We start from the raw sequence: 57,671 nt of genomic DNA, 5'->3' as shown, positions 1-57,671 counted from the left end.
CACGCACTTCCATCGTGGGGTCCATCATCTCGACCGTGCAGGCAGTGTGCTGGGCACCGGGCACCATCACGCGCTCTTCACCCGTCACCAGATTGCAGGGGATACCGGCATTCATCAAGCGGTCGCGCACTTCCATGGCCAGCAGTCGCAACGGCGCCAAATACACGCCGGACCGGGCTTCCATCAGGGCTTCCAAGGCCTCGTGCGTCTTGCCCGAGTTGGTCGGCCCCAAACGGAACACAAGATGACGCCGTATGCCACGGGCCAGGCTGAACATTTCCGGGAAATCGCCCAGGCGCATCAAATCCTGGGCACGTTGCTGCTCCACGCTTTCCAGAATGCGACGCACCGGGCCATTGAGCAGACGTTTCTCAAAATCTCCAGCTTCAATTTCCTTTTGCTCGATGCCCTCTTCCAGAGCCATGCGCAAGGCTTTGGCCAGCTCCAGGAAGGACGAGCCATCAATCAAGGGGCGCTGCGTTTGCAAAAATGCCTCCAGCGAATCTTCCAAGCGCTGGGACAGACGGTTTTGAGCCGCCGTATTGAACAAGACCGTGACACGGGCGGGTAATCTGTCCAGCTCCGAGCCGGTACGTGGCAAAGGCACGGCAGCCTGCATACGCACATTGGCACGCCAGTGCTGGCGCTCCCCCGCCACTGACACATTCACGGCCAGCCACAAATCCTTGTGCCACCACAGGCGCTGCGGATCTTCCGGATCAATGTCGTAATCGCATGCCTCTTGCGTCTTGATCTGATTCAGCACTTGTTGCTGACGCCATTGCGTGCGAGCACGGTCAGCTGCGCGCTGATACTGCACACGTTCACGATTGCTCAAGGTGCTGGCGTGCTGCTCGCGCCATTGCTCAATCTGGTTCTGGTCAATGGCCACCAGCAAATCCGGATGATGGGCAATACGATCACGCCCGCCAGCGGCTGCGCCACGCACTTCCAGCTTGGTGCTGGGCAAGCGGCGATCAGCCAGCCACAGCTCGTATTCCTGACGGGTAATACCCAGCAAGGCCATGGTTTCTTCCGAACCGATGCACTCCTGCTCCCAGGCCCAACGCTGCTGGCGTTGCTCGCGCTGACGTTCCTGACGTTGTGCTTGGGCCTGCAACAGAAACTCCTGCTGCTCGGCATCCAGCTTGAACTCTTGAGTCAAGACAGCGGCACTGGCATTGCGGCCATACACGGTCATGAACCAGTGGGCAGGTTCACCGGCTTGCAGGCCCTCAAAGGCCTCCAGGGTGATGCGCTGCGGCTCGCAACCCTGCTCTTTCAGCCAGGCGGTCAACCGCGCCTGGGCTTGATCGAACTTGCGCTGCTTGTCGTTTTGTTCTTTTTGACGGGCTTGCTCACGTTCTTTCTGAGCCTGCTCCCAGCGCTGGGCACGTTGATCGCGATCGCGCTGTTCGGCCTGCAACTGCCACAAATAGGTTTGCGCCAAAGGCAAGGACTGCCAGGCCTGTACCAAAGCCTGCAAGCGCGGACCGCGTTCGGCATCGGGCCAGTTCTCGCTTAAAAGTAAAGACTGGGAAGCAATCGCTCCGGCCAATTGGCCGCGCTGTTCAAGCAGTTGCTCGCGCAAGGCTTCATACACATCCGCCTCCAGCTTGTCTGCACTCATTTGATAGAGCAGACGCAGGGTACGAATCACGACCTCAGGCACCCCTTGGGACTGCAGGCGCTGGTCCGCATCCTTCAAGCCCAGTTCAGCAGCAATGATCTGATTGAAAAAAGCGGCATCCTGCGGCAAGCGCCAGGCTTTCAGCCACAGGCGTCGTATGCCTGCCCGGTCCTGATAACGCGCTTTTTTGGCGACCTGACGAGCCACACCCTCCAGACGCGGATAATCCAGCCATTGGGGATGGAGCAGCAAACCCGCTTGAGTGGGGACGGGGGAATCGGAAACAGACGAAGCGCGACGCGCAGCCATAGGGCGGGGACCTGAAAATACGGGAAGAGGAGAACGAGAAGGGCAGAAAAGCCGGTTCAAGCCAGCATGAGCAGCATTATACGGGTCTGCTCCGGTACGGTCAGAGGATACATGCCATCACCGTGCTGAACGTCTTGGTGGACAAAAAGAAACCGGGCCATCCCAGCACACGATCAAGAAGGAAGCGAGTCAACGCAGGCAGAACAAGTAAACCAAAGCCGAATCGGATGGCTCAGAGCCAAGCACATACGCGGTCAGCCTCGACGCAACCGCAGCGGCGTGTCCAACCAAGTCGGGATAAAAGGTCGCCCAAGGCGTCAGAGACGGCCCCATCGCCTAGAGCGGTAGCAAAACAGCGACACATCTAAACAAAGCCAGCGATACCACTAATCAGCCAACCATTCCAGACAGCCTTGCGGCAAGGCGACCAAACCGGACTGACTGTGATTGCAGCCCGGCACGATGCGAAAACGCGGTTCACCACCTTGTTGTTGCGCCAAAGCCTGCGCCAGTTCGCGGGTGCCATCGACCATGCGGCGCGCTTGCAAACGCAAGCGACGCAGCTCGCGCTTGTCCTCGGGCATGGCTTTCTCTGCCGGGCCCAGGCTTTGCTCGAACTCGCCAACGGAGAACTGCACAGGCATCGTCAAAGCGGCTTTGGGCAAGGGTTGAGCAAGCAGTCGAGCCAGATAGCCCTCCCCCCACCAGACCGAGGGGCTGGACACCACCAGCGCATCGAACAATTCCGGCTGCTGATACAGCAGTTGCAAAGCAAACAGGCCTCCCAGAGAATGACCGCCAAGCAAACGCCGTTGCACATTCAAGGGCGCTTGTGCGTAGGCCCAAGGCAAGAACACGTCTTGCATCATGGCCAGAAAATCCGGCGCGTGGCCCGCTTCTCCATTTAGCGCGGGCGTGAAGTCCTGGTCGCGCCAGACCTGCCCGCCATAACCGATCCCCAACACCGCACAGGCTTGTGGAGCCTGCTTTTCACAGGTGGCCAGCACCGCATCAAATTGCGGTAGATCAAGCACACACAGCAATGGCCAGCCATCCGCAGGCGCTGGCGTGTCCGGCCAGGCCAAAGTCAGACGATACTGTCGGCCCAATGGGGAAAGAAAATCCAGGTGTTCAAGCTGCATAAATGAATCGCGGTCAGCACGTTAAAGGCTTCGGTCTACAAGCACAAACAGCCGGCCCGAAGCGGGCTGCTTTTAGTGTTAACAGACCCTAGCCAATGAACTATACTTTCTTTCTATGTAAACGGTTATCATTCAGACTCTTAATGTCCACATCCGCTGTTCCGGCCCCTGCCCTGGCCGACTATCAACATATCCTCAGACGTCGCTGGCTCCTGGTAGGTGCGCTGGTCCTTGTGATTTTGGCCTCGATTGTGGCCGACTTCATGTTGGGGCCGTCGGGCCTTAGCTTGGGTGAGCTAAGCCACGCTCTGTTCTATCCGGAACAGTCCGACCCAACCACCCGCGTCATCGTCTGGGAAATCCGCCTGCCTTACGCCCTGATGGCCATGGCCATTGGTTTAGCGCTGGGGCTGTCCGGCGCGGAAATGCAGACCATCCTGAATAACCCGCTGGCCAGCCCCTTTACCTTGGGGATTTCCTCGGCGGCGGCCTTTGGCGCGTCCTTGGCCATTGTGCTGGACTTGTCGATTCCTGGCATTCCGCAAGCCTGGACCATTGCTGCCAACGCCTTTATTTTTGCCTTGCTGTCCGCCTTTTTGCTCGATGCGGTGGCCCGCTGGGGCGCCATGAGCACCGCCAACCTGGTGCTGTTTGGCATTGCACTGGTGTTCTCCTTTAACGCGTTGGTCTCGCTGGTGCAGTTTGTGGCCAGCGCCGAGGCCCTGCAGGGGCTGGTGTTCTGGACCATGGGTAGCCTGTCACGCTCGTCCTGGGGCAAGGTCGGTATCATGCTGGCGGTGTTTGCGCTGATCCTGCCGCTGTCCCTGCGTGATACCTGGAAGCTGACCGCTTTGCGTCTGGGTGAAGACCGCGCCACCAGCTTTGGTATCAACGTCTCGCGCCTGCGTCTGGTGTCCCTGCTGCGCATCAGCTTGCTGGCCGCGCTGGCCGTTTCCTTTGTGGGCACCATCGGCTTTGTGGGCCTGATTGCCCCGCATATTGCCCGCCGTCTATTTGGTGAAGATCACCGTTTCTACCTGCCCGGCAGTGCGCTGGTCGGGGGGGTGATTCTGTCGCTGGCCTCGATTGCCTCAAAAAACATTGTGCCGGGCATCATCATCCCGGTCGGCATTGTCACCTCGCTGGTGGGTGTGCCCTTCTTCCTGGGCGTTGTGCTGCGCCGCCAAATAAAGTGAACCATGCTTGAAGTCCACGATCTGAGCCTGTCTTACGGCAAACGCGAAATCCTGTCCAAGCTGACCATCGAGCCTTTGCAGCCCGGTCAGTTGGTGGCTTTGCTGGGCCCCAACGGCAGCGGCAAATCCACTCTGCTCAAGTCCCTGGCAGGGTTGCTCAAGCCCACCACCGGCAAGATCTTGCTGGACGGTCAGGAACTGAGCGGCATCAGCTTCGAGCAGCGTGCCCAAAAAGTGGTGTACCTGCCCCAGTCCCTACCGGCATCGGTTCACCTGCGGGTATTTGAATCCGTGCTGGTGGCGGCCAATGCCTCAGCCCCCGGCGGGCATGCCCGTGATGTGGACCATGAGCACATCATGCATATCCTGCAGCGTCTGGGCATTGCACACCTGTCCATGCACTATCTGGACCAGCTCTCAGGCGGCCAGAAGCAACTGGTGGGCCTGGCACAAGCCTTGATTCGCAAGCCGACTTTGCTGCTGCTCGATGAACCCTTGTCCGCCCTGGACCTGAACTATCAATTCCACGTCATGGATTTGCTGGCCCAGGAGACCCACGACAATAATCTGATCACCCTGATCGTGCTGCATGACCTGAACGTGGCCCTGCGCCATAGCGACTATGCGCTGATGATTGAAGGCGGTGGGCTGCTGGCGCAAGGGGAACCGTCCAACGTCATTACCCCCACCTCGCTGGCCCAGGCCTATGGCGTACGTGCCCGCGTGGAGAGCTGCTCACAAGGCACCTTGCAAATCATCATCGACGGGCTGCAAGAGCCTGTGCTGTGACCTTCGGAGAACCCATGAACATCCTGCGCCACCTACTGTTGTCGCTGACCTTGCTCTTGCCTTTGGGTGTGCAAGCCCAGCCCATCGAAGTTACCGATGCCATGGGTCGTACCGTTACCCTGCCCGGCCCGGCCAAACGTATTGTGCTGACCCAGGCGCGCCATTTTCCGGTATTGGCTTTGGTCCACCCCGAACCCGCCACACTGATTGCCGGTTGGTCGGACGAATTCAAGACCTCCTTCTCCAACGAATACAACACCTACCTGAAACGCTACCCACAACTGGCCAATATTCCTATTGTGGGCCGCCATACCGCTGATACCTTCTCGGTCGAGCAAGCCTTGGCTCTGCGCCCCGATCTGGTGGTACTGACCGCCGCCTTTGCGGGCCTGACACCCGGCCAGGACACACGCGACTCGGCGCTGATCCAGCGCCTTACTGCCGCCAAAGTGCCCGTCATCGTCATTGACTTCTTTGTCAATCCACTGGAGAACACCGTACCCAGCCTGCGCGCATTGGGCTACGCCGTGGGTGAAAAAGAGCGCACCGACGAGTTCATCCAGTTTTACGAAGAACACATGCAAGACGTAGCCCAGCGACTGGCCGATCTGCCCAAGGAAGATCACCCGCCCGTTTTTGTCCATGCCCATGCTGGCAGCACGGACTGCTGCAACTCGCCCGGCGCAGGCACCTTCAACGACATGATCACCTATGCAGGCGGCCACAATATTGGCGCCGATGTCCTGAAAAGCGCCACTGGCAAGCTGAACTTTGAATACATCCATTCCCGTGCCCCGGTGGTCTATGTGGCCACCGGCACAGGCGCAGGCAAGCGCACGACCTCCGGTGGCCTGACCATTGGCACGGGCGTCAGCAAAGAGCAGGCTCGTAAAAGCCTGCAAGCCATTATTGACGGCAACCGTCTGCAGGCCTTGCCTGCCGTACGCAGCGGCAATAGCCACGGTATCTGGCACGCCTTTAACGATTCGCCTTTGCACATGATCTTTATCGAAGCACTGGCAAGCTGGATTCACCCGGATCGTTTTGAAGGTGTCTCGGCCCTGAAAACACTAGAGGAAGTGAATCAGCGTTTCCTGACCGTGCCGATGGAAGGCACCTACATGATTGATCTGAAGCCCGCCTCCTAAGCCTTCATGTCGCGCCTGATTCCACTAGAGCTGCCGCCTGCAGGCGGCCATCCCCATCACGTCTTGCTGCGCCTGCCGGACGGCAAGCCCGAACAAGGCCCTCTGCCTTTGCTGTGCCTGCTCGATGGTCAGTGGACCTTGCCCTTGCTGGAAGAAAGCGGTCACCCCGCCCTGGAACGCTGCGCCATTTTGTCGCTGGGCTATCAAGGCGAACGCGATCAGATCACCCGCTATCGCGCTCTGGATTACACCCCACCCGGCCCGGATGGCGGCTTATGGGAAGACCCGCGTGTTCCTCAGTGGCAAGCCGGTGGCGCCCCAGCCATGATCGAACAAGTACGCATGGTGCTGGCATTGGCCCAAAGGGTAGAACCCGCACTAACCCGTTCGCGTATCAGCCTGTACGGTCATTCCTACGCCGGCTTATTCGTGCTGTATGCCCTTAGCCAGCACAGCCTACCCATTCATCATTACCTGTGCGCCAGCCCTTCTTTGTGGTGGCACGATCCCCTGATCTGGACCTTGCTGGAGCAATTGGGCAAGCCGGTGCAGGTAGATATTCTGGCCGGTGCCTCAGAGGCCTGGTATCCGCTGAGCGCTCAGGCAGCAGGGCCGGACGGACGCAAAAATGGCGTGCCTACCCTGCCCACCATGCAAAAACTGCAAGCGCACCTGCAAGCCCAAGGCATGCAAGCCAAGTTGCATGTTCTGCCCGGAGCCGGTCACGGCCATGTGCTGGCACAAGCCACCCTGCGTGCGCTGGAACTGGCCTGCGGCGCGGCTTAGCCGATTTTTTCTTGCGGGCACTGGGTGCCTTTTCACTTCGTATCCAAGTTTTCCCGCCCTAGGGTAACTCCCCCCATTCGTCCTCTTGTTTTAGGCCTCAACTTCTTTTAGTCTGTATTTATATGCAAGTGCATAGAAATCAAAAAAAGAGATTGGAGACGAATATGAAGGTAGCGGTATTAGGTGGCGGGCACGGTTGTTATGCAGCAGCGGCAGACTTGAGCGAGCAGGGCCACGAAGTACGTTTGTGGCGCCGTGATACGGCTCAGCTGCAGCCCTTGCTGGACCGCCCAGTCATGACACTGAAAGACGAAGCAGGTGAGCGCGACATCCCCATTGCCAAGGTCTGCGCGGATATTGGCGAGGCCATCGCCGGTGCCGATCTGGTACTGATTCCTTCGCCCGCCATTGCACAAACCGATATTGCCCGCGTCATGGCCCCTCACCTAACAGACGGCCAGGTCGTGTTCCTGCCACCGGGCACCTTTGGCTCCTTCATCATGAGCGAGATCGTGCGCGGCACCGGCAACAAGGCCGATGTCAGTTGGGCCGAAACCGGCACCCTGCCCTGGCTGGCCCGCAAGCATGGCGATACCGTCATCAACATCACCACCCGCGCCACCCGCCTGCCTACCGGCGTGTACCCGGCGCGCAATACCGATCACGCCCTGGAGGTGATTGGCAAAGTGTTCCCCAGCGTGGAGCGCTGCGAAGACGCCCTGTCTGGCGCCTTGATGAATGCCGGCCCCATCATCCACCCCCCGCTGATCATGATGAACGCAGGCCCGCTGGAGCATTTCCCGGCCTGGGATATTCATAACGAAGGCACTCAGCCCTCGGTACGTGCCGTGACCACACAGTTGGACAATGAGCGCATGCGCATTCGTGAAGCGCTGGGCTACGGTGCCCCGCACTTCCCCCTGTCCGACCACTACGAAAACGACCAGTGGATGTATGGCGACCGTTCCTCGCACTCCAAGCTGGTAAAAAGCGGCGACTGGCGCGAGAAGATCGACCTGCACGAGCACCGCTACATGCGTGAAGACACCATGCTGGGTCTGGCCTTCTTCGCTTCCGTAGCCGACTGGGCCGGTGTGGACGCCCCCGTCACCAAGGGCTTGCTGGCGATTGCCGGTGCCATCGTGGGTGAAGATCTGCGCCAGGGCCAACGCACACTGGCCAGCCTGGGTCTGGACACGATGAGCCGCGAGCAATTGCAAGAGATGCTGCACGCCGGGAGAGCCTGATGAGCACGCCCGCCCCGATCAAACGTATCGTTGCGGTGGGCGCAGGTCGCATGGGGCGGGGCATTGCCCTGGCCTATGCGCTGCGCGGCCAAGCCGTGACCTTACTGGATTTCAAACCCCGGCAGCCTGCCGATAGCGCCCGTCTGGAAGCCGAGATTCGCCAGGAATTACGCGCCACACTGGAGCAATTGGCCGACCTGGGCATGTTCGCTGCCGAGCAGATCGACGGCTATCTGGCCTGCATCGGCGTCGCACCCTTGAGCGAAGCCGCGCAAGTGCTGGGCCAAGCCGATCTGATTTACGAAGGCGTGCCCGAAACCCTAGCAGCCAAGACCGACGCTCTGGGTCGTATCGGTGAACTGGCCCAGCCCGATGCGCTGATCGCCTCCACCACCTCCACCATGCTGGCCTCGGATCTGGCCCCCATGTTGAGCCATCCCGAGCGTTTCCTGAACGCGCACTGGCTCAACCCGGCCTTCCTGATTCCGCTGGTTGAAATCAGCGCCCACCCTGGCACCAGCGAGCAGACCTTGAACCGTCTGCAAAGCAATCTGGAGTCCATCGGCAAAGTGCCCGTAGTCTGTGGCTGCCACCCCGGTTTCATCGTCCCGCGTCTGCAAACCCTGATCATGAACGAGGCCGCTCGCATGGTGGAAGAAGGCGTGGCCAGCGCGGCGGATATTGATAAAGCCACCCGCTACGGCCTGGGCTTTCGCTTTGCCAGCATCGGCGTGCTGGAGTTCATCGACTACGGCGGCAACGACATTCTGTATCACGCCGGACAGTACTTGTCGCAGAACCTGGACCCGGAACGCTACGCCGTACCCGACATCATCACCCGCTATATGGAAAGTGGGCGCAACGGTCTGCGTAGCGGACAGGGCTTTCACGAATACCCAGTGGACCAGCAACAGGCATACCGCCGAGATGTGCTGGCCCGCGTACTGGGAATGCTGGATCACATCGGCCTGGCCCCTGCCCGCGCCGAACACCTTGCCAAGGAGACACAGGAATGAAAAAAGACACCCACGCTGCGCCTTCGGCTTGCTGCCCTCCAAGAGGGCGCCTTTCATCTTGGAGCGGCCCGGCGATGAAAAAAACCGCTGCATTGTTGTTTGCCCTGATGAGTTGTCACGGTCTGAGCCAGGCTCAGGAAGTCCCCACCCTGCGGGTAGGCTGGACCATTCCGGGCGAGGAAGCCAAGTATCTGATGGCCAAGCGCCCCGAGCTGTTCCCGCAATTGGGCAAGAAATATCAAATCCAGTGGACCCAGTTCCAGGGCACCTCGCCCATGGTGCAAGCCATGCGGGCCGGTGTATTGGAGTGCTCCACCATGGCCCCCATGTCGCTGGCCAATGGCGCGATTGAAAGCGGTCTGCAGGCCTATATCGTGGCCCAGCACGTGCACTCGGATGATGATCACTTCTCCGTCTATTGGGCCGTGAAAGAAGACAGCCCGATCAAGACGGCGGCTGATCTGAAAGGCAAGGTCATCGGCACCAACGCCTACGGTGCCGGGGTGTACTTCGACATGCTGCTGTGGCTGCGTCAAAACGGCATTGACCCGGACAAGGATGTGAAAATCGTTGAAACCGGTTTTCCGCCTGCGGCTGACGCCGTTCGCAGTGGCCGCATTGATGCCGGCCCCATGGCCCAACCCTTTGCCCTGCTGAATGAAAAGAAAGGCGGCTTGCGCAAGCTGTTTTCCCTGTCCGAAGTGGCCAGCCCGTCGGTACAAATTTTCGAGGCCTGCAGCAAATCCTATAGCGATGCCAACCCCGAAGTGGTACGCGCCTACGTACAGGATTTGAAAACTGCCATGAGCATGCTCAGCAAGGACCCAGCATTGGCCGTGGAAGTCACCGCCCAAATCACCCGCGCCCCCAAAGACTTGCTGGCTCAATACCTGTTCACCGACAAGGACTTTGCACGTGTGCCCGACATGCAGCCCGATCTGGAGTCCATTCAAGGCACCTATGACCGCTACCACAAGGCCGGTTTCCTGAAAGAAGCCTTGAACGTGCAGGATTTTTACCGGGCTGATTTACGCGAGGCCCAACCATGATTGAACTGGATGGTGTCGGTAAAACCTTTAACACCCGGCAGGGCCACAGCCATACGGCCCTGCAAGACATCGCCCTGAGCATTCCGGCAGGGCGCTTTGTGTCTATTCTAGGACCCAGCGGTTGCGGCAAAAGCACCCTGCTCTATATGTTAGGGGGCTTTGAGTCCTGCTCCAGCGGCCAGATCCGCGTCAAGGGCAAGCCCATTACCGGCCCAGGTCCAGACCGGGGCCCGGTGTTTCAGGAATATGCTCTGTTTCCCTGGAAAACCGTGTTGGGAAACGTGGCCTACGGCATGCGCGAACAAGGCATGCCTAAAGCCCAGGCCGAACAACGCGCCAGCGAATGGTTGGACAAGGTCAAGCTGGGGCCTTACGCCGCCTTCTATCCTCGTGAACTGTCCGGCGGCATGCGTCAGCGCGCGGCCATTGCCCGCACCCTGGCCTATGAGCCGGACATTCTGCTGATGGACGAACCCTTCGGGGCGCTGGATGCCCATACGCGCGTCACCCTGCAAACGGAACTGCTCAGCTTGTGGGAGCAGTTGCGCAATACCGTGGTCTTTGTGACACACGGCGTGGACGAAGCGGTCTTTCTGTCCGATACCGTGATTGTCATGACTGGCTCGCCTGGCCGCATCAAGGAAGTGGTGGAGATTGACTTGCCCCGCCCCCGCATCCGTAGCGAGCTGTTGCGCAATCCGGTCTATCAGGAAACCATTATTCGTCTGGAGCAATCCTTGATGGCGGAGGCCCACCCATGACGCCACAGCACTGGTATGAACATCGCTGGGCCTCTTTGGTCATGGCGGCCATTCTGGTGCTGCTGGCCTGGGCAGGACTGGCCCGTTGGGTAGAGCTGGACTCCTTCCCCAGCCCCTGGGCGGCTCTGGGTGAACTACCCGCCCTGATCAGCGACCCGATGGCCTGGTCGGCCATCCTGCAGTCAGTAGGCCGCATGTTTACAGGCTATGCCCTGGCGCTGGTCGTGGCCGTACCGCTGGGTTTGGCCATGGGCCGCAGCCGCCTGGTCTATACCGCCTTCTATCCCTTGGTGGCCCTGGCCTACCCCATGCCCAAAGCGGCCTTGATGCCAATCTTGATGCTGTGGTTCGGTCTGGGGGATTTCTCCAAAATTCTGGTCATTGCGCTGGGCGTGTCCCTGCCTTTGCTCTATCACAGCTATCACGGTGCAACCCGTATTGAGCCCAAGCTGATCTGGGTGGCCCAGTCCATGGGTATGGGTCCACTGGCCCGTCTGGGCAAGATCGTACTGCCCGCCTCTTTGCCGGAAGTCATGATTGGCTGCCGCGTCGGCGTGGTCATGGCTCTGATCGTGATGGTCTCCTCCGAGATGATTGCGCGTCAGGAAGGCATCGGCAATCTGCTGTTCACTTCTATGGATATGGCGCAGTACTCCACGGTGTATGCGGTCATCATGCTGCTGGCGGTCCTGGGCATTGCCTTTGACGCCTTGTTTGAGTTCGTGCGCAAGCGCTGCACGCACTGGCATGACTCCACCCAGGGCCTGATGGACAAAGGATGACGCGATGACCACTAAAACCTTAGCCTCATCGGGGCAAGCAATGCGTTCTACCGAAACCCGCCCGGCCAGGCGCCGGGATCTGTCCGGTCTGTCTTTGTGCATCAGCCCGGCCATCTTGCTGATTATCTGGGAGCTGTGTACCCGCTCGGGCTGGGTCAGCCCGCAGTTGTTGCCTGCCCCTTCTGCCATTTTGATGCGGGTATTGGAGCTGGCCGGTCAGGCTGACTTCTGGCAGAACCTGGGCATCACCGTCTACCGTCTGATCAGCGGTTTGCTGATTGCCTGTGTGGCCGGGGTCGCCCTGGCCCTGATTGCCCAACTGACACGCTGGAGCTCGTTTCTGCTGGATGCACTGATCCGTTTGCTGGCCCCTATCCCCAAGATCGCCCTTTACCCGGCACTGATCCTGATCATGGGGTTTGAAAGCGCATCGAAAATTGCTCTGGTGGTTTCAGACGCCATTTTCCCTGTGCTGATGGCCAGTTGGGTGGCGGCGCAAACGGTGGACCGCAAGCTGATCTGGTCGGCACGTGCCGCAGGCACCTCCCGCAGTGCCTGCCTATGGAAAATCATTTTGCCCGCCATCAGCCCGACGGTGCTGGCCGGTGTGCGGGTGGCCGGCGTGATTGCCTGCGTAGTGGTCTTTCTGGCCGAGATGATTGCCTCCACCGACGGTCTGGGCCATATGCTGACCGCCGCTGCACGCAGCTACCGCACGCTTGATATGTTTGTACCCCTGGTCTGGATCTGTGTGCTGGGCTTCGCACTGAACCTGACCATTGCCGCTTTGCAACGCAAAGTGGATCATGCAAACTAAGTTCCACTCACCGTAAAAACCACCACTTGCCCGGTCTGCTTACAGCGATGACCGGGCTTTGGCAGGCTATCTCAATCATCTGGAACGAGTAGCCTGCTTTTTTTCTGCATCAAGGAAGCCGCTTCACTATGGCCAGCCCCCCTCTGACCGACGCCTATACCGGGCACGATACCTTTATTCCCTATCTGCTCAATCGCAGTACCTCGGCCTTAAATGCTGACTTTCAAACCTTGCTGCGCAGCCATGAACTGACCCTGCTGCATTGGCGCGTGCTGGCTTTTCTGAACGAAACCGATGGACTGGGCGTCAGCACCCTGGCGCAATATACCGATGTGGACCAAACCACCTTGTCACGCGCCCTGGTGGTGATGGAAAACGCGGGCCACCTGTCCCGCCAGCCCGATCCGCTGGACCAGCGTCGTGTGTTGATCCATCTGCATGAGCAAGGTCGGCAGCACTTTTTGCGCGTCCTGCCCGCCGCACTGGATATTCATCACCGCGCCATTCAGGGCTTTTCGGCTGAGGAACTGGCCCAGCTACGGCAGTTTTTGAACCGCATTCGCGCCAATATCAACGGGGATGGCCGCTAAGCACCCCGCCCCTGCGCCTTTCCTGCAAAGCGTCCACGTGGCCGCTTTGACCTGCCTCCCCCCCTGAATCTGCCCCCAATCGAGGCCTGCTGCCCTTGAAGGCCCACGCTTGAAATGGACATTCAAGGGCGATGAGCCTTTATTTACATCAGGAAAGACCATAAAATGATAATGATTAACATTTAGTAGTGCAGCCTCCTGCCTGAAATGTCTACCCAGGCGAACTTGGCTCTCTTACGGAAACAAGCTCTCGTGACTCTCTCCCCTACCCGTGCTGCACGTCGTCAGCTTTTGCTGGCCGCTGCGGCCAGCCCTTTGCTATTTGGCGTACCCCGCCTGCTTCGTGCCCAAGACGGTCCCCTGAAAATTGCCTTGCTGACATCCTTGTCCGGCCCCTTCGCCTCCTTGGGCGAGAGCATGCGCGCCGGTCTGGAGTTGATGCTGCAACAGTGCAATAACGAGATGGGCGGACGCAAGGTGCAGTTGCTGGTCGAGGACGACCACGGCAAACCGGACGAAGCCATCCGTAAAGTGCGCAAGCTGATCGAGCGCGACAAAATCGATGTGTTGGGCGGCGTTATCAGCGCCAATATCGCGCTGGCCATTCGTGACATCGTCCACGATGCGCAACTGCCTACCTTTATTTCCAATGCCGCTGCCAATGGCCTGGCCCGTGAAGCCGCCAGCCCCTACGTGTTCCGCCCCACCAAAACGAGCTGGATGCTGGGTCATACCGGCGCCTTGTGGACCTTCGAGCACGTCGAAAAATCCGGCGGTATCACGCTGGGTTCGGACTACACCGCAGGCCGTGAATACATTGAGGACTTCGCCAACACCTATCAGGAACAAGGCGGCACACTGGGCGAGCGCATCTGGACTCCCTTGGGTACCCCCGACTTCGCGCCTATCCTGATGAATCTGGCCGCCAGCAACCCCAAGTTTGTCTACACATTCCTGGCTGGTGCCGACGCCGTTCGTTTCCACCAGCAAATGCAGGATTACCAACTGCACGGCAAGATCCAGATCGTGGGCCCCGGTGCCCTGTTCGACCAGGAAGATGTGATCACTGCGGTGGGCGAGGCCGCATTGGGTGGCGTCAGTACCTTCCACCAGTCCCCCGGCGCTCCGGCTGCCCAGGACTTTGTGGCCGCCTACCAAGCCAGCCGTGGCCGTTTGCCCGGCGAGGCCAGCACCTCCGGTTACGTGACCGGCCAGGTCATCAAGGCCGGTCTGGATGCGGTTAAGGGCGATCTGTCCAACAAGGCCGCCTTCAAGCAAGCCCTGCTGGACAAGCCTATCGACACCGCCTTTGGCCCCATGGCGTTTGACCCACGCAATAACCAGTCCATTCTGGATATTTACGTCAACCGGGTGGAAAAAGACGCGCAAGGTCGCCCCTTTAACACCGTGGTTCATACTTACCAGCGTATCCAGGACCCCGGCCCGCGTTCTTGAGCCACACCTTGTCTTACTACCTGCTTCAAATCCTCAATGCCCTGTCCTTCTCGGCCCTGCTGATGTTGGCGGGGCTGGGGCTGTCTTTAGTGCTCAGCCTGATGAACTTCATCAACCTGACACACGGCTCTTTTTTCCTGCTGGGCGGCTACATCAGTGTCCAATGGCTGGCATCTGGCGCGCCCTGGTGGCTGGCCTTTCCCGCCGCGTTTGTACTGTGTGGACTGATGGGCTTGTTACTGGACCGCTTTCCCTTTCGCCAGTTCTATCAACGCACTCACCTGATGCAGGTGCTGCTGACCTACGGCCTGTCCGTGATTCTGGCCGATTTGATGCGCTGGGGTTTCAGCGCCGACACGCTCTCGCCCATGCTGCCGCAAGTGCTGCGTGGCGGGGTGTGGATCATGGGCCTGCCTTTCCCCACCTATCGCCTGTTCCTGATCGTTACCGGCCTGACACTGGCTTTGTTGTTCTGGTTCCTACTGGATCGCACCCTGTGGGGTGCGGCCATTCGCGCTTGCGTACAAGACGCCCAGATTGTCGAGACCCTGGGCCTGAATTCGCGTCGCCTGTTTGCCATCGGCATGGCGCTGGCCGCCGGTCTGGCCGGTTTGGGTGGCGCCTTGGGCGCAGGCATGTTGTCGGTCTACCCCGGTCTGGATGAAGAAATCCTCTTGCTGGCCTTGCTGGTGGTGGTCATTGGTGGCTTGAACTCAGTGCGCGGGACCTTGCTGTGCGCGCTGATTCTGGGTTTCGTCACCACTTTTGCCCGCGTCTGGGTCCCTGCTTTTGCCAATGCCGCTACCCTGGCCGTCATGCTGGGCCTTCTGCTTTGCTGGCCCAATGGCCTGAGCAAATCCGCTACGCGTCAGGTTTAAATGAACAAGCTCAACACCTGCCTGCTACGCACTGGACTTTGGCCCGCTTTGGCCTGCCTGGTCTTGCTCAGCAGCTATTTCTGGGGCGACGCCTTCTTATGGCGCTTTGGCACCGAAGCCCTGCTGATCGGTTGCGCCGTCCTTAGCATCAACCTCTTGATTGGTTACGGTGGTCTGGTCTCTCTGGGCCACGGTGCCGTCTTTGGCTTTGCCGCGTACGCCACTGCCGTCAGCAGTCAATACTGGGGCGCATCCTTGCCCTTGATGCTGCTGGTCGGCATTGCGGCAGGCACCCTGCTGTCCATGTTGATGGCGCTGATCAGCTTGCGCAGTTCCGAGCTGTTTTTCATGGTGGCCACGCTGGTTGCCGGTCAGTTGATCTGGGAAGTGGCATTTCGCTGGCGTGACGTCACCGGTGGTGCAGACGGCCTGCGCGGTTTCCCGCGTCTAAGCCTGGGCGAGTTACCCCTGAGCGCCCCCTACACCCTGATGATTCTGGCCCTGGTACTGGCGGTGATCTGCTGGTTGTTGCTGCGCTCCTTCAGCCGCGCCCCGATCGGGTTGGCCTTGACCGGCCTGCGCGACCAGCCCTTGCGCATGGCCGCCCTGGGTTATCAAGCATGGCGCATTCGCCTTTACACCTTCATGATTGCAGGTGCGGTAGCGGGTGCGGCTGGCGGCCTGTATCCCTTTGCAAACCAGTACGTCAGCCCACAACAAGTGCATTGGAGTTTCTCGGCCACGCTCATCATCATGGGTGTGATCGGTGGCATACGCACCTGGCGCGGCGCATTCATCGGCGCTACGTTTTATCTGTTTGCCCAGACCTACCTCAGCTCCTACACAGATCGTTGGCAGTTGCTGGTGGGGTTGATCTTTGTGCTGACGGTTCTGTTCATGCCCAACGGTCTGGCTGAGCGGCGCAAGAGGTCCTCATGAGCGTGTTACTAAGCACTCGCGAACTGGCCTTGCATGTGGGTGGCCTGGATATCCTGACAGATGTCAGCCTGGAGCTGCGTGCGGGCGAAACCCTGGGGCTGATTGGCCCCAATGGTGCAGGCAAAACCACGCTGTTCAATATCATCAGCGGTTTGACCACGCCATCCAGCGGCCAGGTTTTTCTGGAAGGCAAGGACCTGCGCAGTCTGGGGCCTATTGAGCGCGCCAGGCAAGGTCTGGTACGCAGCTTTCAGACCAGCCGCATTTTTCCCGAACTGAGCCTGCTGCAAAACCTGGCCTTGGCCGTGCGCATCAAAAAAGGCTGCGGCTATCACTGGTGGGGCCGCCAATCTGCCCGCAGCGCCAGTCAACAGGCGGCCGAAGCATTGCTGGAGCACAGCGCCCTGGCCGGTCGCGGGCATTTGCTGGCACGCTCCCTGTCCTATGGCGAGCAACGCATTCTGGATTTGCTGATTGCCCTGGCGCAGCAACCCCGCGTACTCTTGCTGGACGAGCCAACGGCTGGCCTGTCCGAATCCGAATCCCGTGAAGTCATGGCGCTGGTCCATGCCATGCGCGGCCAATGCGCCGTGCTGCTGATCAGCCACGACATCGATATTGTTTTCCAGGAATGTGACCGGATCGCCGTGCTGTCATCCGGCACCTTGCTGACCTGCGATACCCCGGACGCCGTGCGTCAGCACGCCGGGGCGCGCCAGGCCTATCTGGGTGAACTGGCTTTGGAGACCGCATGAGCACAGCGCTGAACATCTCGGGCCTGCATGCACGCTACGATCGGGCCGACATTTTGCAAGAAATTTCGCTGAATATTCCCGTCGGACAAAGCGTGGCCCTGCTGGGCCGCAACGGTGCCGGAAAAACCAGTCTGCTGCACTGCCTGTTCAATATGGGCCCGCAATGGAGTGGGCAAATCCATGTGCATGGTCAAAACATTACGGGTTGGCCTACCCACAAAATCGCCCTGCTAGGCATGGCGCTGGTGCCACAAGGCCGGGGCCGTTTTCCGACATTGACGGTACAGGAAAGCCTGCGTCTGGCCGGGCTGGCCCGCCGTCCACGCTCGGATGATCGCTGGACGCTGAACAGCATTTATGAATCCATGCCGCGTCTGTACGAGCGCCGCCAGTCCTCCTGCTCCGCCTTGAGTGGTGGCGAACGGCAATTACTGGCACTGGCCCGCGCCCTGCTGACACAGTCCTCCATTATTGTTCTGGACGAACCCAGCGAAGGCCTGGCCCCCATGACGATTCAGGACACCTTGCTGCCGCAGTTGCAAGCACTGAACGAACAAGGCATTACCGTGCTGATTGCCGAACAGAATTTAAGCCTGGCTCTGCAATTGGCGGATCGAGCCTTGTTGCTGGGCAATGGTCAGTTGGTTTACGACGGCCCTGCCGAACAGTTGCGCCAGGACGCCGCCCTTTTGCAACGCCATTTGGGGCTTTGACATGCTGGCTGTGTACAGCTTGTCGCTTCCCCTGCCTGCAGGTATGGAATCCTGGTTACGAAGCCAGATCCCGGACAGCACCCTGGCCGTGATTGCCCGCCGCAAGCGTCAGTCAGATCAGCACTTAAGCCTGCTGGCCCACGGTGCCCTGCGCCATTTTCTGGCGCCTTTGCTGGGGTGTACGCCACGCGCCGTCCCTATTACTACGCTGGAACATGGCAAGCCGGTGCTGGATCTGGACGATACCGATCTGCACTTTAGCCTGTCGCACAGCGGCGAGCGCGTGCTGATTGGCATGGCCGACCGAATCATCGGCGTGGACATAGAAGCCATGCGCCTGCCCGTCAAACCAGGGTTGGTCGATCATTGCAGTGTGCCGTCCGAACGCAGTTGGTTAAAATGTGATCTGGATTTTTATGCGCTGTGGTGTGGAAAGGAAGCAGCCCTGAAACAGGCGGGCACCGGTTTTCATATTCAGCCTCAAGAGTTATCCTTGAACGGCCATCCGGATTACGGATGCACCGTACAATCCCCCCATCCCATCTTGCAAGATTTGGTGGTGCACAGTCACCGGCCAGTAGAAAACTATGCCGCTGCGATCTGCCTGAACACCCCTTTTGCTCCGTGGACGGTCAGCTTGCTGGACAGTGTTGAACTGCCTGACACCAAGCTGACTTAGCACGAGTAAATCTGACAAGCCTACTTATTTATGTAATAGTTCTCATTACCATGATGAAATCTATTCCTGTTGAACAAATTTGGCCTGACGCCTTTGCCCAGCGCTATCGCGATGCCGGACACTGGCAAGGGGAAACGTTTGGGGCCTTGTTGCGCACGCGCGCACAAAACCACCCGGAACGTGAAGCCGTTGTTGGCGGCACCCAACGCTGGACCTATGGCGCGCTGGATCAGTACGCCAGCCAAATCGCATCGGGCCTGCTGCAAGCCGGTCTGCGCAAGGGTGATCGGGTTCTGGTACACCTGCCCAACATCCCTGAATTTGTCAGCGTGATCTTTGGCCTGTTCCGTGCTGGTCTCCTGCCCGTGTATGCCCTGCCAGCGCACCGCATTACCGAAGTCGAGCATTTTGCCAATACCGCCCAGGCACGCGCCTATATCGGTGTCGATACGCATGCCGGTTTTGACTATCTGCCTTTGGTGCGCGAGCTGCGTGAACGCTGCCCGCATGTCGAGCAGGTCTACATCGTGGGCGATGCGCAGGAATACACCTCGCTTGCCCAGTTGCAAAGCAGTGCGGCCAATGTGGACGTGCCCGTATCAGCAGCCCAGCCTTCTGACGTGGCTTTCCTACAAATTTCAGGTGGCAGCACCGGCTTGTCCAAGCTGATTCCCCGCACGCACGACGACTACATCTACACCTTGCGTGAAAGCGCCAAGATTGCCGGTCTGAACGAAAACAGCGTGTTCCTGGGCGCCTTGCCCATTGCACACAACTTCCCCATGAGCTCACCCGGTTTTCTGGGTGCGCTGTACGCCGGTGCCAAAGTGGTGCTCAGTCCCGCCCCCAGCCCGGACGTTTGCTTTGAGCTGATCGAACGCGAAGGCGTGACCGACACCAGCCTAGTCCCCCCACTGCTGATGCTGTGGATGGATGCGGCCACCAAGACCCATGCCAATCTGAAGTCGCTGCAAGTGATTCAGGTAGGCGGTGCCAAGCTGAACGCCGAAGCCGCCAAGCGCGTGCGCCCCACGCTGGGCGTGACCTTGCAGCAGGTGTTTGGCATGGCCGAAGGTCTGGTGAACTACACCCGCCTGGACGACCCCGAGGACATCATCATCAACACGCAGGGCCGCCCTATCAGCCCGGACGATGAAATCCTGATCGTAGACGACAACGGTGACCCGGTCGCCCCTGGCGAAACCGGCTACCTGCTGACACGTGGCCCCTACACGATCCGCGCCTATCACAACAACCCGTCGGCCAATACCCGCTCCTTTACCGAGGACGGTTTTTACCGCACAGGCGACGTGGTACGCATGACGCCCGAAGGCTATTTGATGGTTCAGGGCCGTGCCACTGACCACATCAACCGCGCTGGCGAGAAAATCTCCGCCGAGGAAATTGAAGATCATCTGCTGGCCCACCCGCAGGTCTTTGACGCTGCCGTGGTGTCGGTGCCCGACGAGTTCCTGGGCGAGCGCAGTTGCGCCTTCATCATTCCCAAGGATGACAAGCCACGCGCGATTGAACTGAAGAAATGGATACGCAGCCGTGGTCTGGCCGACTTCAAAGTACCGGACCAAATCGTGTTTGTAGACCGTTTCATGGAAACGGCGGCCTTGAAGATCAGCCGCAAAGAACTGCGCGCCCAGTTGCGCGAGCAATTAGAAAACACAACGCAAGAATCATCATGAGTACTCCCCTTACCCTGGAACGCATGCGGCAAGACATTGCCGCCATGTTGCACGAAGACCCGCAGGACATCCTGGACGACGACAATCTGATCGATCTGGGCCTGGATTCCATGCGCGTCATGACCCTGGCCACCCGCTGGCGCGAGGCCGGCGCTCCTATCGAGTTTTCCGAAATGGCCTCGGTTGTCACCCTGGGCCAATGGTGGTCGCTGATCGAGCGTGCCCAACAAAACGGCCGCTGATTTTCTTACTGCAACACGCTTATGTTTAGCTCCCCTTCCGAACTGCCATTGCGCCCCCTGACCGAAGCACAAGAAGGTCTATGGTACGCCCAGCGTTTGGACCCGCTCAACCCGATTTTCAACACCGGGCATTGCACCCATATCCACTCGGCGCTGGACACTGCGCTGTTTGCACAGGCCATCAATCTGACGCTGACCGAAGCCGATGCCTTGACCTTGCGCATGGTGGACACACCCGATGGCCCGGCCCAGTACCTGCGCCCGCAAGAGCCGATTCAGCTGGAAATTGTGGACCTGTCCGCTCACCCAGACGGTGCCGAACAGGCTCAAACCCAGTTGATGGCGGACCTGCGCACACCGCTGGACCCGACCATTGCACCGCTGGCACGGCACATTCTGTTTGTGTTGGGGCCCAAACACCATCTCTGGTATCAGCGTATCCATCACCTGGCCGCTGACGGCTATGGCATGGCGCTGATCGAGACGCGGGTAGTCAAGCTCTACAAGGCCTTGCTCAATGGCCATGAAGATCATGGCCATGAGCTGGAATCGTTCGCCCTCTTGCAGGATGACGATCAAAGCTATCGGGAGAGCGAGCGCCGCAGCAAAGACAGACAGTTCTGGCTGGACACCTTGAACGATGCAGAACCCGCCCAAAGCCTGAGCGAATCCCAGGCCTTGAGCGACCATCATTTCCTGCTGGCACGCCGCGCCGTCAAGCCCGAGCTGACAGCCAGCCTGCAAGCATTGGCACAAAGCAGCGATATCAGTTGGCCAGACATTCTTACGGGCCTGACCGCCGCCTATGTGCGCCGTCACACCCGCCAGGACGAATGCACGGTAGGCGTGCCCTGGATGGGACGTCTGGGCCATATCAGCGCCCGTATCGTCTCCACCGTGATGAACGTGGCTCCGCTGCGTTTGCAGATCGACGAATCCCAGCCTTTGAATCAATACCTGGTTCAGGTTTCCAAGGCACTGCGCCAGGCGCGTCGTCATGGCCGCTACCGCAGTGAACAACTACGTCGTGATCTAGGCTTGCTGGGCGGTATGCGCCGCCTGCACGGCCCCATCATCAACGTCCTGCCTTTCGATGCACCCTATGAACAAGCAGGCCTGACCGCCAGCCAGACCGTGCTGTGCGCTGGCCCCGTGGAAGATCTGAACTTCACCTTTCGCGCCCAGCCCGATGCCAGTGGCCTGCGTCTGGAAGTCGAGGCCAACCCGCGTCTGTACACCGAAGAGCAGATTCAAACCCATCTGACCCGTCTGGAACAGTTTCTGCTGCGTGCTTTGCAAGCCGACACCCTGTCTGCTGTGCCTACGCTGACGGACGCGGAACACCACCACTGGATTGAGACCGTCAACCAGACTGCTCACCCGGTTCCTGAAACAACGCTGTGGGCACTGATCCACGCCCAGTTACAGGCTCACCCGGAACAAAGTGGCCTGGAATTTGAAGGCAAGAAGCTCAGCTACGCCCAGATCGACGAACAAACCGCCAATCTGGCCGCGCAACTGCGTCTGGCCGGTGTGCAGACCGGTGATATCGTCGCCGTGGCCCTGCCCCGCTCGCTGGAACTGGTGCTGTCCTTGCTGGCTATCCACCGAGCCGGTGCCGCCTACTTGCCGTTGGATCTGGACCAGCCTGCCGATCGCCTGAACACCATCTTGCAGGCCGCTCAACCGCGCCTGCTGGTTGGCCAGCCCGATTGCACGCTGAACGCCACCCTGCTGGTTCCTCAGCCTGAACAGGCTTGCAGTGCAGACGCCTGGACAGCCGCTGGTCCGCATGACCCGTCTTACCTGATCTACACCTCCGGCTCTACCGGCACCCCCAAAGGCGTGCTGGTCAACCACGACGCCATCGTCAACCGGCTGGTGTGGATGCAAACCCATTACGGCATTGGCACGGGTGACCGCATTCTGCAAAAGACCCCGGCCACCTTTGACGTGTCGGTGTGGGAGTTCTTCCTGCCCTTCCTGTCCGGTGCAACCCTGGTCGTGGCCCCACCACAAGCCCACCGCGACCCCGCCCATATTGCCCGCCTGATGCGCGAACAGTCCATCACCGTGCTGCACTTTGTGCCCTCCATGCTCAGCGCCTTTCTGGATGAGCCTGAGGCTCGTGGGCTAGCGCCGCGTCTGGTGTTTTGCAGTGGTGAGGAACTGTCGGCCACTACCCGCGACCGCTTCCACTGCCTGCTAAACGCCGAACTGCACAATCTGTACGGCCCAACCGAAGCCGCCGTGGACGTGTCCTACTGGCCTGCTTCGCGCGAGGACAAATCCCAGCCTGTGCCCATCGGCTTCCCTGTATGGAACACCGCCCTGTACATTCTGGACGAGCAATTGCAGCCTGTACCGCCGGGCGTGGCCGGCCACCTGTACCTGGCTGGCAGACAGTTGGCGCAAGGCTACTGGGGCCGCCCGGACCTGACTGAAGAACGCTTTGTACCCGACCCTTACGCCCTACATGGCGACCGCATGTACGCCACTGGCGATGTAGCCCGCTGGCGTGACGATGGCGCAATTATTTTCCTGGGCCGCTCGGATCACCAGATCAAGCTGCGTGGCCAGCGTATCGAGCTGGGCGAAATTGAAGCCTTGCTGGCGCGCCACCCCGATGTGGCCCACGTCGCCGTGATTGCCCGTGAAGATGTACCCGGTCAAATGGCGATTGTGGCTTACTGGGTGCCGCAAGCAGGCAGCCAGTGCACGGACAACACGCTGGCCGCGTATGTCGGCGAGCACTTGCCGTCCTACATGGTGCCCAGTGCCTGGATCAGTCTGGACGCCTTGCCCGTAACGGCCAACGGCAAGCTGGACCGCAAGGCTCTGCCCGTACCGGCCTTGCAAGCACGCTCTGCTGGTTTGCCACTGGAAGGGGCCACTCAACACCAAATCGCCGCTGCTTTCGCCACCGTGCTGGAAAGCAGCGACGCGTTTTACGCCGACGACGATTTCTTCGCACTGGGCGGACATTCGCTGCTGGCCGCCAAACTGGCCTTGCTGCTGCGCGAAGCTCGCGGTCAGGCCGTCTCGATTGGCACTATTTTTGAGTACCCCACCATTGCCCGTCTGGCCAAGCACCTGGATCAGGCAGGCAGCACGACTGCCGATGGTTTTGGCCCCACCATCACCTTGCGTCCGGCACAAAGCGACCAGCCTGCGCTGTTCGTGATTCACCCGGCCGGAGGCTTGTCCTGGTGCTATGGCGCGCTGGCGCGTCACCTGCCCCCAGGTCGTGCCGTCTACGGCCTGCAAGCCAGTGTGCTGTCTGACGCCTCGCTGGGTCTGGATAGCAGCCTGGATGCCATGGCCAAGGTGTATGTGGATCGTATCGAGCACGTTCAGCCACAGGGCCCCTACCATCTGGCCGGCTGGTCCGTGGGCGGCATTATTGCGCAGGCCATGGCCGTCGAACTGCGTCGTCGCGGGCAACTGGTGGGCATGTTGTCCTTGCTGGACGCCTACCCCAGCGATGCGTGGCGTAACGAACCGGCTCCCGAACCCAACGCCATCTACAAGGCGCTGCTGCATATTGCGGGCCATGATCCGGACAGCTTGCCCGACGTTTCCCTGACCCGTCAGGGCGTGGTGGACTTCCTCAAGCGCAGTGCTCACCCGCTGGCCGAACTGCCTGACACGCGTCTGGACAGCGTATTTCAGGTGGTGGAGAACAATAACCGTCTGGTGCGTCTGTACGAGCATCACGTCTATGACGGCCCCATGCTGTATTTCCGTGCGGCTCTGGACCACGCAGGCACACAATTGCATCCCAATTTGTGGCAGCCCTATGCAGAGCAGCTAGATGTGCACGATATTGCCTGCCTGCACGCTCATTTGACCGGTACTGAAGCCGTGGCCGTCATGGCCCCGCTCATGGACTCGGCCATGGCTTTTGCCGAACAGGCACAAGCTCAACCTGAACTCGATGTATAAGCCATGTCTGTAAGACGTTTCTTTCTGGATATCTCGCCGCTGATCGAAAGCCGAGCCTTCCGCTTTGCCTACTTCGCTCGGGCTGCCACGGTGCTGGTCACCGGCATGTTGATGGTGGCTGCCAGCGTACAGCTTTATGATCTGACCAAATCCAGTGTGGCCGTTGCTTTCCTGAACGTGTCCATGGCCACCCCCATGGTGCTGGCACTGATTGCGGGCGGTGTCTTGTCCGACCGCATGGACAGGCGCAGTCTGATGGTCTGGTCGCGCAGTGTCTACATCCTCAGCGTGCTGCTGTTCCTGATCAATACGCTGCTGCCCAACCCGCAGGTCTGGCTAATCTATGTGGCTGCAGCCATTGGTGGCGCGGCGGGCGGCATCAGCGTGCCGGCCATGATGTCGGCCACCCCGGCCCTGGTCGGTCGAGACAAGCTGGCCGCTGCCGCTGCCCTGTCCGGTTTGGCCATGCAGTTGGGCGGCATTATCGGCCCCGCACTGGCAGGCGTTCTGATCTCTGGCCCTGGCCTGATTTTCTGCTACGTGATCGTGCTGTGCGGTGTCATTGTCACCCCTTTGCTCTTGCGCGCTCTGCCGCCCTTGCCTCCGCAAGCGGGCAAGCAGCCCCAGAAAAACGCCTTCCAATCCCTGCGCGATGGCCTTGCCTTTGTAGCCAGCCACCCTTTGCTGCGCGCCCTGTTGCTGATTGATCTGGCCGCCTTGATTTTGGCCACGCCCTTGGCCTTGATGCCCGAGTGGGGCGACACCATTCTGAACATGGGCGCTACCGCCACCGGCTATCTCTACGCCGCCCCGGCGGTAGGTGCCACGCTGGCTGCCCTGTCCAGTGGCTGGTGCCGCCAAGTGTCCCGTCCCGGTGCCGCCATTGTGCTTGCCGTACTGATCTGGGGTCTGGCTGTTGCCGCCCTGTCCCTGCAAACCACCTTATGGTGGGCACTGATCTGCCTGGCCATCATGGGCGCAGCCGACACCATCTCCAAAATCATGCGTATGGCGCTGGTTCAGCACCACACCCCCGATTACCTGCTGGGCCGTGTTTCCAGTCTGTGGATGACGCAATACTCCCTGGGCCAGGCCCTGGGCAATATGCAAATGGGCTATCTGTCCCGCCTGCTTGGACCGGCAGTCGCTGTGGCCGTCGGTGGTCTGGCTTGCGCTGCGGTCGCAGGTGGTTTCGGCGTGTTCAATCAAGGTCTGCGGTCAGCCCGCAAACAGGATGGCCCACCCCATGCCTGACATCTCGATTTTGTTCTATCCACGCCTGCTGCACGCCTGTAGAAAGAGCTCCTACATGGACCGTCTTGTCGACCGAACTTTTATTTAGGATTAAAAGATGCTAATCAATGTCAATTGCATTCGTCGTACCCCCGCTGCCCTGCTACGCAAGGCCGGCCTGAGCGCCGCCGTCCTGTCCCTGTCTCTGGCCAACGCCTTTGCGGCTCCTGCCTTTGACCAGCCTGACGCTGACTTCCGTGGTTCCATGAATGCTGCTGGCGTGGTCTACGCAGGCACCGAAGCTCAACTGGCAGGCCGTGGTTTTACGCCCGGCCAGGAAGTGATTCTGCTGCAAAACGGCCACACCCTGACCCCCAAAGCGCTGGTTGCTGACAAGGAAGGTAATCTGAGCACCACCCTTGCCATTCCAGCCGAAGCCGCCGTTGGCGTGCATCCCGTGGTCATGCAGGTCAGCAAACCATCGACCGCTGGCATCTTCAACCTGAAGGTTTCCCCTAAAGTTGAGCTGAGCGGTCAGGACAAATTTGAACTGCAATCCCAGCACCTGGTGCCCGGCTTGTACCAAAGCGCCTACAGCCCCAAGAACAAAGTGCTGTTCGTGACTTCTGCCGTGGGCCGTCCACCCGTCAAGCAATCGCAATTGCTCAAAGTTAACCCCAAGACCCTGGCCGTTGAAGCCAGCGTGACCCCCGCCGCTCAACAAAGCCGCAATGATGGCCAGGTTCAAGCTGTTTATGGCGTGGACGTGGACGATGCGCGCGGCCATGTTTGGGTCACCAACACCCGCAGTAATACAGTCGCGGTCTACAGTCAAAAAGACCTGAAACTGGTGAAACAGTTTGAGGATGGTGCCGCCAGCCACGCCCGTGACGTTGTAGTGGATCAGAAAAACCAACGCGCCTATGTCTCCTCGCCCGGCTCCAAGCTGATTTCTGTTTTTGACACGAAGAAATTGGCGACACTGGACCCCATCGAACTGAAATCCCAAACTCGCGGCCAGCTCAGCCCCATGAGCCTCGCCCTGGATGACGAGAATGGCCGTCTGTACACCGTCAGCGCCAGCACCAATGAGCTGCTTATCATCGACCTTAAAGACGGCAATGCTCAGACCGTCTATGCCCTGCCAGGCTCACGTGGCGCGGCCGGTGTGGCCGTGGATAGCAAAAACGGACAAATCTACGTGGCCTCCCAGGGCAGCGACAACCTGCTGATCGTCAACGCCAAAGACGGCTCCGTCCAGCACGACATCAAAATCGGCGCTGGCGCTTTGAACGTAGCCTTCGATCCCAAGACATCCTTGGCGTACGTGGCCTCCCGTGGTGCGGGCACCGTGACCGCCGTGAACGGCAAGGGCGAAATCGTTGCCAACCTGGACGGTGGCAGCTTCCCCAACCACGTTTCCCTGGATGGCGACGGCAATGCCTACCTGGTCAACAAATCCAAAGGTAAGGATGACCAGACTGCTGACCGTATCACTCGTATCCACCTGAAGTAAGCCGCCTGACGCGCCCCTTTCATAAAAAGGGGCGCAAAGGCAAAACCCTTGCCCTTAAAAAGGACTCCTATGAACAGCCGTATAGCCGACCAAGTCCGCCCCGCCACCATTGAAGAATGGTTAAGGCATTACCGGGCCGACAGCAGCGTATTTGCCTCTCCCACCGTCAGTTTGATGGCACACGGCACGGCACTGGAGCGGCATACCCATAATGCCCAAGGACAATTGCTGTCAGATGCCCAGACCTTGCTGTCACAAGCCGCACAACAAGGTCTGGACGCCCCCCTGCTACTGGGTGTGATTCCCTTTAACCCGGCCCGCGAAGCCTATTTACGCGTGCCCAAGGAATACCGACGCGATCCCGTCTTGCTGCGCCCGGTCCAGCGCCCACCGCTGGCCAAATCCGGCAACAGCATTGCCAGCCAAAGCCTGCTGCCCAACGGTGCGGGCTACGAAGACAGCGTCAGCCGCATCCTGGCAACGATGCGCGAACAGAACATTTCCAAAACCGTGATGGCCCGTACCGTGACCATCACGCTGAACGAAGCCCTGGACCGTCAGACTGTGTTGAGCAATATGCTCCACAGCAATCCGGCTGGCTACACCTACGCCCTGCCCTTGCCAGGTGGCAAGGCCCAAGACCCAGATCTGTTTTTTGGAGCCAGCCCCGAGCTGTTGGTGCGCCGCCAAGGCGATCTGGTTACCGTCAACCCGCTGGCAGGTACAGCCCCGCGCTTTGCCGATCCGCAACGCGATCAGGCCAGCGCAGAAACCCTGATGGCGTCCAGCAAAGACCTGCGTGAACATGCCTACGTGATCCAGGACGTAGTACGCATCCTGTCCCAGTTCTGCGACTGCCTGGACGTGCCCGACGGCCCCAGCCTGACCAGCACCGCCAATCTGTGGCACCTGTCCACGCGTATCAGTGGCCGTTTGCGCGACCCATCCGTCACCTCTCTGGAACTGGCATTGGCCATGCACCCCACACCGGCCGTGTGCGGTTTGCCCACCCAGCCCGCCATGCAGGCCATCGAAGCCACCGAGGTCTTTGATCGCGGCTACTTTGCGGGTGCCATAGGCTGGAACGACCACGAAGGCAACGGCGAATGGGCCGTGGCCATCCGCTGCGGCCACTACACCCGGCAAAATCTGACCTTATCGGCTGGCGCTGGCATTGTGGACGGCTCCGTCCCTGCCCTGGAGCGTCAGGAAACCGGCAATAAACTCATGACCCTGATCAACTCCCTGGGTCTGGCACAAAACATCACTCTTTAACGGAGACACGGTTCATGACCATTCACGCCTTGCCCAGCTACGAGCTGCCTCAAACCCCCGTAGCCAACCGCGTCAATTGGCGGCCTCAGGCCAATCGTGCCGCCCTGCTCATTCACGATATGCAGACCTACTTTCTGCAGAAATACGATATGAGCCAGGCTCCGATCCCCATGTTGATCGAACGCATCACGGCCCTGCGCGAGGTCTGCCACACGCTGGGCATTCCCGTGTTCTACACCGCCCAGCCTACCGAGCAGCCCGAGAAAGACCGTGCCCTGCTCAACGACTTCTGGGGCCCTGGCCTGACCGCCACCGAATTTCACACTCAACAAGCCGTCGTGCCCGAGCTGGCACCGGCCGAACAGGACATCATGCTGACCAAATGGCGCTACAGCGCCTTTCAGCGCTCCGACCTGCGCGAGCAACTGCGTCACCTGGGCCGCGACCAACTGATCATCACCGGCGTCTACGCCCACATCGGCTGCATGACCACCGCTCTGGAAGCCTTCATGCAAGACGTGCAGCCCTTCTTGGCCATTGACGGCGTTGCCGACTTCTCGCTGCAAGAACACCACATGGCCATCCGTCACGTCTCGCAACGCTGCGGCGTCAGCCTGACCTGCGCCGAAATCCAGGACAGCCTGCAACGCTAAACAGGGAGTACACATGAGCACACAAGAATTTGCAGGTGAATGCGTTGCCGTCACGGGCGCGGCCCGTGGCATCGGCGCCTCTGTGACCAAACTGCTGCTGGAGCGAGGCGCCAGCATCATCGCCCTGGACCTGGATGTAGAAGGCCTGACCCAACTGAGCCAATCCGAATACAGTGATCGGGTTTCCTGCCACCTGGTCGACATCAGCCAGGCCGATGCCGTTGATGCAGCGCTGGCCCAAGGCCAGGAAAAACTGGGCCCCATCCAGCGCCTGGCCTGTGTCGCGGGCGTCCTGCAAATGGGCCGCATCACCGAACTGAGTAACGAGCAATGGGACCGCACTTTCGCCATCAACACCACCGGCGTCTTTAACGTCTGTCGCAACGTGGCCAAAGGCATGATAGAGCGCAAACAAGGCGCCATCGTCAACGTCAGCTCTAACTCCGCCGCCACTCCCCGCATCGCCATGGGCGCCTACGCCGCCTCCAAAGCTGCCGTCACCCAACTGAGCCGCTGCCTGGGGCTGGAACTGGCTCCACACGGTATCCGGGTGAACATCATCTCCCCCGGCTCCACCGACACCCCCATGCAACAAGCCATGTGGGCGCAAGGTAGCTCGCGCGAAACGGTTATCGCAGGCTCCGGCGAGAACTACCGTCTGGGCATCCCCCTGCAGAAAATTGCCACCCCCGAAGAAATTGCTGAAGCCGTGCTGTTCCTGCTCTCGGACCGCGCCAGCCACATCACCCTGTCTGACTTGCGCGTGGACGGCGGTGCCACACTGGACCAAGGCTAAACAGCCAGACGCAAAAAAGGGCGGATTCTCCGCCCTTTTTTATTACCCTTGACCCGTCCTGAATTAAGTTGACACTTTTTCTCCTTATCGAAGGAGAGTCAATGGAGACAAGGCATTCGACACAGCCAAGGTGATTACAGCTTGGCTTTTAAATTGCGGGGGGTCGAGCAAGTTGACCTACAAGCAGGCTCAGCAACGCTTGGTACTCAAGGTCACTCAACCGTTTTAGTATAGTGCCGTCAACACGGCTTGCAGGACTGACCCGTCCTGAGCGACATTGACACTTTTTCCCTGTCAAAAAAGCATGAATTGAGACACTGAATCCGAAGTCACCAACGTGATGACTCGTCTGGCTTTTAAATCACCAAACGAAAAATTCCAGATAACAGCATGCCCACATCCACACGAGTGATCACGCCAATAAGAACGGATCACAGCATGCCAAGCCAAGGAAAAACACCAGCAAACCGAATTACGAGGAGTGTGGCCAAGTGGAGCCAGACTCAGTCAGATCAAATCAGGTCAGGTCAGGTCAGGTCAGGTCAGGTCAGGTCAGGTCAGGTCAGGTCAGCATCAGATTAGCCCACATTACTGACAACACCTTACGGCCCCCCCCTAACCCAGTCAAATCTTCTGCAGTAGATCGAGCAACTCCAGTATTCCAAACGCCCCACCAACGACTGTTGAAAGCCGGTCCACTCAAGAGCACGGCTGCCATGCTGTTCGGGTCGGGGCAGGCTCAGGCGGGGCGGATCAGAGTGCTTGCCGCGGGCCTGAGATTGCGTAGGGATGCAAGGGGCCTGCTGTTCGAGTCGGACGCTTGTACTTGGTCCGGGGGACCAAGTACCCGGCGAGTTCAGGCCCCGCCCGTAGCAATCTCAGGCCAAGGGGACTGGTGCGCAGCACCAGCAAACGCTCAGCCCAGCCGGAGCCTGCCCCGACCCGAACAGCCCCCGGTCCACTCTCCTGAGCCTGTCTGTATGTAGCCCGTCCCTCACAGCTTAAGTCCAGATGCAGCTACTTCTTCTCCTCAGCCGGAACCTCACCCTGCTCAATCCCAAACAAATGCTCCAGCCCCAACGCCAACGCATCCCGCCAAGCCACAAAATCATGTGCCGTCGCACTTTCCACGTAACGCACGTCATACCCTCGCGCCCGCAGCACATCATCCAAATGGCGATTAGCCTGCACCAGGCTGACATCCCGGCTGGAGCCAGAGGACTCAAATACCCCAGCACTCATGTAAATCTTCACTGGCACAGCAGGCGAGTCCGCCATCTGCCGCGTCAGCCACTGCCCGCGCGCCTGACCGGCGGGAGCCCACCAGAACGAGCCTGACATGCTCAAAACATTGCCAAACAACTGCGGCAATCGCCAGGCCGCATGCATGGCAGCCAAACCACCATAACTGGAACCACCAATCGCCGTCTTGGCTGCTGTCGATTGCACACCCTGAGCATTCAACCAAGGCATCAGCTCCTTTTCCAGAAACTGAATATAAGCCTCATTCGGCGGCAACTCGCGTGCACGCTCCGCCATGCCTGGATTGTCCACCAGGACCAACCACATCGGCGCCACACGCCCCTGCGCAATCAAGGAATCCAGCATGGCAGGCGCGCGCGCCAAATCCCGATAGTCACGGCCATCAAACAAAATCAAGGTGTGATCAATTTCCTGAGCCCGAGTACCAGCAGGCTGATAAATCTGCACCTGCCGCTCCACACCCAGAGCCTCACTGGGCAAGCGTTCCGTACGCCATTGCCCCTGCCCCAACTGCTGCGGCTCCAGATTCACCACCTGGGCCGGTGCCTGCGTCAAACGCAAGACCGAATCGCCATCGAACAGATCCTTGCTGTTCTCCGGCAACACCCTGAAATTGTGAGGATCCCGCTGCAAGGCCGCACGCAACACTTCACGCGCCAGATTCTGGCCTACATAAGGCACATCCGGTGCCATGCGATAGGCAAAGCGGGCATCACGCGGCAAATCGTAGGTGATGTACCAGATATCGGACTGGCCCAAACGATGCATGCGATCGCTATAAGAGAAGGGGCCACCATGCAGACGAACCTCGTTTTGGGCCCCGCGCCAGACAAACGTGACGCGATCATGTGTATTGCTGTAGCGTTCCACCAAAGGCGAGCCGACACGCTGCACATAGTCCCAGAAACCGCGGGACGACTCACCCGCCCGCAAACGCATGCTCCACTGACGGATCACATCACCTTGCAAAGGCTCGGCCTGAACGGGAGCTTGAGGCGCCGTGACGGATGTCACCTGCCACTGGTACTCGCCCTGCCCCAGCACACGCAAACGATACTCGCCCGCCGTGCTGGCAATAAAACCAAAAGGACCACCTCGCTTCGGGGCATCCGCCCAATGACGAATCGCCTTGCCATCCGGGCCGAACAGCTCCAGCATCACATCACCACTGTGCTGCCAACTGCCTTGCACCAGATCATTGTGCTGCAAGCTCAGTATGCGTTCATGATGTTCGTGCGGCTGAACCTCACCCTGAGCCGAGGGCAGCGTAGCCGCCCAAGCCGACCCGAGCATTCCCACCATCAATACAGCAACAACAGGTGCGCGCAACATACATCCTCCTAAACGCCGGTTTGCCGCAGGACAATCCCAGTACCAAGAGGCAGTATACGATCAAAAATAATCAGCGCACCCCTTGGCTGACGCGAGATGGTGCCATTGATCACTCCAGGCGGAAAGCCTGAATCAAACGATCCAGCTCTTGCACCTGGTCCTGCAATTCGCTGGAGGTGTGTGCCACCTGGTTCACCATCTCCGCGTTTTGTTGAGTAGCCGAATCCAGCTGCCCCACAGCCACGTTAATCTGCTCGATACCAATCGTTTGCTCGCGGGTAGAAGCGGCAATCTCATGCACAATCGTCATCACTTGCGAACTGCCCGTGACCATCTCATCGATCACCTCACCCACCTGCCCCATCAATCTGGCCCCTTCCCGAGTACTGTCGGAGGATGCTTCCACCAATTGAGCAATCTCCTGGGCAGAGGCCGTGGTACGCTGCGCCAAGGCACGCACCTCACCGGCCACCACCGCAAAGCCTCGACCTTGCTCACCGGCCCGTGCCGCTTCCACAGCCGCATTCAACGCCAGAATATTGGTCTGGAAAGCAATCGAGTTGATCACAGTCGTAATGTCTGCCACCTTGCCGCTGGAGTCACGAATCGCATCCATGCGGTCCACCAACTCGCTGACCATCTGACCACCATGCTGAGCGGTTTTCTGCACCTGGCTGGAGACTTCCTCGGCACGCATGGCGTTCTCTTCGCTCATACGCACTGTGCCGGTCATCTCTTCCATGGCCGATGCCGTTTCCTGCAAGGCCGCCGCCTGCTGAGTGGTGCGGCTGGACAGCTCCAGATTGCCAGCGGACAGTTGCGAGGTATCGTCCGCAATCACTCCGCTGCTGTGCTGCAAGGTGCGCATGACGTCATTTAGCTTCAAACGCATCTGCTCGATGGACGCCATCACGCTATTGTCCGGAATCGAACGCAGGGAGTGGGCAACCCGCAAATCACCATCGGCAATTGCTTGGGCAGCGCCATGTAAAACGGTGGGTTCGGCACCCAGCTCGGCCAAAATCTGGCGCGCCAGAAACACCGTCACTGCCGACACCAGCACAATAATCAACAAAAACACCACCGAGGAGCTGAGCAGGCGGCTTAGAAAACTGTCCTTGATGTTATCGATATACACGCCCGAGGTCAGCACCCAGTCCCACTGGGCCACCCCTTTGCCATAGGCCAGTTTGGGCGCATTGCTCTTGTCAGTGAGTTTGGGCCAGTGATATTCCAGAAACCCTTCACCGCCATTGCTGGCAATACGGCTCATCTCGGCAAAGGGATGTACCCCATTGCTATCGACCACGGCACTGACGTCCTGGCCATCAAGATCTGGTCGCGTGGGGTTCATGATGGACACGACGTCAGTCGATAAAACCGACACATAACCTTCCTGTCCAAAGCGGATACTGGCAATGCGTTGCAGCGCCTGTTTTTGCGCCTCTTCCTTGCTGAGGACGCCTTTGCTGACCAATTGCTGGTAGTCCTGCGTAATGCTCACTGCAATATTGACGATGTGCTGCAAACTGCTTTTTCGCTCTTGCATCTGTGCCTGATAGAGCTGGTAGTTCACAAACGTAAAAACCGCCGCCAACGCCATCAAACACAAGATCAATGGCAACCACAATTGCTGTTTCAAACCCAAACGCATCATATTCCCCGAGCAGCACTGAAAAGACAGGTCCCAGGTATGCAAAAACCGACCGTGTCAAAACGGTCGGCCTGCCAGGAGGCCCCATCGAACAAGCTGGGTAACGGCCTCGGGCTTAAAATACTTAATCAAAGTTACATATAGAGATAATTGATACTAAGGCGGCTTATGAAACACTTCCGCTTACGCGTCGGGAAGCGTCGTGACCTTGGCCAAAAGAGGGCTCACTGCTGGCTAACGTCAGCAAGAAACCGTCTTCAGACATTAACTCCGAGGTCAGACGGCCTTGGTAATGGCCCAATTCCAGACTCAGCGCCAGATCACGCTGCTCCAGGTTATCGACGCCTTTAATAACCAGTTCAAAACCCTGTTCGCTCAGCAAATGGCACCCGGTTTCCAGCAAAGCCTTGAAGGTGGGCTCACGGCAGGCGCGCTGAATGACCTCGGCTTCCAGCTTGACGCCACTAATCGGCCAGCCCCGCAAGCAGCTAAGCTTGTGGTTTTCAATGTCAGTGCTGGTCAGCCAGACCTGAATGTCCTGCTCTTTCAGGAACTGCAAGGCCTGCATCAGTTCCGGCGTTTCTTCCAGCTCCTGGTCGCTGAACAAATCCAGCTCAACGCAGCAAGGCTGCAACTCAAACTGACGCAACATAGCCGGCATGCGCTTATAGATAGGAAGCACCATATCGATAGGCAGTTTCAGGCCAATATGGCTGGCGCGCAGCGAATAGTCTTGCCACCAGCGACGCACATCGGCCATCAAGGTGCGCAGCATCCACTCACACAAGGCCTGGCGGTGAATCGAGTCCGGCATATGACGCAGCACCAGATCCGAGGACAGGCGCAAGCCGGTGGGCGCTGTCCAGAACACCTGGGCATCCACGCCACTGTACTGGCCAGTACTCGTGGCCACACGCAACTGATAAGAAAAAGACAGTGCTTCGCTAGCCTGGGGATCGAGCACATCCAACGTTTCCAGCGCGTGCAGCAATTCCAGCGGCGTAGGCTGGGACGCTTCCTGCTCGATGCGCGGAGTGTAAAACTCCATAATCTCGGTGTCTTGCAGCTCTTGCTGGGCAATTAATTTACCCGTAAAGGTATACCCCCAACCATGCACCGACTTGATCGGCAAAGCCACGCCCGCCTGACTGGCCTTGCGGCGCAAACGGCTAATCAAAGAATCCACGGCACGGCTGTCGCTAGCCGCCAGACCCTTGTCACGCATCAGGTCTTCACGGCTGAAACGGGCATCCGCATGCCGTATGAATGCATCCATTAATTGACGTTCGCTATGCGTCAGCTCCAGGCCCACACCATTAGGAGCTACCAGGGTCCAGCCCTTGTCACGCAGGATCCACTCCTGCTGCCCGCTATGTTCCTGAACCTCTTGCATCGCCTGGGAGGCACTCACGGCAGCATAAACATTACGGCGGCGCACGGCATGGCACCAGGCCATCAACTCGGGAACTTGCACATCCAGTGCCAGACAAGCATCCGCCCCCGTCAGCAACAACTGTACTCGCGCACTGGCAGACAGGCCGGACTGAACGGCCACAATACCCAAAGAGCCAAAGTCATTGCGCAATTTGGCCACCATCAACGGCACGTAGCCCGCCTCAACGGGGAACAGCAGCAGATCAGCCTGGCTCAGGCGTGCCTCGGCGACCTGCTCCAAGGAGCTGACAACGCTTGTTTTGGTACCGAAAACCCGCAGTTGCTCCAGCCAGTAGTGCAAGCCCTCGCCTTCTTCCAAAACAATCAACACGCAGCGTGCATGTTCCATAAGCGCCTACTATTTAATTATTGCCAGCGCTGCGATGATCCAAGTGCAGGCCGACAATACTATTTTTTATCAATAGTTGGAATTATCACTTCTAGAATACAGAGCACAAAGTAAAGAATGGTCAAATGTGGCGTTTGAAATTTTTTGTCTTCAAAATAACGCCTGCCTTACCCTCTGAACCAGAGCGGGATTATTTTCCAACACTGATTTCTTAAAATACCCATCTCACAAATAATTATAGTTTTCATAACACACGGGTATAAAAAACCCGCTCGAAAGCGGGTTGCTCTAGCTCAAGACTGGCTGGAATAGTTATTGGGCAGCGGCCTGCAGACGGGACTGCAACTGGTCAACAGGTAACCAGCCATCCACACGACTGCCATCAGCAAAATAAATAGCCGGTGTACCTTGGATGCGCAGTTTCTGCCCAGCGGCCAGTATTTGATCCAGGGGATGTTCACACGAGGCTTTCTCAGGCCGGGCTCCACCCCCCATCCAGTCGCTCAGAGTTTTAGCCGGGTTCTGTGCACACCAGATATCCTCGGCTTTACGGCGGCTATCGGGGCCCAGAATGGGGAACATCAGACTATAAACCGTAATATTGTCGATCTCCTGCAAAGTGGTATGCAGACGTTTGCAATAACCGCAATTGGGATCTTCAAAAACCACCATTTGGCGACTCCCATCGCCTTTCACCAGCTTAATGGCTTTATCCAGCGGTAAGTCATTCAGTGAAACACGGCTGAGCTCCTGCATGCGTCGCTCGGTCAAGTCAATTCGATTTTTACTATCCAGCAAAGAACCCTGCATCACAAAATTGGCCTGCGGATCGGTATAAAGCAAGGTTCCGCCTACCTCCACTTCCAGCAGATTGGGAAACGGTGTGGCACGAATACCATCCACCGTCACGCCCGGAAAAACCGCCTCAAACGCTTGGCGAGTAGCCTCGAAACGCGTGTCTATTTTGGCAGGGCCGGCTGCCTGAGCCAGGCCACACAGCGACAACAGGGCCAGGGCCAAGACAGAACGAAGGTGCAACATCATGACGTACTTCCTTTGCTAATCAACAAGGCTCTAGCGGCCTTAGAACAGGAGAGCGCCTGGTTTGATTCCAGCCGCATGAGCAATCAGGCGGCGTTTGACCCAAGGCAGGCGGTCCACCACTTGCATACCGGCATTACGCAACATGGAGATCGGAGCCCCCGGTGCCGCAAACAGACGGTACAGACCATCGGTGGCAGCGCGCATGGCTGCGATAGGTTCGGCGCGTGCGCGTTTGTAGCGATTAAGCACACGCATATCACCCACCGAATAATGCGGGCCGCGCTCGGACAAGACCGTGATTAGGGCTTCGATATCGCCCAGACCCAGATTCAATCCCTGACCGGCCAAAGGATGCACGCGATGCGCCGCATCACCCACCAAGGCCACGCCGGGCGACACCAGGCCGCTACGCTCAAAGGTCAAAGGGAAACCGTGTACCGGGCTACGCAAGCTTAACTGCCCCAAACGGCCATTCGATAAGGAGAACAAGCTGTTTTGCAGATATTGCGCCTGCTCCTCTGAGGGCATGGCCAACACTTTGTCGGCCTGCGCTTGCGGCACAGACCAGACCATGGAGACTTGCGGCTTGCCATCCACATCCGGCATAGGCAACAGGGCAAGAATCGAATCGCCGGTAAACCACTGCAAGGCAACTTGCTGATGTGGCCGCTCTACATTGAAGTGGGCCACCAAACCGGCATCGCCATATTCACGTCCGTGGTGCTCAATTCCGGCTGCAGTACGCAGTCCCGATCGAGCCCCATCCGCACCTACAAACAAGTCCGCAGTGATGCGTTTTTGCCCGGCAGTCACAATGGTATTGCCTTCCAAACGCTCGAAGCGGTCTTCAATCCAGGGCACTCCAAATACTTGCAGTGCCTGATACAACGCCTGCTCCATCTGACCGGACTCAACAATCCAGGCCAAATAGTCCTGCGCATCCTGCCAGGCATGCAAATTCAGACAAGCACCGCCATCACCATGCACTTCCATGGCCTGCACCGGCGAAATGCGCTGGGCTGACATCAAGTTCCAGACACCCAGTTGCGCCAAAAAACGCTGACTGGCCACCGAGACAGCATAGACACGGGGGTGATACTGCCCGCCCGCCAGCTCCATAGGCTTGTAGGCGGGGGACAAGATGCTGACATCAAACCCGGCCTTGCGTAAACCCAGGGCGCTGGCCATACCGGCCAAGGCCCCACCACACACCACAATCCGTTCTTTATTCATCGCGCGCTCGGTTCTCCTGCCTGACGTGGCCACAGCAGCCACATTTGCCCCTGCTGCTTCATGCGTCCGGCCTGTGCACCCGCCTGATCGCCCGTACCCCAGTACAAGTCGGTACGTGCAGGCCCCTTGATGGCCGCACCCGTGTCCTGGGCAAAGACCAGCCGCTGCAAAGGCTGCTTAGTTGCAGGTTGCGAAGTGGCCAGATACACCGGCGTACCCAAGGGTACATAAGTGGGGTCAATAGCAACGGAGCGCAGGCCAATCAAAGGAATGCCATAAGCGCCTTTAGGCCCCAGTTCCGGGTCCACAATGGCCTCTTCACGAAAGAAAACCATGGCCGTATTTACATTCATCATTTCCTGAACACGGTGCGGATTGCGCTTGGCCCAGGCTTTGATGTTTTGCATGGAGGTCTGGGCCAAAGGCATCTCGCCCTGCTTGGCCAGCCATTGGCCTACGGAAGCGTAAGGGCGTCCGTTATGATCGGCATAGGCCAGGCGTACGGCACTGCCATCAGGCAGTACGGCACGGCCCGAACCTTGAATCTGCAAGAAAAAACCTTCTACCGGGTCTTTCGCGTACACAATCACGGGCGGCTGGCGCTCCGACTGGGCCATGATCTGTTCGCGCGTATCGTACGGCACAATGCGTTTGCCCACTTGCTTGCCACGAATACGCTTGCCAGCCAGCTCGGGATATAAACTGCCCAGATCAATCGTCAACAAATCATCCGGCGCGGCGAACAGCGGCCACTGATAGCCAGCGCTGCGAGTACGGGAAGCCTGGAGCAAAGGCTCGTAATAGCCTGTGACGGTGTTTTGAGCCACCTTGCCATCGCCTGTCAACAAGCGCCAGGGCTGCAACTGTTGCTGTAGAAAATTGCGTACAGCCGCCGTATCTTCGGTGTCAGCGTTCAGGCCCGCAGCCGCCGCAGCTTGGCAGACAGGCTGCCAGGCACGAGGGTTGGCACGAGCAGGCATAGCCAATGATCCACTGACCGGACGCATCAAACCCTTGCAGTTATTGATAAAGCCTTTCCAGACATGATCCAGCGAATCGGCCTGCCAGCCTGGCAAGGTTGACCAGTTCACGGCCTGATAGCGCCCCGCCAGCGCCCGCGCCGGGGTTTCCGGCAGAGCCGACAAGGACGGCACCTGCAAAGGTTGCAGGGCGATATCAGGACCACTGTCTGCGGTGCCCGGAGCCGTTGACGAAGAGCCCTGATCCACAGGCGTGGTTGAACAGGCGCTTAATGCCAGCAGTACGGCTGGCACGCAATAAATTAACTTCATGGCTGGATTTGGCCCTTAGTGCAAGGTACGGGGGGAGGAAAGGATGAACTCCTGGATGAGGACCTCAAAGGGCACACCATTTTCACCTACACATTGATAGCTGCCACGCATGGTGCCAAACGGTGTATTTAAGGGACAGCCACTGGTGTACTCGAAGGTCTCGCCGGGAGCGAGCACCGGCTGTTGTCCCACAACACCCAGGCCACGCACTTCCTGAACCTGCTGATTGTCGTCCGTAATGATCCAGTGACGACTGATAATCTGGGCCGTCTGCTGTCCATTGTTGGTAATCCGTACGGTATAGGCAAACACGTATTGGTTACTCTCGGGCTCGGATTGCTCAGGCAGGTACTGGGGCGTGATTTGCACCTCAATATCGTCAGGCTTCATGATGGATTCCAGGTTACGGCTGTACAAATACGGGGCGCTGCACAGCCCCCCGCTTGAAACTATAATGATGACATATGGCCACGATTTTCGTGATGTCTAATCTTTACGGCACCTATTATGTCCCAAGCCAGCACCACACGTATCGCTCCCAGTATTTTATCGGCTGACTTCGCCCGTCTGGGAGAAGAAGTCCGCAATGTCATTGCCGCCGGAGCCGACTGGGTTCATTGCGACATCATGGACAACCACTTTGTACCCAACCTGACTTTCGGTCCCATGGTCTGTGCTGCGCTGCGCCCCCACACCACCGCTCCCATCGACGTACACCTGATGGTAGAACCCGTAGACGCACTTATCCCTGAATTTGCCAAGGCGGGTGCCGACTACATCAGTTTTCACCCCGAAGCCTCGCGCCACGTGGATCGCACGTTATCGCTGATCCGTGACCACGGCTGTAAGGCCGGCCTGGTGTTCAACCCGGCCACCCCGCTGAACTGGATGGATCACCTGATGGACAAGTTGGATCTGGTCTTGCTGATGTCCGTTAACCCTGGCTTTGGTGGCCAGGCTTTCATCCCCAGCGCCATGGACAAGCTGCGCCAGGCCCGCGCCCGCATTGATGCCTGGACGGCAGAAGGTGGCCAACCCATCCTGCTGCAAATCGACGGCGGTGTGAAAGTGGACAATATCGGGGCCATTCGTGCTGCCGGTGCTGACACCTTTGTGGCCGGTTCCGCTATTTTTGGCCAGCCCGACTACGCTCAGGTCATCCGCGACATGCGTGCTCAAATCGCTTTGGCAGAGCAAGCTTAAGTGCAATGCCCGGCCCGCCAACAGGCAGGGCCGCTGCAAATCCCAGCCACCTTATCTACTGCAGCATCGTACTGCGGTTGTAGCAGCCCTGCTGCATCGTATTGTCTGGCCGACGGCGCTCCACAAACAAGGCATTACCCTGCACCCGTTTGGCCTGCGCCTTGGCTGAACTGGCCAGCTCCGCAATTAAAGAGCCCGAATACAATTCGGGCTCTTCAACAGTAACGACACCTAAAGACAGGCTCACAAGCGGGTGAAACACCAGCACACCCTGGCGGTTCTCAGCCAAATAACCGCCTGCTTGCCGGTGCTCCATTCGATACAAGGACTCCAGCTCTTTTTCCAGTTCGTCCAAAATACCTTGGCAGCGCTCAGCCCAATCCGGGCTGGTAAACACCAAAATAAAATCATCTCCCCCCACATGACCCACAAAGTCCATGCGCGCAACGGCATATCGAGTAAAGAGCTCTGCCATGGAACGCAGTAACTCATCTCCTTTGCGATAGCCGTATAAGTCGTTATAGGGTTTGAAATGGTCCAGGTCCGCATAACATACGGCAAAGCTCTGTCGATTACGCAACAAACCCTCTATATGCTCATCAATGGGCACATTGCCTGGCAATTGCGTCAGTGGATTGGCATAGCGGGCCGTCATGATCTGAATCTGCGTAATTTCACGCATGAGCTCCACACTGGAGCCCAGGCCCAAATATTCATCCGCACCGGTGATGATGAACCCATCACTCAGGGCCTCGCCCTCGCCCTGCGTCATCAAGGTGCCCAGCTCCAGCAGACTGGTATCGCAGTCCACAATCAATGGCGGCGTTTCAATAAACAAGGAGCATGGCTTATTACCATACAGTTCGCGGTGATAAGGACGTGCCAATTGGTCGTAAAGCTGACTACGACGCAAAATCCCCGTTGGCCTGTCGCCCCGCAACAAAGCCACCGCACTCAAATCAGGGCGGCTTTGAAAGAGTTCATAAACGCGATTGGTCGGAGTGTGGTCCGGAACAGCCGGCGCCGCACGCAGCAAACGCCGCACACTCATCGAATCCCGGCCCTGCACTTGGCGCTGGGCCCGCACGGTGGAAGGGCCAAACAAAGCAGCCTGGGCCGGTTCCAATTGAGGGGGAGGGTTGGGTTGGGGCCGACACAGCAAATAACCCTGGCCGCAGGTCACACCCAAATAACGCAAGGTGTGCAATTCCGCCCCAGTTTCAATTCCTTCGGCAATCACAATAGAGTGCGCGTGATTGGCAATATCGCAAATGGAGCGCACCAACTGCTGCTTGAGCACATCGGTATCAATATCGCGCACAAAATATTTGTCGATTTTGACGTATTCGGGCCGCAACTCGGACCACAAACGCAGCGAGGCATAACCTTCGCCCAGATCATCAATCGCAAACTGCAGGCCTTCTTTTCGATATAGCTCAATTGCCTGGTTCAAATAATCGTAGCTGTCGGTGCGCTCGGACTCGGTCAGCTCGACCACCACGCGGCTCCAATCAATACCATCGAGTTGTGGCATGCCTGTACGCGGTTCAATGCGGGCCGAGGGCAACAGCCCCATCACGACATCCGGACTGGAGTTCAGAAACAGTTTGCCGGCCAAACCCTGCTGGTTAAAGCTATTGACCAAAGTATGGCAACATAGCTCTTCCAGATCCCATAAGCGCCCGCACTGTCGAGCAGCGTCAAACAAGGCTAGGGGCGAATAAAAACTGGTGTCCTTCGGACCTCGAATCAAACCCTCGTAACCCAGAATCAAGCCAGACTGCAGATCCACAATAGGCTGAAACACGGGCGTAACTTGTTTTTCTAAGAGAATCTGATGAAATGTCTCGAACATCATTCTTCCGCTCCTAGGGCCTTTCTGAACAGACCATCGAAAGCCAATCTTGTACCAAAATACGGTTTGCTCACTAAATTGATAAGCCCGCGTGCAGTAAGGAGCTTTAACATGATGAATCAAACGAAATGAAAACTCGATTTTCCGGAAACTATTTCTGCTCGACCTTAACAGGAATTTGACAATATTTTGTCACAAGCTCGCTACAAAAAGATGAATATTTGCTCTGTACTGTTTGATTTGGATGGCACCCTTCTGGACACCATTCCTGATTTGGCCTCGGCATGTAATGCCATGCGCATTGACCTGGGTTTGCCTGCGCTCCCAGAGGAGCGTATCGCCACTTTCGTGGGTAAAGGCTCGGAAAATCTGGTCCGGCGCGCCTTGACAGACCTGCCAAATCCCCCCGCCCACTACACCCAGGCATTGGAATCATTTTATTACCATTACCAATTGTGTAATGGCCAACACAGCCGCCTGTATCCCGGTGTACTAGAAGGATTGAACGACTTTAAAAGCCAGGAGTTGCGTCTGGCTGTCGTCACCAACAAGCCTGAACAATTTGCGCGCCCCTTGCTGGAACAAACTGGCTTAAGTCCCTATTTCGAGCTGATTGTGGGCGGCGATACCTGCCCGCGCAAAAAGCCCGATCCCATGCCTTTTCTATACGCCTGCGAGCAAATGAAACTCGCTGCTGAACAAGCTTTGGTCATTGGGGACTCCATGAATGATGCCCAGGCAGCACGCGCAGCGCATATCCCCGTACTGTTGGTGCCCTACGGCTATAACGAAGGCAAGGATGTGCAAACCCTGGATTCCGATGGTATAGTTGCCTCTATTGCCGACGCCGCCATTTGGCTGCGCAACAAAAGCAACCCCATATTTACGTCATAAAATTCATGTCTACTCGCACTCACGCATCCACAATCTACGGCGCTTATTGGCGCTGGTGGCGTTCGTGTATCGGGTAGATATAACCTTGAAGTCTGGCGTCCCTGCAAAGTAGTACACAGCGGACCGCCTCCAGGAAAATAAGCCCGGTAATCACAACGACCGGGCTTTTTTTTGTTTCTGTCCGGCTCGTCGTACCCACTGACCCTCGAGATCCCAATGACAGAAATAGAATTCAATGCCCTAGCAGCAGAAGGCTTTAACCGCATTCCCCTGATTGCGGAAACCTACGCCGACCTGGATACGCCCCTGTCGATTTATCTGAAACTGGCGCACAACGGCCCTGAAGGGGGGCGTTACAGTTGCCTGATGGAATCGGTTGTGGGCGGCGAGCAATTCGGTCGCTATTCCTTTATTGGCTTGCCCGCCCGTACCGTGATCCGCAGCTATGGCCGCCATACCCAAGTGCTGCACGATGGCAAGGTTGTCGAAACAGCCGAAGGCGATCCACTGGAATTTATCGAGCAATTTCAGGCTCGTTTCAAAGTCGCCCTGCGCCCTGGCCTGCCCCGCTTTGCAGGTGGCCTGGCCGGTTACTTCGGCTACGACACCGTGCGCCACATCGAACCGTCTCTGGGCCCGAACCATAAACCCTTCCCTGCCGATCAGGAAGAAGGCGTGCCGGACATCATGTTGCTGCAAGTGGACGAGCTGGTGATTGTGGATAATCTGGCTGGCCGCACTTACCTGCTGGTCTACGCGGACCCGGCCCAGCCCGAAGCCTACGTACTGGCCAAGCGCCGTCTGAAAGAGCTGCGTGAAAAGCTGCGCTCACCCGTGGTGATCCCTTACGCCTACGCCAGCATGCAAACCGAATGCGAGCGCGACTTCAACAAAGAGGATTACCTGAAGGCTGTCGCCCGCGCCAAGGACTACATTGCGGCAGGGGATCTGATGCAAGTGCAGATCGGCCAGGTCATCACCAAGCCTTTCCGCGACTCGCCCCTGTCCCTGTATCGCGCCCTGCGTTCGCTGAACCCATCGCCCTACATGTACTTCTGGAACTTCGACGACTTCCAGGTTGTGGGTGCATCGCCAGAAATCCTGGTGCGTCAGGAAGAACACCGCCAGGATGGTCGCAACCATGAGCGCGTCACGATTCGTCCTCTGGCCGGCACCCGCAAGCGCGGAGCCACACCTGAAGCCGATGCCGCGCTGGCCGCCGAGCTCAAGTCCGATCCCAAAGAGCGCGCTGAACACCTGATGCTGATCGATCTGGCCCGTAACGATATTGGCCGCATCGCCAAAACCGGCACGGTTCAAGTAACGGACACCATGGCGATCGAACGTTACTCGCACGTGCAGCACCTGGTCTCCAACGTCTGCGGCGAACTGCAAGACGGCATGAGCCAAATGGATGTACTGCGTGCCTCCTTTCCCGCTGGCACCCTGACCGGTGCCCCCAAGGTGCGTGCCATGGAAGTGATTGATGAACTGGAGCCCGTACGCCGTGGTGTATACGGTGGTGCGGCCGGCTACTTGAGCTACTCAGGCGAGATGGATCTGGCTATTGCGATCCGCACCGGCGTCATCAAGGACGGCATGCTCTATGTGCAAGCCGCTGCCGGTGTTGTAGCCGACTCCGATCCCGAAAAAGAATGGCAAGAGACCGAGGCCAAGGCACGTGCGGTTATCCGCGCGGCCGAACAAGTGCAATTCGGTCTAGACGAACCTATTTAATCGCCTGACTGCCCCCCTTTCTTGCCGGAGTATTCCCATGCTGTTCATGCTCGATAACTATGACTCGTTTACCTACAACCTGGTCCAGTATTTTGGAGAACTGGGTCAGGAGGTAGTGGTACGACGCAACGACCAAGTCACTCTTGAAGAAATTGAAGCCCTGAATCCCAGCCATCTGTGCGTCTCGCCCGGCCCCAAATCCCCTGCGGATGCGGGCCTGTCGGTTGCACTGATCCAGCACTTTGCCGGCAAGCTACCGATTCTGGGCGTCTGCCTGGGTCATCAAGCGATCGGACATGCTTTTGGTGCCCGCATTATTCGTGCGCAGCAAATCATGCATGGGAAAGTCTCCCCGATTACCCACCAGGGCACGGACGTATTTGGCAACTTGCCCTCGCCCTTTAACGTCACCCGCTACCACTCCCTGGCCATCGAGCGCAACAGCCTGCCCGATTGCCTGGAAGTCACCGCGCAAACCGAAGACGGCGAAATCATGGGCATACGTCACCGTGAATTGCCTATTTATGGCGTGCAGTTTCACCCCGAATCGGTGCTCAGCGAGCATGGCCACGCCTTACTGAAGAACTTTCTGGACCTTTAAATCATGAACACCATCACTCCTACCGAAGCACTGGTGCGCTGTATCGAACACCGGGAAATCTTCCACGACGAAATGCTGCATTTGATGCGCATGCTGATGCGCGGCGAAATGTCGCCCCAGATCTCGGCTGCCTTGCTGATGGGCCTGCGCGTAAAAAAAGAAAGCGTCGGTGAGATTTCTGCCGCCGCCCAGGTGATGCGCGAATTTGCCACCCCCGTCATTACACCGAACCCAGACGAACTGCTGGACATGTGCGGGACAGGTGGCGACGGCTCCAATACCTTCAATATCTCCACTGCCGCTATGTTTGTGGCCGCCTCCGTCGGGGTGAAAGTGGCCAAACACGGCAACCGCAGCGCGTCCTCCTCCTCGGGTAGTGCTGACGTGCTGGAGGCCTTGGGGGTGAACCTGACTTTCTCGCCCGAGCAAGTGGCGCAAAGTATTGCCGACACCAATATCGGCTTTATGTTTGCCCCTGCTCACCACGGAGCCATGAAAAACGTGGCCGCCGTGCGCAAAGAACTGGGCGTGCGCACCATTTTCAATATTCTGGGGCCGTTAACCAACCCAGCCGGAGCAACCAACCAGCTGATGGGTGTCTTTCATCCCGACCTGGTGGGGATTCAGGTCCGCGTCATGCAACGCCTGGGCGCCAAACACGTATTGATCGTACACGGCAAGGACGGCATGGATGAAGCCTCTCTGGGTGCGGCCACCCTGGTAGGCGAACTGAAAGACGGCCAAGTGAGTGAATACGAAATTCACCCCGAAGACTTTGGTATGGCGATGACCTCCAACCGCAGCATTCGCGTCTCCAGCAAAGAGGAATCCGCCGTCATGATTATGGAAGCCCTCAATAACCAAGAGGGGACGGCTCGTGATATCGTGGGCCTCAACGCTGGTTTGGCCATCTATGCCGCCAACCACGCTGACTCCATTGAACAAGGCCTGCGCATGGCTTTTGAGGCCATTGCCAACGGTGCCGCACGCGAAAAACTCGAACAATTCCGTGCCTATACAAGGAATTTACATCCATGAACGACATTCTGGCCAAGATCCTCGACACCAAAAGAGCTGAAGTCGTCACCGCCCGCCAACTGCGTAGCGAGTCCGATCTGCTGCGCGAAGCGAAGAACCGGAACGACCTGCGCGGCTTTGCCAGCGCCATTGAAGACAAAATTGCTCAAGGCAAGCCTGCCATTATTGCGGAAGTCAAAAAAGCCTCCCCGTCCAAGGGTGTGATCCGTGCCGACTTCAACCCCACGGAAATTGCTTCCAGCTACGCCGCCCACGGCGCGGCCTGCCTGTCGGTGCTGACCGATATTCAATATTTCCAGGGTTCTTACGACCACCTGCGTCAGGCCCGTGCCGTGTGCGCGCTGCCCGTACTACGCAAAGATTTCATTATTGACCCCTACCAGATCATCCATGCCCGTGCCATGGGTGCCGACTGCATCTTGCTGATCGTCGCCGCGCTGGAGCAGGATCAACTGATGGAATACGAAGAAATGGCCCACGAACTGGGCATGGACGTACTGGTTGAAGTGCATGACCGCGCCGAGCTGGATATTGCCTTGCAAATGAAGACCAGCCTGCTGGGTATCAATAACCGTAATCTGCGCACCTTTGAAACCAGCACCCAGAACACCTTGGACCTGCTGCCCTTCATTCCTAGCGAAAAACGCGTTGTGACCGAAAGCGGTATCCATACCATTGAAGATGTGGCCCTGATGCGTGAAAACCAGGTGCAAGCCTTCCTGGTGGGCGAAGCTTTCATGCGTGAACCTGATCCGGGCGTCGCCCTGCAAAACCTGTTCTTCGGTCAACCTGCATGAGCTCCACCGCTTGCCCTCTGTGCGCCTTGAAACCCGATCAATTGTTATGGTCGGGTGCAGGGCTGCAGGTGCTGGCTGTCTCAGACAGCCCGTTTCCCGGCTATACACGGGTGATCTGGCAAGATCACGTGGCTGAAATGACAGATCTGTCTGAAGCGCAGCGGCAGCACCTTATGGCGGCGGTCTATATAGTTGAACAGACACAACGCGAGCAGCTGGGAGTCACCAAGATCAATCTGGCCCAATTCGGGAATCAGGTGCCGCATCTGCACTGGCACATCATCCCACGCTGGACGGACGACCCTTTCTTTCCGGACTCGGCCTGGTCGCCCGCCCCCGCACGCACAGAAGAACAAAAACAAGGCTGGGCTTCCCACGAAGAACGCCTGCTTGAGCAAGTCAGCCAGTATCAGCAGGCACTGTGTACTGCGCTAAAAGCACGATTCAAGCACTAAACCCGCTATTCAAGAAGTACCCGCTGGCCTATGAAAAGGCAGCGGGTATTTTTGTGCCTCCCCAAAAAAAGAGACGGCGCACAATAACTGGCAAGCACGCCACCCATCCATAAGGCGCACTGACGCGTTATTGCACCGACAAGAGCAAGCCTGCTCTTGCGCTACTTACTCGCAAACCACATAAACTGCTTGCTTGGCATGGTCATAGCCACCTCTTTGCGCTTGAGAGCCCGGCCTTCTCGCCGTCACACACCCTCCACATCAGAACGATACGGGCAAGCCGCGTCCTGCAACCTCCTTCCGACAAGATCGCTGCTCTTGTCACTTCAAGCACAGAATTAACCTAGATCAAGCCTAGGCGACAATCGTCTGGCCCCACCAAAAACCACCATATATAGTGTCGTAAATCCTAAAAATCACTATATATAGTTTTTGGCGAAAAATATGGCTACCCAGGAAACCGCATCGCGTCCAGCTGCTCAGCTGGATATCATCCGCTCCATTACTGAATATCTGGACCGCCAGGACTGGCGCGTCCAGGCCAATGCCAACCAGGGTTACTCGCTGGGCGGACTGATTCTGAACAGCTCGGGCAAGATGATTGCCAACTACTGGCTCAGCCATGTGTACCCCGAAGCCATCGGCCAGGCACACCGTCAGGCCGACCTGCATATCCACGATCTGGACATGCTCTCGGGCTACTGCGCCGGCTGGTCCTTGCGCACTTTCCTGAATGAAGGGCTCAATGGCGTACCCGGAAAAATCGAATCCGGCCCACCGCAGCATCTAAGCAGTGCAGTTGGCCAGGTCGTCAATTTTCTGGGCACCCTGCAAAACGAATGGGCTGGCGCCCAGGCTTTCAGCTCCTTTGATACCTATATGGCACCCTTCATCCGCAAGGACGACCTGAACTACAAGCAGGTGCGCCAATGCATGCAGGAGCTGATCTACAACCTGAACGTACCCTCACGCTGGGGTACGCAGACGCCCTTTACCAATCTGACCTTTGACTGGGTATGTCCGGACGACCTGCGCGAGCAAGTGCCGCAAATCGGTGGCGTAGAAATGCCGTTTTGCTACGGGGATCTGCAAGCCGAAATGGACATGATCAACCAGGCCTATATCGAAGTCATGAGCGAGGGCGATGCCCGTGGCCGTGCCTTCACCTTCCCGATCCCCACCTACAACATCACCCGGGATTTTGACTGGCACAGCCCCAATGCCGAGCGCCTGTTTGCCATGACGGCCAAATATGGCCTGCCCTACTTCCAGAACTTCATTAACTCTGAACTGGAACCCAATATGATCCGCTCCATGTGCTGCCGCCTGCAACTGGATCTGCGTGAACTACTCAAACGCGGCAATGGTTTGTTTGGCTCTGCCGAGCAGACCGGCTCCCTGGGAGTGGTCACCCTGAACTGCGCCCGCCTGGGGTATCAGTATCCAGGTGATGAAGCAGGCCTGTTTGCCCGCTTGGATGAACTGCTGGAAATGGGCCGCGACAGCCTGGAAATCAAGCGTACCGTGATTCAGCAGCATATGGACCAAGGGCTGTTTCCCTACACACGCCGCTATCTGGGCACCTTGCGTAATCACTTCTCCACACTGGGAGTGAACGGCATTAACGAGATGATCCGCAACTTTACCCAGGACAAGCAGAATCTTTGCACGCCGTGGGGACACCGCTTTGCCCTGCGTTTGCTGGATCACATTCGGGCGCGCATGGTGGAATTTCAGGAAAGTACCGGCCACCTGTACAACCTGGAAGCCACCCCTGCCGAGGGCACCACCTACCGCTTTGCCAAAGAGGACCGCGCCCGCTGGCCCGACATTCTGCAAGCAGGCACCGAGCACATGCCCTACTACACCAACTCCTCACAGTTGCCGGTAGGCTTTACCGAAGACCCCTTCGAGGCATTGGAACGACAAGACGAGTTGCAAGGCAAATACACCGGCGGCACCGTGCTGCACCTGTACATGACCGAGGCCCTGTCCAGCACCGATGCCTGCCGTAATCTGGTGCAACGAGCCTTGAACCGCTTTTCCTTACCCTACATCACCGTCACACCTACTTTTTCCATCTGCCCTAAACATGGCTATCTGTCTGGAAAACATGAGTTTTGCCCACATTGCGACAGCGAATTGCTGGCTAACAAAATAGCTCAGGCCAGGGTCGAAACTGACGCTCAAAACGACGCGGGCGCGGAAACCTCAATACGGTCGCAGGCAGCAACACCGACACCGACACCGACACCGACACCGACACCGACACCGACACCGACACCGACACCGACACCAATCCATTAAATCCGATCTCTTCGAACAGATCCTTTTTGCCAAGACCAGCTAAACCCAACCCACTTAGCTCAGCGAAAGCCAGATTCTTCACTTTCCTCAGCATGTATCTACACAACCCGCCTCTTGGCACACACCTCGGCTAGTCACATCCGCTTAGCGTGACGGCCTTTTTTATCCAGGGAGTTACTCATGAACACCGACACCATCACTCTTGAAGATTGCGAACGCCAGCCCTGCGAAATCTGGACACGCGTCATGGGCTATCACCGCCCCATGTCATCCTTCAATATTGGCAAGCAAGGCGAATTTCATGAGCGCCGCTACTTCACCGAAGCCAGCGCCTCTGTAAGCAGCACTGGCCCCAATCTGTAGAAATCTGGTTAAGTGACATGACTTACGCCACGCGCCATCTTTACCCGGCCAAGCCTGCTCGCAAAGAGGCATTGAAAGTGGGCGGCTGTACCCCTTTCTCGGCTACGGATTACCCCGGCCAGTTAGCCGCTGTCATCTTTGTGCAAGGCTGTCCCTGGCGCTGTGGCTACTGCCATAACCCTCACTTGCAAGACCGCAGGCCAAACAGTGCTATTGATTGGAACGCCTTGCTGGATTTTCTGAATCGCCGCGTCGGCCTGCTGGATGCTGTGGTCTTTAGCGGTGGCGAACCCACACTGGACCCAGCCCTGGGTTCCGCCATACGCGCAGTGCGTAGACTAGGTTTCAAAATCGGTTTACACACAGCAGGCACACATCCAGCCAGGTTGCTGGAAGTCCTGCCATGGGTAGACTGGATAGGTCTGGATATCAAAGCCGAGTTTCAACACTACGACACCATCACGCAACGCAGTAATAGTGCAGCGGCGCCGCTACGCAGCTTGCAGTTGCTGCTGAACGAAGATGTTCTATTTGAATGCCGCAGCACCATCCACCCCCAGCTGCATAGTCCAGTATCGGTACTGGCTTTGGGGCAACACTTGCATGATTTGGGCGTACAGCGCTATGCCGTACAGATTTTCCGCAAGCAAGGCTGTAATGATGATTTCCTGAATGAAACTGGGCAGGCCTCGCAGGCCTACCCAGGAACAGAGGTCTTGCAAAACCTGCAGAAGCTGTTTCCGCATTTTGAAGTGCGGCGCTCTTAAGAGAGAGTTATGAAGAGGCAGGCGTACGAATCGGGCGGCGCAGCACATCCTGTAAAGCCGCTTTCCCCTGCTTAATCACCGCACGCGGATGCAGAATGTCGGGGTCCAAGGCGTCCAGGGTGTTTTTCACCATCAGGCCCAGCTCCGTATCACCTTCAATCGATAAACGTCGATTGAAGAACAAGGTATCCGGATCTTCCTGCCGCTGTAAAAGTTGATAAAACGCCCAAAGATCTGCTTTCAGAATCAGGTCCGGACTCTGCGCGCACGCAGACAAAGGGTAAAAAGCGCCCTGACGCCAGGTGTAGTCAAACGCCAAACCAGCATCCGCCACTTGTATGCGTAAAGCCCGGCCTTCCAGTCGCTCCGCAATATCAGCAGGCAAGTGCGGACGCATCAGCACGTTCAAACCCGTACAAAACAAGCGGGAGCCGGGCCAAGGGGGCAAGCGGCTTAAAACACCAGCCACCACAGCGGGCAAACGAGGAGTCGTCATTTCATTCACTCTTGCATCCTTCCCTTAAAAACGCTCGGACACCGGCGCCACCCATTCAAGACCGGGACGACCATGCCAGAAACCGTTGCAGGCTTTAGCGGGCAGTAAAGGCAGCATGTCCTCGTGGGCATCCGCCGCTTGGATACGTCCTTGCACGACATCCTTAAACAAATGCACCACCGCATCCATATGTTGAGACTGCGGACTCAAGCGCAGCATGTCCACACCCAAGTCGCGCAAATCCTGTATCTGCTCCAGCAAGGTGTACACCCAGGCAGATTGAGTCTGAATACCGTTGATCGTCAAGAATCCCTGCCCTTCACGGGTTTCCAGCAACAGGCCATCGGGATAGTCCATGCACACGTACTGGCAATTATCCTTAGGCAAGTTGCGGTTACGTGCGGCAAAGCAACGAGCCGAAAAAGCCAGAGGTAAACGCCCGAAGGCGAAGACTTCGGTTTCCAAACCAGCAGGCCTGTCTTGCTGCAGTTGTGCCAATCCCGCACGCCCCATTTCCAAGGGCATCACCCAGCGCACAGCGCCTTGAGAGGCAATCAAATCCAGCACCGGCCCGTTATAAACATTCAAAAAAGGGCCGGCGACAAAGTCCCGGCCCTGCATCAAACGTACTGCCCCCATATCATTGGCTTCGACCAGATAATCGGCCTGCTCGGTGACCTTGCGTAGCGTATTCACGTCCCGCCCGGACTCCAGCAGAACCTGGCTGGACAGAACCGGCACTTTGCCGGCCTGGGCCAGCATCTGGGCAATATCCAGCCAATCATCCAGTCGTAGCTCGTGACGGCGTGAACATACGGTTTCGCCCAGATACACCACCTCTACCGGCCAATCGCAGGCCGACTCATAAAACTGCATGGTGGCAACACGGGACCAGTAGTACTGCAAGGGGCCTAAAGATAATTTCATGTTTGAGCCTCCCATGCTCTACTTCCAGGGCCGAGAATAGGCACCCAGCGTATGTTGCTGCCCTTCAGCCAATTTGTTCAAAGCCCCCATCCAGGCTGGATGGACGGAATAACGGGCTGGCGTGGATTTGGCCGAGTCAATGGCTTGACGCCAAACCTGGGTAACTTGAGCCACATAAGCCGGGCTGCGCTGTCGGCCTTCAATCTTGATTGCGCTAACACCCGCCGCCAGCAACTGTGGCAACAAGGACAAGGTATTCAGACTGGTGGGCTCTTCCAGGGCGTAATAGTTTTCGCCCGCCACATCAAAGCGCCCTTTGCATAAAGTAGGGTAAGCCGCGTTCTCGCCATCCTGATAACGGTCGATCAACACACCATTCAAACGTGATTCCAGGCCCTGATCAGTTTGTTCCCAACGCACATGCCCGGCGGGAGAACAGACTCCATGCGTATTGGGCGATTCACCGGTGGCATAGGAGGACAAGGCACAACGGCCCTCCACCATCACGCACAAGCTGCCAAAACCAAAAACTTCAACCTGAACAGGGACCTGCTCACAGACCTGTTCCACTTGGGCCATGGACAAGACACGCGGCAAGACCACACGCTGAATACCAAAGTTCTGGTGGTAATACTTGATGGCTTCCGGGTTGGTGGCTGAGCCTTGCACCGACAAGTGCAAGCGCAAATTAGGATGTGTCTGACTGGCATACGCCATCAAACCAGGGTCTGCCATGATGACTGCATCGACCTGAGCCTGGGCAGCCCGGTCCACCGCGTCGCGCCACTGCTGCCAGGCATTGGGTTGCGGATAGGTATTAAGAGCCAGCAAAACCTTGCGGCCGCGCTGATGTGCGTAATCGATCCCTTGTGCAATCGCCTGCGCATCAAAATTAAGCCCGGCGAAATTCCGGGCATTGGTGGCATCCCGAAACCCCAAGTAAACACTATCGGCGCCGTTATCAATCGCCGCTTTCAAGGCAGGCAGGCTGCCTGCAGGACAAACCAATTCCATCTGCGGGTTATCGGACGCGGCTAAAGCCGTGGACGCAGTATTCATGACATTCCCCGATCAGCAATCTGGCCAGGGCGAATCCTGGCTCGACAAGACCACCACTATGCCTGCTCTGAAATGAAGGGGCCTTAACGCATATCAAATTCTTCCCACCTCCTGACCCTCGGCAAACAAGTCCCACTTTGCCTGCGCCATCGGCGGTCAGAATAGTCCACAATGCTTTTCAAGCCTTTCGTGCTGGAGTTTTGATGACACAGACTGAGATCACACTGGATACTCGCGGCCTGCCCGCACCCGAGCCCATGGAGCATTGCCTGGAAGCCCTGGCCGAAATGGCACCCACCCAGGCTTTGCTCATGTGGCTGGATAGAGAGCCCTTCCCTTTATATGAAATTCTGCGGCGCAGTGGCTTCAAGTATCAAGGCACACACCAAGAAAACGGCTTTCGGCTCATCATCCGCAGGAACTAAATCTATGCAACGCGCTTTATCGCTGGATCAATCGCCCTCTTTGTCCCTGACCTTGCCCCTGTTTGCGAACGTCCCTTTTTTTGGACTGCTGGCTGCCTTGCTGGCGCTCTATAGCGGACCGGAATTGTTCAACTCCCGCTGGCACCCGGCTACCTTGGCCTTGACCCACGCCTGGACCTTGGGGATCGTGGGCAGCGCCATGTTTGCCTCTTTGACGCATATTTTGGCGGTGGCCTGTAATGTGCGTATTCAGGTATCAAGCGGTCGGGCTCTGGTTTTCTGGAGCTTGCTCAGCGTCGGCACACTGCTCCTGATGACAGGCTTCCTTAGCTGGCAAAGCTGGACATACACGCTGGCGGGCATTTTCCTGGCTCTTGCTCTGGGAGGCTATCTGCTGACGGTCATGCTGGCCTTGTGGCACTCTCGGCGCGACGTCTTTCGCGGAGCCAAAGAGATCGTCGCCCCTATCCGACTGGCGTTGCTGGGGCTGTTGCTGACTGTCTTGACCGGACTGGCCATGCTGGTTGCGCTGGCAAGCGAACAAGCCGTCGCCAATCTACTGAACCTGCACATGATGATGGGTCTGGCCGCCTGGGCAGGCTTACTACTGCTTGCCATGTCATTCCAGTTGCTGCCCATTTTTCAAATCACCGAGCTTTACCCTGCCCCCTTGGTGCGTTGGCTACCTTGGGTTGTCAGCGCGTTGCTGATCGCGCAGTGGGCCTTGGCCTCTTTGCCTGGCTCCTGGCTACCTGTGCGTGATCTGGTCACCTACCTGATCTTCCTAAGCTACGGTTTATGGGCAGTGATCACTTGGGCGCGGCTCTGGCAACGCAAGCGTCCAACAGCAGGAGCCAGCACCTTGTTCTGGTATAGCTCCTTAAGCAGCCTGTTGATTGCTGTACTTCTGAACTTCTGGACTCACAACCCCGCCGCTTCCAACACAGAACTGGCGATAGGAGTGTTGCTTATTATGGGAGCCTTAGGTTCCGTAGTATGTGGAATGCTCTATACCATCGTGCCCTTTCTGCTTTGGCGCGAGGCACAAAAGCATGTCAGCATGGACACCGATAATACCGAGCACACACGCACCCTCTTGCGCTTCATCCCCAAGACTGCCAACTACATCCCCGCATCCACCGCCCGAGCTCACTGGGCTTTGCATAGCCTAAGCCTGGCGCTTTGGACCGGTGCAAGCTTGGGTATCGAATCTTTCACGTGGATAGCCGCACCTGCCTTGCTACTGTCCTTTGCGATCTTGTCGTGGAATCTCTGGACAGCCTGGCAGCGCTACCGCAATAGCCTACATGCTATCCGCGCATATCAGGCAGAGCACCATATTGCCGCAAAGCCGCACTGTCCAGAATCGTAAAATTACGCCGCTGAACCCGAATCAGATCCCGGTCCATCAAATCACGCAAAGTACGTGACAAATGCTCCGGGGTTAGATTCAGGCGGGAAGCAATCACAGACTTGCCTACCTCTATCTTGAAAGGCACGCCTTCTTCGCCCGGCCACTCTTGCAAAAGATAACTGACTAAACGCTGCACACCATTTTGCAAGGTATAAGCCTCCAGCTCTCCCATCAAACGGTAAAGTCGCTCACTTAAGCCAGCCAGCATCAGACGAGCAACGTCACTGCCTTTGCCCAACTGCTCCATCAGAGTGTCGCGGTTGATATGCAATAACAGAGAATCCACTAATGTCTGGGCCGTCACAATGTAATTGCGCCCCATGAACATCAACGCCTCTCCAAATCCCTCACCTGGGCCTACCAAACGTACAACACGCTCGGCCCCCGTGGACGATACAAATACTAGTTTCACCCGACCATAGACCAGCATATGAAAGCCCAAACAAGGGTCGCCGCTGTGAAATAAAGTCGTTCCACGCAAAGCGTGTACTTCCTGAGTGCCTTTAGCGATAGGCTCCAACTGCTCTGGGGGCAACTCCTTGAATATGGGCAGATGAGCCAATTGAGCCTGTATGCGTTTCCAACGGCCAGGCCCTTCCCCCTGCGCTAGCTTGGTGTCTGATAAATCTTCATTGCTTGCCGGTGAGGCTGTGTCTTGAACCGCCATATCTTTTCCATAAACCAATAGAACCATTGCTAGACTGACACACTCCTTTCCCTCTTGTTCAGATTCGCTCGGCGCCTGATTGATACACGTCAAACGGATAAATCGAGGCATTCAGGAGAAAGTAAAAGGCTGTCAGAACGGTTAGTTCAACATGAGTTAAGAACAGATCCAAGCAAGAAGCGGTCAAATTTGACCATGTTAGAGGTAAGGAATATGAGATGGCAGAGTTGATTGAAACAAGCGCGTTACCCACATCTTCTTAAATGCTGAATAAACGCAATCCACCTAACAGGCCTGACAGCTCCGAGACCAGAGGAGGATCGGTAACCGAAACGGGCTGATGGTGATGCAGGTGTGCAGAACGATCAACAACAAACGCTCCACGCAGCCAGAGTCAGGCAAGCACCATGACGATGGAAGCAATGGCGGGTAACAGCCGTACAGCAGGAAGGAAGATCAGTAACCGAAACGGGCTGATGGTGATGCAGGTGTGCAGAGCTATCAACAACAAACACTCCACGCAGCCGGAGTCAGGCAAGCACCATGACGATGGAAGCGACGGTGGGTAAGCGAACAGAGGAAGGAAGGTAGGTTAAGAAGCGCCCGGAATGAGTTTTTACGGGTGGGATGGAGGGGTGTTGTAGAAGAAGAATGGGGAAGATCCAGCGTCCCCCCAGCCGATAGACCATCAGCTCGATCAAACCAAAGGCTTTCTTGGCTCACTGGATGCCAATCCACGTAACTACCCGAGGCAAGCCGAGAAGAAGGGGCGGACAACAGCCGTACAGAAGAAGGAAGGTGAGGCTGAAGGCTCCGACCTGTATTAGCAGCACCGGATGCTACGCGGGGGAGCTACCCGAGGGGCAAGCCGAAGCAGACACGAGTAAGCCGTACAGAAGAAGAAGGGAGACAAGGTGCCCAGAACGGGCCAGGAGGAAGGAAGGGACGTCCGACCGATGATCGCAGGGATCCGGTCTTTACTGCCGCCAGAACACGGCTGAGCAGCAGGGTGTACGTGTGGCGCGCA

At 57.8% G+C, this 57,671-nt stretch carries 51 protein-coding genes (1 of these 51 running past the window's edge); 37 read left to right on the top strand and 14 right to left on the bottom strand.

All coding sequences use genetic code 11. The features are described 5' to 3' along the window. On the bottom strand, positions 1-1,939 hold the 5' portion of the coding sequence (locus tag AC6I6N_RS08480) for a helicase-related protein (RefSeq protein WP_497943416.1). 1,262 nt of this gene lie to the left of the window's left edge; 1,939 of the gene's 3,201 nt are visible here — the first part of the coding sequence; the start codon lies at positions 1,937-1,939; the stop codon falls past the left edge of the window. Between the two features lie 386 nt (positions 1,940-2,325). After that, the gene (locus AC6I6N_RS08475) at positions 2,326-3,081 is read right to left on the bottom strand and encodes an alpha/beta hydrolase (protein WP_108728267.1); all 756 of its coding nucleotides are present in this window, start codon (positions 3,079-3,081) and stop codon (positions 2,326-2,328) included. Between the two features lie 143 nt (positions 3,082-3,224). On the opposite strand from AC6I6N_RS08475, the gene AC6I6N_RS08470 reads away from it, so the two are divergent. The 25 genes from AC6I6N_RS08470 to AC6I6N_RS08350 all read left to right on the top strand — a co-directional run bounded on the left by AC6I6N_RS08470 (position 3,225) and on the right by AC6I6N_RS08350 (position 30,038). After that, the gene (locus tag AC6I6N_RS08470; protein ID WP_094195385.1) at positions 3,225-4,277 is read left to right on the top strand and encodes a FecCD family ABC transporter permease; all 1,053 of its coding nucleotides are present in this window, start codon (positions 3,225-3,227) and stop codon (positions 4,275-4,277) included. A gap of 3 nt (positions 4,278-4,280) precedes the next feature. Further along, on the top strand, positions 4,281-5,066 hold the full coding sequence (locus AC6I6N_RS08465; protein ID WP_249460925.1) for an ABC transporter ATP-binding protein: 786 nt from the start codon (positions 4,281-4,283) through the stop codon (positions 5,064-5,066). A 14-nt stretch (positions 5,067-5,080) separates the two neighbouring features. Then, positions 5,081-6,214 (top strand): ABC transporter substrate-binding protein, encoded by a 1,134-nt coding sequence (locus AC6I6N_RS08460; protein WP_497943415.1) that lies wholly within the window; start codon positions 5,081-5,083, stop codon positions 6,212-6,214. Between the two features lie 6 nt (positions 6,215-6,220). Further along, on the top strand, positions 6,221-7,000 hold the full coding sequence (locus AC6I6N_RS08455; protein ID WP_427956481.1) for an alpha/beta hydrolase: 780 nt from the start codon (positions 6,221-6,223) through the stop codon (positions 6,998-7,000). A gap of 164 nt (positions 7,001-7,164) precedes the next feature. After that, positions 7,165-8,247, top strand: a complete 1,083-nt coding sequence (locus AC6I6N_RS08450; RefSeq protein ID WP_108728271.1) for an NAD/NADP-dependent octopine/nopaline dehydrogenase family protein — start codon at positions 7,165-7,167, stop codon at positions 8,245-8,247. Beyond that, a complete protein-coding gene (locus AC6I6N_RS08445) occupies positions 8,247-9,263 on the top strand; it encodes a 3-hydroxybutyryl-CoA dehydrogenase (RefSeq protein WP_125277328.1) in 1,017 nt (338 codons plus the stop codon). The genes AC6I6N_RS08450 and AC6I6N_RS08445 overlap by 1 nt, the downstream gene beginning before the upstream one ends. 74 nt (positions 9,264-9,337) lie before the next feature. Beyond that, positions 9,338-10,312 carry an ABC transporter substrate-binding protein gene (locus AC6I6N_RS08440; RefSeq protein WP_497943414.1) on the top strand — a complete coding sequence of 325 codons (975 nt, stop codon included), beginning with the start codon at positions 9,338-9,340 and terminating at the stop codon, positions 10,310-10,312. Next, complete coding sequence (locus AC6I6N_RS08435; protein WP_094195378.1) at positions 10,309-11,073, top strand: ABC transporter ATP-binding protein; 765 nt, start codon at positions 10,309-10,311, stop codon at positions 11,071-11,073. Before AC6I6N_RS08440 ends, AC6I6N_RS08435 begins: the two co-directional genes overlap by 4 nt. Beyond that, positions 11,070-11,855: an ABC transporter permease gene (locus AC6I6N_RS08430; RefSeq protein WP_094195377.1), complete on the top strand. Its 786-nt coding sequence runs from the start codon at positions 11,070-11,072 to the stop codon at positions 11,853-11,855. Before AC6I6N_RS08435 ends, AC6I6N_RS08430 begins: the two co-directional genes overlap by 4 nt. Positions 11,856-11,859: 4 nt before the next feature. Next, positions 11,860-12,672: an ABC transporter permease gene (locus tag AC6I6N_RS08425; RefSeq protein ID WP_321267471.1), complete on the top strand. Its 813-nt coding sequence runs from the start codon at positions 11,860-11,862 to the stop codon at positions 12,670-12,672. A gap of 128 nt (positions 12,673-12,800) precedes the next feature. Then, positions 12,801-13,262 carry a MarR family winged helix-turn-helix transcriptional regulator gene (locus AC6I6N_RS08420; protein WP_094195376.1) on the top strand — a complete coding sequence of 154 codons (462 nt, stop codon included), beginning with the start codon at positions 12,801-12,803 and terminating at the stop codon, positions 13,260-13,262. A gap of 252 nt (positions 13,263-13,514) precedes the next feature. Continuing rightward, positions 13,515-14,717: an ABC transporter substrate-binding protein gene (locus tag AC6I6N_RS08415; RefSeq protein ID WP_497943413.1), complete on the top strand. Its 1,203-nt coding sequence runs from the start codon at positions 13,515-13,517 to the stop codon at positions 14,715-14,717. Further along, positions 14,714-15,595 (top strand): branched-chain amino acid ABC transporter permease, encoded by an 882-nt coding sequence (locus AC6I6N_RS08410; RefSeq protein WP_094195374.1) that lies wholly within the window; start codon positions 14,714-14,716, stop codon positions 15,593-15,595. Before AC6I6N_RS08415 ends, AC6I6N_RS08410 begins: the two co-directional genes overlap by 4 nt. After that, positions 15,596-16,534: a branched-chain amino acid ABC transporter permease gene (locus AC6I6N_RS08405; protein WP_497943412.1), complete on the top strand. Its 939-nt coding sequence runs from the start codon at positions 15,596-15,598 to the stop codon at positions 16,532-16,534. After that, complete coding sequence (locus AC6I6N_RS08400) at positions 16,531-17,289, top strand: ABC transporter ATP-binding protein (protein WP_346549198.1); 759 nt, start codon at positions 16,531-16,533, stop codon at positions 17,287-17,289. Before AC6I6N_RS08405 ends, AC6I6N_RS08400 begins: the two co-directional genes overlap by 4 nt. Continuing rightward, complete coding sequence (locus tag AC6I6N_RS08395) at positions 17,286-18,002, top strand: ABC transporter ATP-binding protein (RefSeq protein WP_497943411.1); 717 nt, start codon at positions 17,286-17,288, stop codon at positions 18,000-18,002. The genes AC6I6N_RS08400 and AC6I6N_RS08395 overlap by 4 nt, the downstream gene beginning before the upstream one ends. A gap of 1 nt (position 18,003) precedes the next feature. Next, the gene (locus AC6I6N_RS08390) at positions 18,004-18,681 is read left to right on the top strand and encodes a 4'-phosphopantetheinyl transferase family protein (protein ID WP_497943410.1); all 678 of its coding nucleotides are present in this window, start codon (positions 18,004-18,006) and stop codon (positions 18,679-18,681) included. A 50-nt stretch (positions 18,682-18,731) separates the two neighbouring features. After that, the gene (locus tag AC6I6N_RS08385) at positions 18,732-20,378 is read left to right on the top strand and encodes a (2,3-dihydroxybenzoyl)adenylate synthase (RefSeq protein WP_497943409.1); all 1,647 of its coding nucleotides are present in this window, start codon (positions 18,732-18,734) and stop codon (positions 20,376-20,378) included. Beyond that, positions 20,375-20,620 (top strand): phosphopantetheine-binding protein, encoded by a 246-nt coding sequence (locus AC6I6N_RS08380; RefSeq protein WP_108728279.1) that lies wholly within the window; start codon positions 20,375-20,377, stop codon positions 20,618-20,620. The genes AC6I6N_RS08385 and AC6I6N_RS08380 overlap by 4 nt, the downstream gene beginning before the upstream one ends. A gap of 21 nt (positions 20,621-20,641) precedes the next feature. Continuing rightward, positions 20,642-24,565: an amino acid adenylation domain-containing protein gene (locus AC6I6N_RS08375; RefSeq protein WP_497943408.1), complete on the top strand. Its 3,924-nt coding sequence runs from the start codon at positions 20,642-20,644 to the stop codon at positions 24,563-24,565. Positions 24,566-24,568: 3 nt separating this feature from the next. After that, the gene (entS, locus tag AC6I6N_RS08370) at positions 24,569-25,819 is read left to right on the top strand and encodes an enterobactin transporter EntS (RefSeq protein WP_094195366.1); all 1,251 of its coding nucleotides are present in this window, start codon (positions 24,569-24,571) and stop codon (positions 25,817-25,819) included. 97 nt (positions 25,820-25,916) lie between these two features. Then, complete coding sequence (locus tag AC6I6N_RS08365; protein WP_497943407.1) at positions 25,917-27,314, top strand: Vgb family protein; 1,398 nt, start codon at positions 25,917-25,919, stop codon at positions 27,312-27,314. Between the two features lie 69 nt (positions 27,315-27,383). Continuing rightward, on the top strand, positions 27,384-28,589 hold the full coding sequence (locus AC6I6N_RS08360) for an isochorismate synthase (protein WP_125277317.1): 1,206 nt from the start codon (positions 27,384-27,386) through the stop codon (positions 28,587-28,589). 14 nt (positions 28,590-28,603) lie between these two features. Beyond that, entirely contained in the window at positions 28,604-29,242 is a 639-nt protein-coding gene (locus AC6I6N_RS08355) for an isochorismatase family protein (protein WP_125277316.1), read from the top strand. Between the two features lie 13 nt (positions 29,243-29,255). Then, a complete protein-coding gene (locus AC6I6N_RS08350; protein ID WP_094195362.1) occupies positions 29,256-30,038 on the top strand; it encodes a 2,3-dihydro-2,3-dihydroxybenzoate dehydrogenase in 783 nt (260 codons plus the stop codon). A 1,017-nt stretch (positions 30,039-31,055) separates the two neighbouring features. On the opposite strand, the gene AC6I6N_RS08345 is transcribed toward AC6I6N_RS08350, so the two are convergent. From AC6I6N_RS08345 to apaG, 7 genes are all read right to left on the bottom strand, one after another. Next, entirely contained in the window at positions 31,056-32,633 is a 1,578-nt protein-coding gene (locus AC6I6N_RS08345; RefSeq protein ID WP_497943406.1) for an alpha/beta hydrolase, read from the bottom strand. Positions 32,634-32,742: 109 nt separating this feature from the next. After that, on the bottom strand, positions 32,743-34,290 hold the full coding sequence (locus tag AC6I6N_RS08340) for a methyl-accepting chemotaxis protein (protein WP_497943405.1): 1,548 nt from the start codon (positions 34,288-34,290) through the stop codon (positions 32,743-32,745). A gap of 163 nt (positions 34,291-34,453) precedes the next feature. Beyond that, entirely contained in the window at positions 34,454-36,070 is a 1,617-nt protein-coding gene (locus AC6I6N_RS08335) for an EAL domain-containing protein (protein WP_094195359.1), read from the bottom strand. 312 nt (positions 36,071-36,382) lie between these two features. Next, positions 36,383-37,114, bottom strand: coding sequence for a DsbC family protein (locus tag AC6I6N_RS08330; RefSeq protein WP_094195358.1), 732 nt, complete (start codon positions 37,112-37,114; stop codon positions 36,383-36,385). A 39-nt stretch (positions 37,115-37,153) separates the two neighbouring features. Next, a complete protein-coding gene (locus AC6I6N_RS08325; protein WP_497943404.1) occupies positions 37,154-38,347 on the bottom strand; it encodes an FAD-dependent monooxygenase in 1,194 nt (397 codons plus the stop codon). Further along, entirely contained in the window at positions 38,344-39,639 is a 1,296-nt protein-coding gene (gene mltA / locus AC6I6N_RS08320) for a murein transglycosylase A (protein WP_497943403.1), read from the bottom strand. The genes AC6I6N_RS08325 and mltA overlap by 4 nt, the downstream gene beginning before the upstream one ends. A gap of 15 nt (positions 39,640-39,654) precedes the next feature. Further along, entirely contained in the window at positions 39,655-40,029 is a 375-nt protein-coding gene (gene apaG, locus AC6I6N_RS08315; protein WP_094195355.1) for a Co2+/Mg2+ efflux facilitator ApaG/CorD, read from the bottom strand. Between the two features lie 117 nt (positions 40,030-40,146). Between apaG and rpe the strand changes: the two genes are divergently transcribed. Then, positions 40,147-40,842, top strand: a complete 696-nt coding sequence (gene rpe / locus AC6I6N_RS08310; protein ID WP_094195354.1) for a ribulose-phosphate 3-epimerase — start codon at positions 40,147-40,149, stop codon at positions 40,840-40,842. 55 nt (positions 40,843-40,897) lie between these two features. Here the strand turns inward: rpe and AC6I6N_RS08305 are convergent, their stop codons facing one another. After that, positions 40,898-42,700 (bottom strand): GGDEF domain-containing protein, encoded by a 1,803-nt coding sequence (locus AC6I6N_RS08305; protein WP_497943402.1) that lies wholly within the window; start codon positions 42,698-42,700, stop codon positions 40,898-40,900. Positions 42,701-42,910: 210 nt separating this feature from the next. Here AC6I6N_RS08305 and AC6I6N_RS08300 point away from each other — a divergent pair, with 210 nt between their 5' ends. The 9 genes from AC6I6N_RS08300 (at position 42,911) to AC6I6N_RS08260 (ending at position 51,656) form a co-directional block, all read left to right on the top strand. Then, positions 42,911-43,591, top strand: a complete 681-nt coding sequence (locus AC6I6N_RS08300) for a phosphoglycolate phosphatase (RefSeq protein ID WP_230018843.1) — start codon at positions 42,911-42,913, stop codon at positions 43,589-43,591. 216 nt (positions 43,592-43,807) lie between these two features. Beyond that, the gene (gene trpE, locus AC6I6N_RS08295) at positions 43,808-45,328 is read left to right on the top strand and encodes an anthranilate synthase component I (RefSeq protein ID WP_108728293.1); all 1,521 of its coding nucleotides are present in this window, start codon (positions 43,808-43,810) and stop codon (positions 45,326-45,328) included. Positions 45,329-45,365: 37 nt separating this feature from the next. Beyond that, positions 45,366-45,929, top strand: a complete 564-nt coding sequence (locus AC6I6N_RS08290) for an anthranilate synthase component II (protein WP_264672317.1) — start codon at positions 45,366-45,368, stop codon at positions 45,927-45,929. Between the two features lie 3 nt (positions 45,930-45,932). Then, positions 45,933-46,967: an anthranilate phosphoribosyltransferase gene (trpD, locus tag AC6I6N_RS08285; protein WP_094195349.1), complete on the top strand. Its 1,035-nt coding sequence runs from the start codon at positions 45,933-45,935 to the stop codon at positions 46,965-46,967. Beyond that, positions 46,964-47,764 carry an indole-3-glycerol phosphate synthase TrpC gene (trpC, locus tag AC6I6N_RS08280; protein WP_042488673.1) on the top strand — a complete coding sequence of 267 codons (801 nt, stop codon included), beginning with the start codon at positions 46,964-46,966 and terminating at the stop codon, positions 47,762-47,764. Before trpD ends, trpC begins: the two co-directional genes overlap by 4 nt. Further along, positions 47,761-48,219 (top strand): HIT family protein, encoded by a 459-nt coding sequence (locus AC6I6N_RS08275; RefSeq protein ID WP_125277308.1) that lies wholly within the window; start codon positions 47,761-47,763, stop codon positions 48,217-48,219. The genes trpC and AC6I6N_RS08275 overlap by 4 nt, the downstream gene beginning before the upstream one ends. 444 nt (positions 48,220-48,663) lie before the next feature. Further along, the gene (locus AC6I6N_RS08270; RefSeq protein WP_497943401.1) at positions 48,664-50,526 is read left to right on the top strand and encodes a ribonucleoside triphosphate reductase; all 1,863 of its coding nucleotides are present in this window, start codon (positions 48,664-48,666) and stop codon (positions 50,524-50,526) included. A gap of 180 nt (positions 50,527-50,706) precedes the next feature. Beyond that, on the top strand, positions 50,707-50,889 hold the full coding sequence (nrdD, locus tag AC6I6N_RS08265; RefSeq protein WP_094195346.1) for an anaerobic ribonucleoside-triphosphate reductase: 183 nt from the start codon (positions 50,707-50,709) through the stop codon (positions 50,887-50,889). Positions 50,890-50,906: 17 nt separating this feature from the next. Continuing rightward, a complete protein-coding gene (locus AC6I6N_RS08260; protein WP_376913892.1) occupies positions 50,907-51,656 on the top strand; it encodes an anaerobic ribonucleoside-triphosphate reductase activating protein in 750 nt (249 codons plus the stop codon). Between the two features lie 7 nt (positions 51,657-51,663). Here AC6I6N_RS08260 and ubiT read toward each other — a convergent pair whose 3' ends face one another. The 3 genes from ubiT to ubiU are packed head-to-tail and all read right to left on the bottom strand — an operon-like array spanning position 51,664 to position 54,093. Continuing rightward, complete coding sequence (gene ubiT / locus AC6I6N_RS08255; RefSeq protein WP_230018836.1) at positions 51,664-52,152, bottom strand: ubiquinone anaerobic biosynthesis accessory factor UbiT; 489 nt, start codon at positions 52,150-52,152, stop codon at positions 51,664-51,666. Between the two features lie 24 nt (positions 52,153-52,176). Next, complete coding sequence (gene ubiV / locus AC6I6N_RS08250; RefSeq protein ID WP_094195344.1) at positions 52,177-53,079, bottom strand: ubiquinone anaerobic biosynthesis protein UbiV; 903 nt, start codon at positions 53,077-53,079, stop codon at positions 52,177-52,179. A gap of 18 nt (positions 53,080-53,097) precedes the next feature. Continuing rightward, positions 53,098-54,093 (bottom strand): ubiquinone anaerobic biosynthesis protein UbiU, encoded by a 996-nt coding sequence (ubiU, locus tag AC6I6N_RS08245; protein WP_108728773.1) that lies wholly within the window; start codon positions 54,091-54,093, stop codon positions 53,098-53,100. 248 nt (positions 54,094-54,341) lie between these two features. Between ubiU and AC6I6N_RS08240 the strand changes: the two genes are divergently transcribed. Next, on the top strand, positions 54,342-54,563 hold the full coding sequence (locus tag AC6I6N_RS08240) for a DUF2249 domain-containing protein (protein ID WP_321267421.1): 222 nt from the start codon (positions 54,342-54,344) through the stop codon (positions 54,561-54,563). A 4-nt stretch (positions 54,564-54,567) separates the two neighbouring features. After that, positions 54,568-55,935: a hypothetical protein gene (locus AC6I6N_RS08235; RefSeq protein WP_497943400.1), complete on the top strand. Its 1,368-nt coding sequence runs from the start codon at positions 54,568-54,570 to the stop codon at positions 55,933-55,935. Here the strand turns inward: AC6I6N_RS08235 and AC6I6N_RS08230 are convergent. Then, positions 55,874-56,644, bottom strand: coding sequence for a Crp/Fnr family transcriptional regulator (locus tag AC6I6N_RS08230; protein ID WP_321267417.1), 771 nt, complete (start codon positions 56,642-56,644; stop codon positions 55,874-55,876). The two genes, AC6I6N_RS08235 and AC6I6N_RS08230, sit on opposite strands and share 62 nt — an antisense overlap. Positions 56,645-57,671: the final 1,027 nt, after the last annotated feature.

The sequence above is a fragment of the Alcaligenes sp. LTN-3 genome (assembly GCF_059735605.1).
This window is presented reverse-complemented; position numbering and strand designations above follow the sequence as displayed.

Excerpts from the sequence above, each read along its gene's own strand:
- AC6I6N_RS08475 (WP_108728267.1), bottom strand. The coding sequence starts at position 3,081 with ATGCAGCTTGAACACCTGGATTTTCTTTCCCCATTGGGCCGACAGTAT.
- AC6I6N_RS08470 (WP_094195385.1), top strand. The coding sequence starts at position 3,225 with ATGTCCACATCCGCTGTTCCGGCCCCTGCCCTGGCCGACTATCAACAT.
- AC6I6N_RS08465 (WP_249460925.1), top strand. The coding sequence starts at position 4,281 with ATGCTTGAAGTCCACGATCTGAGCCTGTCTTACGGCAAACGCGAAATC.
- AC6I6N_RS08460 (WP_497943415.1), top strand. The coding sequence starts at position 5,081 with ATGAACATCCTGCGCCACCTACTGTTGTCGCTGACCTTGCTCTTGCCT.
- AC6I6N_RS08455 (WP_427956481.1), top strand. The coding sequence starts at position 6,221 with ATGTCGCGCCTGATTCCACTAGAGCTGCCGCCTGCAGGCGGCCATCCC.
- AC6I6N_RS08450 (WP_108728271.1), top strand. The coding sequence starts at position 7,165 with ATGAAGGTAGCGGTATTAGGTGGCGGGCACGGTTGTTATGCAGCAGCG.
- AC6I6N_RS08445 (WP_125277328.1), top strand. The coding sequence starts at position 8,247 with ATGAGCACGCCCGCCCCGATCAAACGTATCGTTGCGGTGGGCGCAGGT.
- AC6I6N_RS08440 (WP_497943414.1), top strand. The coding sequence starts at position 9,338 with ATGAAAAAAACCGCTGCATTGTTGTTTGCCCTGATGAGTTGTCACGGT.
- AC6I6N_RS08435 (WP_094195378.1), top strand. The coding sequence starts at position 10,309 with ATGATTGAACTGGATGGTGTCGGTAAAACCTTTAACACCCGGCAGGGC.
- AC6I6N_RS08430 (WP_094195377.1), top strand. The coding sequence starts at position 11,070 with ATGACGCCACAGCACTGGTATGAACATCGCTGGGCCTCTTTGGTCATG.
- AC6I6N_RS08425 (WP_321267471.1), top strand. The coding sequence starts at position 11,860 with ATGACCACTAAAACCTTAGCCTCATCGGGGCAAGCAATGCGTTCTACC.
- AC6I6N_RS08420 (WP_094195376.1), top strand. The coding sequence starts at position 12,801 with ATGGCCAGCCCCCCTCTGACCGACGCCTATACCGGGCACGATACCTTT.
- AC6I6N_RS08405 (WP_497943412.1), top strand. The coding sequence starts at position 15,596 with ATGAACAAGCTCAACACCTGCCTGCTACGCACTGGACTTTGGCCCGCT.
- AC6I6N_RS08400 (WP_346549198.1), top strand. The coding sequence starts at position 16,531 with ATGAGCGTGTTACTAAGCACTCGCGAACTGGCCTTGCATGTGGGTGGC.
- AC6I6N_RS08395 (WP_497943411.1), top strand. The coding sequence starts at position 17,286 with ATGAGCACAGCGCTGAACATCTCGGGCCTGCATGCACGCTACGATCGG.
- AC6I6N_RS08390 (WP_497943410.1), top strand. The coding sequence starts at position 18,004 with ATGCTGGCTGTGTACAGCTTGTCGCTTCCCCTGCCTGCAGGTATGGAA.
- AC6I6N_RS08385 (WP_497943409.1), top strand. The coding sequence starts at position 18,732 with ATGATGAAATCTATTCCTGTTGAACAAATTTGGCCTGACGCCTTTGCC.
- AC6I6N_RS08380 (WP_108728279.1), top strand. The coding sequence starts at position 20,375 with ATGAGTACTCCCCTTACCCTGGAACGCATGCGGCAAGACATTGCCGCC.
- AC6I6N_RS08375 (WP_497943408.1), top strand. The coding sequence starts at position 20,642 with ATGTTTAGCTCCCCTTCCGAACTGCCATTGCGCCCCCTGACCGAAGCA.
- entS (WP_094195366.1), top strand. The coding sequence starts at position 24,569 with ATGTCTGTAAGACGTTTCTTTCTGGATATCTCGCCGCTGATCGAAAGC.
- AC6I6N_RS08365 (WP_497943407.1), top strand. The coding sequence starts at position 25,917 with ATGCTAATCAATGTCAATTGCATTCGTCGTACCCCCGCTGCCCTGCTA.
- AC6I6N_RS08360 (WP_125277317.1), top strand. The coding sequence starts at position 27,384 with ATGAACAGCCGTATAGCCGACCAAGTCCGCCCCGCCACCATTGAAGAA.
- AC6I6N_RS08355 (WP_125277316.1), top strand. The coding sequence starts at position 28,604 with ATGACCATTCACGCCTTGCCCAGCTACGAGCTGCCTCAAACCCCCGTA.
- AC6I6N_RS08350 (WP_094195362.1), top strand. The coding sequence starts at position 29,256 with ATGAGCACACAAGAATTTGCAGGTGAATGCGTTGCCGTCACGGGCGCG.
- AC6I6N_RS08345 (WP_497943406.1), bottom strand. The coding sequence starts at position 32,633 with ATGTTGCGCGCACCTGTTGTTGCTGTATTGATGGTGGGAATGCTCGGG.
- AC6I6N_RS08340 (WP_497943405.1), bottom strand. The coding sequence starts at position 34,290 with ATGATGCGTTTGGGTTTGAAACAGCAATTGTGGTTGCCATTGATCTTG.
- AC6I6N_RS08335 (WP_094195359.1), bottom strand. The coding sequence starts at position 36,070 with ATGGAACATGCACGCTGCGTGTTGATTGTTTTGGAAGAAGGCGAGGGC.
- AC6I6N_RS08330 (WP_094195358.1), bottom strand. The coding sequence starts at position 37,114 with ATGATGTTGCACCTTCGTTCTGTCTTGGCCCTGGCCCTGTTGTCGCTG.
- AC6I6N_RS08325 (WP_497943404.1), bottom strand. The coding sequence starts at position 38,347 with ATGAATAAAGAACGGATTGTGGTGTGTGGTGGGGCCTTGGCCGGTATG.
- mltA (WP_497943403.1), bottom strand. The coding sequence starts at position 39,639 with ATGAAGTTAATTTATTGCGTGCCAGCCGTACTGCTGGCATTAAGCGCC.
- apaG (WP_094195355.1), bottom strand. The coding sequence starts at position 40,029 with ATGAAGCCTGACGATATTGAGGTGCAAATCACGCCCCAGTACCTGCCT.
- rpe (WP_094195354.1), top strand. The coding sequence starts at position 40,147 with ATGTCCCAAGCCAGCACCACACGTATCGCTCCCAGTATTTTATCGGCT.
- AC6I6N_RS08305 (WP_497943402.1), bottom strand. The coding sequence starts at position 42,700 with ATGATGTTCGAGACATTTCATCAGATTCTCTTAGAAAAACAAGTTACG.
- AC6I6N_RS08300 (WP_230018843.1), top strand. The coding sequence starts at position 42,911 with ATGAATATTTGCTCTGTACTGTTTGATTTGGATGGCACCCTTCTGGAC.
- trpE (WP_108728293.1), top strand. The coding sequence starts at position 43,808 with ATGACAGAAATAGAATTCAATGCCCTAGCAGCAGAAGGCTTTAACCGC.
- AC6I6N_RS08290 (WP_264672317.1), top strand. The coding sequence starts at position 45,366 with ATGCTGTTCATGCTCGATAACTATGACTCGTTTACCTACAACCTGGTC.
- trpD (WP_094195349.1), top strand. The coding sequence starts at position 45,933 with ATGAACACCATCACTCCTACCGAAGCACTGGTGCGCTGTATCGAACAC.
- trpC (WP_042488673.1), top strand. The coding sequence starts at position 46,964 with ATGAACGACATTCTGGCCAAGATCCTCGACACCAAAAGAGCTGAAGTC.
- AC6I6N_RS08275 (WP_125277308.1), top strand. The coding sequence starts at position 47,761 with ATGAGCTCCACCGCTTGCCCTCTGTGCGCCTTGAAACCCGATCAATTG.
- AC6I6N_RS08270 (WP_497943401.1), top strand. The coding sequence starts at position 48,664 with ATGGCTACCCAGGAAACCGCATCGCGTCCAGCTGCTCAGCTGGATATC.
- nrdD (WP_094195346.1), top strand. The coding sequence starts at position 50,707 with ATGAACACCGACACCATCACTCTTGAAGATTGCGAACGCCAGCCCTGC.
- AC6I6N_RS08260 (WP_376913892.1), top strand. The coding sequence starts at position 50,907 with ATGACTTACGCCACGCGCCATCTTTACCCGGCCAAGCCTGCTCGCAAA.
- ubiT (WP_230018836.1), bottom strand. The coding sequence starts at position 52,152 with ATGACGACTCCTCGTTTGCCCGCTGTGGTGGCTGGTGTTTTAAGCCGC.
- ubiV (WP_094195344.1), bottom strand. The coding sequence starts at position 53,079 with ATGAAATTATCTTTAGGCCCCTTGCAGTACTACTGGTCCCGTGTTGCC.
- ubiU (WP_108728773.1), bottom strand. The coding sequence starts at position 54,093 with ATGGAATTGGTTTGTCCTGCAGGCAGCCTGCCTGCCTTGAAAGCGGCG.
- AC6I6N_RS08240 (WP_321267421.1), top strand. The coding sequence starts at position 54,342 with ATGACACAGACTGAGATCACACTGGATACTCGCGGCCTGCCCGCACCC.
- AC6I6N_RS08235 (WP_497943400.1), top strand. The coding sequence starts at position 54,568 with ATGCAACGCGCTTTATCGCTGGATCAATCGCCCTCTTTGTCCCTGACC.
- AC6I6N_RS08230 (WP_321267417.1), bottom strand. The coding sequence starts at position 56,644 with ATGGCGGTTCAAGACACAGCCTCACCGGCAAGCAATGAAGATTTATCA.